We start from the raw sequence: 56,777 nt of genomic DNA, 5'->3' as shown, positions 1-56,777 counted from the left end.
AGAAGGACGCGCCCGCGAGCAGCGCCACCTCCGCCCCGACCCCCAGCGCGCCGAACATCGCGAACATGCCGGTGCCGTGCAGCACCGGCGAGGCCGGCATGAGCACGGGCCGCTCGGCGGCGCGGCCGAGCTCGGCGGCGATCCGCAGGGCGTCGGCGAGGGTCTCCGGCGGCTCCAGCTCGCGTCGGCGGTACTCGTTCGCGCCGACCCCGATGATCTCGCCCTGCCGCCACACCGTGCCCTTGGGCCTGCCGGTGGTGCCGCCCGTGTACAGGATGATCTGCTCGTCGGCGCTGCCCGGCCGGCGCGGCGCGGGCTCGGCGGCGGCGAGCGCGGACTCGTACCAGACGAACCCGGACCCGAGGGAGTCACCGGACTCGACGGCGACGTCCGGGATGGCGACGCGGGCCACCCGAGCCTCGGTGCCCTCGGCGGCCTCGGCCGCGACCGGGACCACGGACGCGCCCACGACCAGCCCCCGGGCCCCCGAGTCGGTCAGCAGGTGACGAAGCTCGCCCGCGCGGTAGCGCACGTTCAGGTTGACCGGGGTGAGTCCGGCCTTGAACAGCGCGAACATCACCTCCATGTGCTCCACCGAGTTGCGCAGCCCGACCGCGACCCGGTCGCCGGGGACCAGCCCGGCGGCGAGCAGATGCCCCGCGAGCCGGGAGGCCCGCTCCTCGGCCTCGCCCCAGGTCCGCACCCGGTCCCCGCAGGAGACGGCCGGGAGGTCGTCGAGGACGTCGGCGAGACCATGCCACAGGTCGGCGAGCCCGTGCCCGCTCATCGAGCCGCTCCCACGACCGGGCCGGGCTCGGCGGCGTTGTGCTGGTGATCCTTACGGCAGAGACGACTGAGCATGACGGGGAGAGAGTCTGTCACGAGTAAGACAATGTCGCGCCGGGGCTCCTATCGCTCCCCCCATTTCCGTTACGCGAAAAGCAAGTTTCGATCGGCAGGGCGGCGTCGTCGGCGGTCGCGTGCCGTACGCGCCGTCCACGAACGGAACCGGCGGCACGGAAACCCGTGCCGCCGGCACCTGCGGGGAGGGCGAGGCTTCACCCCTTCGGGGAGGGCCGGGAGATCACGGCCCGGTGTACAGCAGCACGTTCGGCGAGTTCGTGCCCGCCCCGGTGACCACGCCGGTGGTTCCGGCCCCCACGATGGCGTTGCGCACCTGGGCGGGGCCGGCCGTGGGGTTCGCGGACAGGTAGAGCGCCGCCGCGCCCGCGACGTGCGGGGACGCCATCGACGTGCCGCTGATCGTGTTGCGGGCCGTCGAGCTGGTGTACCAGGCGGAGGTGATGTCCGAGCCGGGCGCGAAGATGTCCAGGCACTGTCCCCAGTTGGAGTAGCTCGCCCGCGCGTCGGTGGTCGTCGTCGCGCCCACGGTGATCGCCGCCGGGGTCCTGGCCGGGGAGTTGTTGCACGCGTTGCCGTTGTTGTTGCCGGCCGCGACCGCGTACGTGACGCCGGAGTTGATGGAGTTGGCCACGGCGGCGTCGATGGCCGCGCTGCCGCCGGTGACGCCGAGGCTCATGTTCGCCACGGCGGGCTTGACCGCGTTGGCGGTGACCCAGTCGACACCGGCGATGACGCCCGAGATCGTGCCGCTGCCCGAGCAGTTGAGCACCCGTACGCCGATCAGCCGCACGCCCTTGGCGACGCCATAGGTGGAGCCGCCGATCGTGCCCGCGACGTGCGTGCCGTGTCCGTTGCAGTCGGAGGCGTCGTTGTCGTTGTCGACGAAGTCACGCCCGCTGGTCGCCCGGCCGCCGAAGTCGGCGTGGCTGAATCGGATGCCGGTGTCGATGACGTACGCGTTCACGTTGTCGGCGGTCCTGGCGTAGCTGTACAGCGAGTTCAGCGGCAGGCGGCGCTGATCGACCCGGTCCAGCCCCCAGGACGGCGGGTTGACCTGGTCGGCGTTGATCGAGACCTCCCGGTCCTGCTCGACGAAGGCCACGTTGGGGTCGGCGGCCACCTCCTTGGCCTGCTCGGGGGTCGCCTGCATGGTGAAGCCCTGGAGCGCGTGCTCGTACACGATCCCGGTCCGCGCGCCCTTGCTCTGCGCCACGTCACGAGCGCGGTCCGGCACGCTCCTCCTGCGCGCTCTCGCGTCGTCCTTCAGAACGACGATGTAGTTCCCGCTGATCGCCGCCGGGGTGCCGGAGGGAGCGGCAGGGGCAGGGTCGTCCGCCGAGGCGGGAGACGCCATGACGAAGCCGGCGGTAACCGGCGTGATCATGACCAGCGCCGCCATCAGCCGTCGGGTGGCGCTTCGGAGAGATCGATGCATTGCGAGCCGATCCTTTACATGGGGGGTGGAAGGAAAGGAGCATCTTTCGTCGGACATCGTCAATGCATCGACACAAGACGATCATCGTCTGATCCTGACAATTATCCCTGACACATGTTGCAGAAGTTTGTTATTGGACGTTTGTGTCAAGAGATGAAAAAGGGCATCATTGGGGCAAATGAGGTTCACAATGCGGTCGCGCCTCTCAACGCGCCGGTTGACGCATCAGGAAGCACCGAGCCTCGACGCCAGTGCACACGCCGCCCCGCCGAGGTACGCCTGCGGCGGATGCATGCAGCCCGCCCGAATGCCGACCATCCCCGACCACCGATGCCGACGAGCACCCCCGACAGGCCGGGCCGCGCGCCCTGTGCAGACCGGTCGGCAAGGACCACCTTGAATCGGGAGTTCTCCGCTTTCGATCCCAAGCTCAGCCACCGGCGTCCGTCGGCAGAAAGGCGACTCCGTCCCCCGCGACAAGCGGCAACCGCTCGTCACGCGTGACCTGGTCACCATTGATCGCCGCCACCACATGCCGGTCCAGGGCCAGCCCGACCGCCGACGCCGCGGCCCCGATCGTCGCGGCCCGTACGGTGACCGACCGATGCCCGGCCTTCCGCGCCAACGCCCCGAAACACTCGACCACGACCTCCGGCGGCGGCCGGTGCCGCGCCTCCTCGTAGTCCTCCCTGGTGTTGACGTTCACCACGGAATCCAGCTCCGGATCGCGCCGCGCGAGTTCCGAATCCGCCAGCAGCCGCGCGTCATCCAGCCACGCCACCTCGCAGTGCTTGAAAAGCATGCCCGGCCGGAGATCGCCCTTGTCGAGCAGATCGGCGACCAGCCCGGCCAGCCCGGTCCGATAACCGGCCGCCAACGGCTGCCGAAACCCCCGGGCCACCGGCAACGCCACATCGACCCCAGAATCGCCCAACCCCCGCAGCACACAGCGGACAAAGGCCGGATGCAGGAACGGCAGGTCGGTAGAGCAGACAAAGGCCGACTCGGCCCGATCCGCCACCGCCGCCAGCCCCACGGCCAGCCCCTGCATCGGCCCCCGCCCCTCCACCGGGTCCTCCACCACGGCGACCCCCGACGGCAGCGGCGGCAACTCCTGCCCGGGAGCCGCCACCACGACGACCGGCCCCTCCACCGCCCTGCCGACCACCGCCACGGCCCGGTACAGCAGCGTCGAGCCATGCCATTCCAGCCAGGCCTTCGACGTCCCCATCCGCGTCGAACGCCCACCCGCGAGCACCACACCAGCCGCACTCAACATGGCCGCATGCTAGGTCACGAAGCCTGCACCCACCCGCACGGGAACAACCCCCGGGCCGGTGTCAGCCTCGGCGAGAACACAAGGTGACGTGAAAAATACATTCGAAATCGCGACGCTAAGCCGCCGCCCATCGGGATCACGGGCCGATCCGGCTCCAGGCCTTCGCACACGCGGCGGCCATGAATCAATCCCCTGACCTGCCCAGACCTTGCGATCGAGCAGAAAGATCGCCTTCCCTGTAACGCGGACGTTCATTACAACCGTTAAACCGGACGATTTCCTTGCACTTGTTTCCGTGATTCCGCACATGCCAGCCTCCAAACGCGGACTTGATCGGTGAAGGCCTGCCGCAGATCTCGGTCGGCTCACTTGGATCGAGTCCGCAGCGATGGCCGTCGGCGTTCTCTGAACTCGCGCCCATCGCACGTTTTATAAGACCCCGTGGGCATCTCATGGGACCGATCGGAAGGAAAGGAGTGCGGATGCGAAGGTTGTCTCGACTTGCCATGGCCGGCATGTTGACGGCGGCAATCGGCGGAGCAGGTCTACTGACCGCATCTCCCGCACACGCATACACCTACGAACTTCAAATCTGGAACAAGGCCTTCTTCACAGCGGACTTCTGCCTCACCAGGCAGAATTACGACAACCACAACGACGCCGCCTATACATGCACCGGCGACGTGCTTAACGAACAGGGTCGCACGATCAGACTGGACGGCGTCTCAGATCGCTATCGGGTCTACCTCGACATATGGGTCCGGGGTGGACGTACGGCCAAACAGATCACGATACTCAACGGCCACCAGGAGAGAGTGGGCCGGTACGTATCAAACACAAAGTATTGCCAAGTTGACGGCATCATCACCTCCTGGACCCTCACGTGCGATGGGGAGGTATTCTACAAGCACTAGGTTCAGGTCGCCGGAGCCGCACCCGCTCCCAAGAATCGCGCACCGAACTGGGCCGGCTCAGGAACCGGAGGCGCACCGAAAACGTGCTCACAGGCCCTGCCACACAGGGCCTGTGAACACTACAACATCACGAATCGCCACCAATCTCCGCCGTGGCCGACCGGTACCACAAAATACGTTCGCATCGAGGATTCCTTACGGCATTGGAGGTCAGCTTCCTAGGCTGTTCAGGAGCTCGGTGACGCGGACGGTGGCGTCATGATCCGGACCGTAAAGTTTGACGAGGTCATCGCGCAAGTCCGAGAGCGTCGCTCGGGCACTGTGCACAGCACCGATATCGACTTCCAGTTCGGCTACCTGGCGACGCAGTTCCAGGAGGCGCGTGTCGTTCTCAGGGAAGCGGCTCATCTCGTCCGCCAGCAGTTCGCGCAGGATGTGCAGTGCGCGCTCGGGGTCACCGGCCCGGTCGAGGCACGTCGCCTCTTGTCGCCTGCAGTACGATATCCACTCCTGGTCCGGCTCCGGCTGCTGGAGCAGGTCGTCGGCGACCCTCCGGTACTCCTGGGCGGCCCGAAGGTAGTCTCGGCCATCGAACAGAACGTCCGCGAGCCGCGTGCGCAGTTCGATGACGTCACCGTCATCGGGGCCGAGCTTCTGGCTCGCCGATCCGGCGACATTGGCCAGCAGCTCCGCCGCTTCGTCATAACGCGACTGTCTGGCCAGAGACGTCGCCTGCCTGCGAGCGCGGCCGATGACGCTGCGGCTGAAGTCGTCATCCGCTGGAGGAGTTCTCGCGGCGGGAACCGCAGGCCGTGTCGTAGTGGTGAGGGTACGGCTCACCGCGTGCGCGTACATCCGGACAGGACTGGGGCCCGGGGCGGTCAAATCGCCGAGCGGGCCGGCGTCGGCCAGATGCGGCATGAGGCGGTCGTGCACCTCGGCGGCCGAACTGGGCCTGTCCTCCGGCCGCTTCTCCAGCATCGCCAGGACGAGCTCGTCCAGTTCCCTTGGTACGTCCGGGCGTAACTGCCCGGCCGGGCGAGGACGGGCGTTGACGTGCTGATCCATCACGCTGAACTCGGACGGACCGGTGAACAGGGGGCGGCCGGTGAGCAGCTCGTGCAGCACGGTGCCCAGGGAGTAGATGTCGCTTCGGGCCGTGGGCTCCGCGGCGTTGACCTGCTCGGGCGACATGTAGGCGGCGGTGCCGAGCCGCTGACCGGTCTTGGTCACCTTGGTCATCTCGGGGTCGTGCATCAGGGCCAGGCCGAAGTCGACCACCTGGATGGAGCCGTCGCGGCGCACCATGAGGTTGGAGGGCTTGAGGTCCCGGTGCAGGATCTCAAGCCTGTGCGCCGCCGCCAGCACCGCGGCCACCTGGGCGCCGATGGACGCGACCCATCCGATGGGGAGCGGCCCCTGCTCGGCGACGACATCGTCAACGGCCGTTCCGTCGACGAACTGCATCACCATGAACAGCCGGTTTCCCAGCACCGGATCCTGGTAGGTGCCGAAGTCGTAAAGGACCGGTGCGCCCGGATGGGAGAGCCGCGACATGATCTTTGCCTCATGGGTGAACCGGGACTCAAGCTCCGGTTCCCGCACCCCGTCGGGGAAACGGATGAACTTGATCGCCACCCGCCGGCCCAGTTTCTCGTCCTGAGCGCCCCAGACCACGCCCATGCCGCCCCTGCCCAGGTGGACAGGATCAAGCCGGTAGCGATCGAGGATGAGGGCCACCCGTGCCTCCAGAGATCACTCGGGACGCAGACTGCCGTCGAAGAGGCCGTCGACGCCGACCGACACAAGATTATCGCCGATCTCACGAAGGGCACGGATGGCGTCCTCGAAGCGGAGGGATTGGCGCAAGGCCTCGCCGTACCGGCGTCGCTCCCGTTATAGAGAGCCTGGGCAACTGCGCGCGACGGGGGTCGTGCCGCGTTGAGGAGCCGAGCCGGATGACAATTTCCGTACGACCCACTCCCTGTACGTCGACAAGAGCGCGCTGAGGCGTCACTTCATCCCAGATATAGCCTGGCCGAATGGCAAGAAATGGTCGGACGGCGCCGGTCATCCTCCTCGCGATAGACGATCTTCCTCACCCGCAGGGCCTCACCGCCATGCTGTGCCTTCGTATGACGACCTCAGTTCGATCCCACGATGGCTTGTAAGGGGGTCCTCATCCTGAGGCGGCAAAATGCTCGAATTGCCGCTATGTCTTGTGCCTTATCATGCGGATCATGGCATGGGGTCCAGATCGCGGACACGGGGTACCTTACCGGCGCGAGCCCATGCCGCCGGAGAGCCTGGTCTGGGCATTGGCGCCCACGTTCTGCTGTTGCGGAGTCCTGGTTCCCTTCATGATGGCCCACGCCGCCTACCGGTTGCGAAGCCAGAACCTATGGATCTTCGCAGCCGGTTATGGCGCGGTGGTGGTGGGAGGCCTCGCGGCCTCCGGCGCTCTGCAGAATGTGCCGACCGACGACTGGCGGCGGGTCATCCTCTCCGTCATTTGGTTCTTCGTCTTGTGCTTGGGGGGAACAGTCCATCTGTTCACCCTTCGGCGGCAGGTCTTCGGTTATGCCGCCGTGCGGCAGATGCCGCCGCCCCCGCCGCCCACGCAGGCGCATCAACCCACGCAGGTGCATCAACCCACGCACGCGACCACGGGGCCTGCCGCCTTCCGATGGATCGGACCGTACGCTCTGCTGACCAAGATCGGCGAGGGAGGGCAGGGCTCCGTGTTCCTGGCGCGGACTCCGCAGGGGCAGCAGGTGGCGGTCAAGGTGTTGCACGCCAGGGTAGGGCCTGGCGAGCGTGAGGGCTTCCTGGCTGAGGCCAGCGCGGCTCGGCGCGTCCCCAGCTACTGCACCGCCCGAGTCATAGACGTCGGTGTGGACGACGGCGTCCCGTACATCGTCAGCGAATACGTGCGGGGGCCGTCTTTGGACCAGCTGGTCCGCCGTGAGGGTCCGCTGCACCCGGACAGTCTCACTCGACTGGCCATCTCGACCGCCGCCGCGCTCAACGGGATTCACGGTGCGGGCATCGTGCACCGCGACTTCAAGCCGGCGAACGTTCTGCTGGCGCCGGACGGGCCAAGGGTGATCGACTTCGGGATCGCCCGTGCCATCGACCGGTTCACAACCTCTGGGGCGTCGAAAGGAACGCCGGCCTTCATGTCGCCCGAGCAGTTCCACGGCGGACAGGTGGGTCCTGCCTCTGACATCTTCAGTTGGGGTTCCACCCTCTACTTCGCGGCGACCGGGCGGTTGGCCTTCGACGGGCCCGCCTACTACCAAGTGGCCAATCAGATCATGTATCACTCTCCTGACCTCAGCGCCGTGCCCGGGCAACTTCGGGAGGTGGTCGCTGCCTGCCTGTACAAGAATCCCGGCGACCGGCCTTCCGCTGAGCAACTGTTGATCACGCTGTCTCGTTGACCCGCCCGCCGGAGACTCCTCAGCGGAGCCGGTCACCGAGTTCGGACACACGCGGGTCCTTTGGCCACCTTGCCTGCATCCGTCGGTGAAGCCCACGCAGCCGCGCCAGTAGCCGATCCGACCCCGTTCGCCGTGCGATCATCGCCGCCTCGTCGGCACTCGCGCACGCCTGTCCGACTTCGCCCGTCTGGAACAGGGCGAACGCCAAGTGGTAGATGTACTCGGCCGCCCATTGAGACCGCCTGCCGTCTCCCAGTGCGCTGATGCCGGCGGTCAGGTGGTCGATCGCCTTGCCGTTGAGCCGCTCGTTGTCGCGGCCCAGGAGGCGGTACGCCCAGCCGCGCTCAAGCAGGTAGAACGGCGCGGTGTAGTAGTAGATCCAAGGCGGTGTCCGGTCTCGGTGCTCCTCTACGGCTGCCGCCATCTCCGCGGCCTCGGCGAGTCGGCGTTCCGCCGTGGGGTCGCCCATGACGGCGAGCGCCCTTGCTTCCTGGTGGGCGTCGTACGCGCGCTGCCCGATCCACACGGACGGGTCGTGGGCGGCGACGCGGGACAGGCCGACGGCGGGCCCCATGTGGCCGAGCAGGAACGCGAGATGACCTTTGAAGCTGAAGGCTGTGGCGGCCATCGTCGCGTTGCCGGCCTCGGCCGCCCACTCCGATGCCCGGTCGAACCATCGGCTGGCCTGGTCGGCGTCGCCGGTGCTGGTGTGCAACCAGCCGAGAAACTCGGCCCATTGGGACGCGATGTCGACCAGACGCGGCCGGAGTGGGCCGCGGGCGTCGACGACAAGATCCTCAATGGTGGTGAGTTGGGCGGCGACGGGGGTGAGTAGCGGACCGGAGCCGAGGGCGTCTTCGGCGCGGCGCTGGGCGGCGAGAATGGTCGACAAAGAGTCCACCACCGCCGCGTCCACGCGGGATGGGCGGCGGGCGGTGAGCATGAGACGTTCCTCGTCGTCGGGGGTGAGTTCGCCGTCGATCCCGTGGGTCGGTGCTCTCCACTTGCGTTCGGTCCAGACGAGGTTGAGCAACTCGCCGTCGGTGTCGAGGGCGGTGTCAAGGAGCTCGGCCATCGCCAGGCTGGGGCGTTTGTGCCCGTTGAGGACCTTGGACAGGTATCCCGCGTCGTAGTGGATCTGCTTGGCGAGTCGGCGCAGGGAGATGCCGCGATCGTGCATGAGCGCACGCGCGTGCTCGCCGAAGGTCTCCATTCTCCCGCCCCTGTCTGAGGTCGAGTTGGCGGCCGTTGCCCCTTCCTCCTCGGACAACGGGCAACGCCTCCAACGTAACCCACCCTGACTGTGTGAATAGCTCTGTGTAGTCATCAGGTTACGCTCGCCTGGTTCTGCGGGAGGTCGCGGTCGGCGCGGGGTCAGGGTGTGCCGAGGCGCTGGCCGGTTAGGTAGGCGAGCACGGCCTTTACTCGGCGGTTGCTCGATGGCTCGCCGGAGATTCCGAGCTTGTGGAAGACGTTGCGGGTGTGGGTGTTGACGGTGGCGAGGGAGACGGCGAGTCGGTCGCCGATGCCGCGGTCGGACAGCCCCTGGGCCATCAGCGCCAGTACGTCGCGCTCACGGGGGGTGAGCCCGGAGAGGACGTCCTCGGTACGGCGGGGCGCGAGCAGGTGGGCGACCACCGCGGGGTCGATCGCGGTGCCGCCGCCGGCGACACGATGCAGCACCTCGTCGAACGACGCCGCGTTGAGCAGCCGTTCCTTGAGAAGGTAGCCGACCTTGGTGGTGCCGCCGTCGAGCAGTTCGGCGGCGTAGGAGCTTTCCAGGTAGTGCGACAGGACGAGGACGGCGGTGCCGCTTCGGCGGCGGATGGCGGCGGCGAGCCTGAGCCCCTCGGCGGTGAAGGTGGGCGGCAGCCTGATGTCCAGTACGGCCAGGTCGGGCCGGTGGCGGGCGACCATGCCCGGCACCTGGTCGGCGTGGGTGGCGACGGCGACCACCTGGTGACCGAGCCCTTCCAGGAGCCGGGTCAGGCCCTCCCGCTCGAGCAGGCCGTCGTCCGCGATCACCAGCCGCATGGCAGCTCCGCCGTCAACTCGGTGCCGCCTCCGGGCGGGCTGGACAGGTGCAGCGTCCCGTCGAGGGCGGCCACCCGGTCGGCGAGCCCGGCCAGCCCGGAGCCCGCCGCGAGGTCGGCGCCGCCGACCCCGTCGTCGCGTACCCGGACCGTCAGGCAGTCGCGGTCGTCGTCCAGCGACAGATGGATGTCGACCTGGGTGGCGTGTGCGTGCCGCATGACGTTGGTGAGGGCCTCGCTGATCAGGAAGTAGGCGGTGGCCTCCACCGCCGGGTCGAGCCGGGGCAGTTCGTCGGCGTGCAGCCGTACCGGTGTCCCGCTGCGCAGCGCGAGCTGCTGTACGGCCGTGAGCAGACCCTGCAGGGAGAGCGCGGCCGGATGGATGCCCCGGGCGAGTTCGCGCAGTTCCTCGGTCGCCGCCCGCAGCTCGGTCAGCGCCTCCTCCAGCAGGTCGCGGGTCTGCCGCGGGGTGGCGTGCTCGTCGAGGCTCTGACCGAGCATCGTCAGGGCCAGGCCCACCGCGAGCATGCGCTGCTGCGCGCCGTCGTGCAGGTCGCGCTCGATCTGGCGGCGCGCCTCGTCGCCCGCGGCCACCAGCCGGGCCCGGGACGCGCGGACCTCGGCGAGCTGCGCGCTCACCGCCGCCTGCAGCCGGACGTTCTCCAGCGCCAGACGCGCGGCCGCGCACACCGCCTCCAGGAGCGCGGGCTCGGACCGGAGGCCGGGATCGTGCAGGAGCACGGCCATGGGCTTGTCCGGGTCTCCCACGACGGTCATCCGGCGCGAGTCGCCGGTCAGGGGCGAGGGTATCGGCGAGCCGGTCGCGTCCACGTACGTCCGGTCGGCGCCCCCCACCTGCGGGTCCCCGACCGGGTAGGCGACCCGCAGGTGGGGGTCGCCGAGGGCCTCGGCCAGGGCGGAGTCGAGCCGGCCGGCGGGGGCCTCGGCGACCCGCCGCAGCAGATCCGACACCCGCGCCTCGTCCAGGCGCTGCCGGATCAGGCCGAGGAAGAAGGCCGCGGGGACGGCGAGCAGCGAGACGGACTGGGCCGCGGCCAGCGTGATGTTGACGACGCCGTTCCCGATGGCCGGGATCAGGGACACGGCGAGGTTGACGGCGGCCCACAGCCCGGCGGCTGTGATCATGGCCGTGGTGGGGAAGGCGAGGACGCGCCGCTGCCGGGGGCTCGCCCGCACGAAGCGCCGGGCGATGACGGACGCGCCGATCAGCACCATCGCCGCCGTGCCGATCGCGGCGGCGCGCCCGGCCCAGAGGGCCGCCTCGGGCCGGTCGATCAGGCTGATCGGCACGCACACGTCCCGGCACTCGCCCGCCGGCACGGCCGGCCCCACGACCACCAGCGCCAGTACGCAGGCCGCCCCGAAGGCGTACCCGGCCCGCATGACGATCCTGCCCGCCCGGTCGCCCACCGCGCCCGAGGGATAGGAGAGGAAGACGTGCGCGCCGAGCGGAAGCTGCAACGCCGTCAGCAGCATCGCCACCATGACCAGCACCCGGACCGCCGTGACGGAGCCGTCGAGCGCGAACGCGGCGGGTGCGTCGGCGGCCAGCAGCAGCCCCAGCAGCATCATCAGGTCGCCCATCCGGTTGTCCGGCTCCAGCCGGGCGACCAGGAACCCGGCGAGCAGCCACGCCGCGACCTGGACGAGCTCCTTGACGTAGAAGAGCACCGCGAAGCCGCCCCACCGGGCCGCCAGCCATGCGTCCAGCCCCACCAGCAGGGCACCGGCGACCGGCATCACCCGGCGCCGCCACGGTACGCGGGCCGTCATGGCGGTCCCAGTAATTCGGCCAGCGTGCGCGCGGTGAGCCGGTCCTTCGGCAGGAAGCCCCGGACGGGCGCCGTGTCGAGGCGGTCTCCCAGGTCCGCACGGGAGCGGGCGGAGATCAGCACGACGGCCGGTGGGTCGGGAAGCCCGGCGAGCCGCGCGGCCACGGCGAAACCGTCGAGGTCGGGAAGGAGGACGTCCAGCACGACGATGCTCGGGTGCAGCGCCTCGGCGCGGCGGATGCCCTCCGCGCCGTCGGCGGCCTCACCCACCACATCGAATCCCGCGGCCACCAGCAGCCGACGGGCCATGCGGCGGAACCCGGTGTGATCGTCCACCAGAAGCACTCCCGCGGCCACGTCTTGATGGTGACACCATGCCGCTGAAACGTCATGCCCCTGATGGAATTCATGGTTTTTCATGAGGCCGGTCCGGGCGAGCGCCGTGACAATCGCCGATATCGGTCGCGGGGTGGCGGCGCCGGGGTTCCGACGTCACCTCGTCCGCTGGTCACCCTCCCGTCAGTCCTAATTCCCAATGATTGAAAACGATTCGGATGCCCGCGCGCACCCCGGTCCATGACCGCCGATTCATCCGGCCCGATAAACCCCGACTGTCATCGCAATACATCACATTCTAGGAAGGTCTCCCATGTTCGGCGTAAAGGGTAGATATCACCGTTTAGGGTGCGCCCCCGGGAACGCCACCCACCAGGTGCGATGAGGGGTGTCGAGGTGCCGGGCTTCCCCGCCGTAACCGTCAGGACCGGCGTTCAGCAGTCGGCAGGTCCGTCCTCCAGTTTCGCGCGGGCCTCGACGATCCGTTCGAGCGTACGCCGCGACTGGCGGTCGAGCAGCAAGGTCTGGTCGACGGAACCGGTCTGGCGCCACGCCCATCGCTGGTGGCGGTCGCGGACCAGCAGGGCGATGATCCAGAACGGCCGCTCGGCCCCGATCAGCGTCGTGACGATGACCACCACGGCACCGGCGATCAGGCCGGGCGTACCGTGGTGGACGAGGGCCGCCACCGCGAAGGGCGAACCAGCCGCGCTCCCGCCGAGCAGGCCGGCGAGACGTGAGACGTCGCGTCGCATCCGCCTCACCCTTCCGCCGCCGCAGGCGTCCTGCCGCCCGCGTGGGCGGCGATGGTCAGGACCATGTGATTCCTCCTCGGGCCGAAGCCGTGTGGAGGGTCGGGAAAGGGACCCGGGAAATCTCCCCCTCTGCCGCCGAACTTTTTTCCAAGATTTTTTCGGGCCGCCCGCAGAGGAGCCTGCCGTGTCGGATGAGCAGCCCGGAAGCCGCTGGACCGACGCCGAGCTGGTGCGGGCGGCCGCCCACCCGCGATGCCCCGGGGAACGGGACGCCGCCCTCGGCGAGATCTGGAACCGCCACCACAGGCGCGTCACCGCGTTCTGCGCGCACCGCCTCGACGACATCCACGACACCGAGGACGTCGTGGCGCAGACCTTCATCGTCGCCTTCACGCAGTTGGTCAAGGGCCGCGCTCCCAACGACCCCGGCAGGCTGCTCCCATGGTTGTACGGCATCGCGCGCAACCGATGCCGTCAGGAGTGGCGGCGGCGCCGGCGCGTCGGCCCGATGCCCGAGTACGAGACCGAGGACGAGGACGCCGAGTACGAGCGGGCGAGCCGCGCCCGGCAGGTCGAGGTCGACCGGATGATGGCGATCGTCAAGATGACGCTCACCGATAACCAGCGCCGCATCCATGAACTGAGCGTGGAGCAACACCTCAGAGGCGTCGGGCTCGCCAAACGGCTGGGAGTCGGCGCGGCGGAGGCCGCGCGGCTCGCCTACGAGAACCAGAGCCGGCTGGTCAAGGGGTTCGGCGCGCTGGTGCTGGCCCGCGACGGCGGGGAGCACTGTCCCGCCCTGGCGAAGATCCTACGCGATCACGGCTGGGACGACACCCGGCAGAGGTTCACCGCCGCCCTGCGCCAGCGGATCATCCGCCATTTCGACGACTGCCCCATCTGCGACAACTGCCAGACCTGTGCCAAGCAGCGCAAACTCCTGATCGCGCCGTACGTCCCAGTGCTGATCCCGCCGCTGCTCGGCGCGGACCTGTACGAACGCGTCATCGCCGGTCTGCCGGACGACGGCGAGACCGACGACAAGACCGATCCTCCGGACGAAACCCGAGACGGCGGCGGAAACGACGACGAGGACGACGGCGGCGCCGGCGGCGGCGACGCCACCGAGGGCGAGCGCCCGCCGGCCGCGCGGGGCGGACGAAGGGCCAGGAACGCAGCCGCGGCTCTGATGGCGCTCGCCGTGCTCGTCGTGCTCCTCGTGGCCGGCGCGGGCGCCGCCGCTCTGGGCGTACTGCCGGGCTTCCAAAGGGTGGCGCTGCGGATCACCGTTCGCACCGCCGTCGCCGCCGTCACCGACATCCCGGGCGACCCCGCCGGCCCCTGCACCGTGGACATCGGCAACCTGAGCACCGATTGCACCAAGATCCTTTACGTGCCGAAGGGGGAGCGCACGCCGGTCACCGTCGTGCCCGAGGCCGGCAGCGCGATCACCCTGAGGTACTTCGGCTGCGACGACCGCTCCCCGTCGGGCGCGCCCTCCTGCGAGCTCACCCCCGTCGACGGGCGGGTCATCTGCATCACCACCTCCGATCCGCGCGACCTCCCCAACGCGGCCGAATGCCGCCGCCTGACGACCTGAACCCCGGCGAACCCGCACCCGGCGAGGCCCGGCGGAGCGGAACCCCCGACGAGAACCGACCAACGATGAGGAGGACCGATGCCACACCCCCGGAACCGGCTGATCGTCGGCGACAAAGTCGTCGAGATCGCCGCGGAACACGGCTCCGCAGTCGCCACGATCTCCACGGCCGACGAGGCGCCGCCACCGATACGGCGAGCGCGCCCTCCGGAGCTTCCGCCGCCGGGCGACGAGCCGATCGGGCGCGACCGCGACCGCGCCGCTGTCAAGCTGATGATCGCTCCTGGCGAGCCCGTGCAGATCCACGGTCCGCACGGCATCGGCAAGAGCACCCTGCTGCGCGCCCTCGCCCACGACCTGGCGGCGTCGGGCGAAGAGGTGATCTACCTGTACGGCGCGGGCCGCGAGCTGGACGACGTGCTCCAAGACCTGTTCGAGGCCCTGTACGACGCCCCTGCGCAGGCACCGAGCCGAGCGAGGGTGCGCGAACTGCTCCGCGGCATCTCGTCCGTGCTCCTGGTCGACGACCTGCAGTGCCCCGTCGACCAGTTCCGCGAATTCCTCGACGCCGGCTCCGGGATCGCCCTGGTGTTCACCGCGGCCAACCGGCAACGCCCCGTCGAGCAGGCCGTCGAACTCGGCGGCCTGGACCGGGAGGCCGCGTTCGAGCTGCTCGCACGCGAGCTCGGTCGGCCTCTGCGCGCGGAGGAGATGCCGGCGGCCGGCACCCTGTGGCGGTCGACGGGCGGCAGACCACTGGACCTGATCCGTGCCACGGCCCTCATCGCCGCTCTCGCCACCGCCGGCAACGAGACCCCCACCATCGGCCTTCTCTCAACCGCGCTTCTGCCGGGCGACCCTCCGCCAGGCGACCCTCTGTCGGACAACGCCGGCAGCGGGACCCCCGGCCGCCCGGACCCTTCGGACGACCCCGTTCGACTGCTGTACGACGGGCTCGGCCAGGATGGACGAGCCCTGCTCGCCCCCTTCGCGACCTTCCCGGCCGAACACGCCTCGGCCGGCCTGCTCACCGAACTCGCGGGCATGACGCAGTCCGCACCCGAGGCCGGCGCGGACCTGGTGCGGTCCGGCCTCTTGGTCGTCGACCGTCTTCCCGGCGGGGACGCCCGCTACCGCCTCGCCTCCGGAGTCGAGAACCGGCTGCCCGCCGCGGCCGTACTGCCCGCCGCGGCCGTCGCCGACCTTGCGGCCCGTCTCACCGCCTGGGCTCAGGCGCCCACGACCACGCCCTCGGCCATCTCCGCGAACGTCGGTCTGCTCGCCGCGATCGTCACGGCCGCCGCCGAGACCCGCCCCGACCTCGCCGTCGGGCTTGCCCGAGCCGCCGCGCCCGCCGCCGCCCGCTCGCTGCGCTGGGGCGGCTGGCGCAGGTTGCTGCGCGCCGGTCTGGCCGCCGCCGAGAAGGCCGGGGACACCCGAGCCGCCGCCTACTTCCAGCACGAACGCGGCATATCGCTGCTCGTCAAGGCCGCCCCCGGAGCCGCCGCCGCCCTCGCCGCCGCCGCGCAGCTGTGGCGACAGGCGGGCGACGCCGTCGGAGCGGCGATCACCATGCATGCGCAGACCGCCCTGGCCGTACCTCCGTTCCCCACTCCCACCGGCCCCATCACCTCACCGATCCCCACCGGCGCCGACGCGACCGCCATTTCCGCGACCGCCACTCCCACGACCGCCACCTCCACGGCCGCCACCTCCACGGCCGCCACCTCCACGACCGCCACGGGCGGCACGATCGTCAAAGCGGCCGTGATCAAGACGACCGTCGTCAAAGCGGCCCTGGCGGCCACCGGCCTCGGCGTGGTAGGCACCGGCGTCTACTACGCGGCACCGCCCATCGTCGACGCGATCACGGATCGTTCGGTCTCATCCCAGCGCGACCAGGCTCCGGACGACGGCCAGGCCGGAGGCGGCCGGCGCGACGGCGTGACCCCGCAACCAGGGGAATGCCTCCGGGTAACCCCCACGAGCCTGGACTTCGGCGTGGTCATCGGCAGCGCCCGGCAGCCGATCACCGTCGAGAACATCTGCCCTACGGCCCTCGACTCCGTCACCCTCACCGGCTCCGATCCCCGATTCGAGGTGGAGTCGCCATCCTGCGCCCAGGAGCCCCTCCCCAGCGGGCGGCCGTGCGAGATCGAGATCACCTACCGCCCGGGCCAGGCCACTCCCGCGTCCGCGACCCTTCAGGTGGCGGGAGGCGGCGGCACGGCCACCGTCATGCTCACCGGCAGAGGCGGGGTGCCCGTCCTCGCCGGCACCTTCCGCGCCACCGACTTCGACATGAGCTGCGCCGGGCACCAGCTCGACACCGAGACCTGCCTGTACGCGGTCAAGTCCATCCGACGCTCCTTGTCCCTGCTGCCCCCCTTCCGCCTGGACCCGGACCCCGCCTGCTCCACTCCTCCGTGCGCATACGACGTAGCCGGATACCCCGCCGCCGACGGCGGCCACGGCATCACCCCGGATCCCCAAGGATCCGGATACCTGCTCTCCGGTGGGTTGCTCGAAGCCGTGGTCGCCCAGATCTCCCAGGCGTACGGGGTGCGGCCCCCCGACGTCTCGGCCGTGACGGTTCAGCTGCGGCCGGTCGCCGACGGCGATGGCCCGGCAAGCGGCTTCGCCCTCAAGGGAACCCTCCCCTACGGGGGTGACGTCTTCACGTTCACCCTGACCTTCGACCGGGCCCCGTCCTGACATTCCGCACGGAGGACGGGACACAGCGGCGGTAGCCCGCCGGCGCGGTCAAGGCCGACCTTGACTCGGGAGAGCTCTCCTGGCGTGGATGGCGGTCAGCCGGGGTCGCCGGTGGGGCCGGGGCGGGGCACGAGCGTCGGCGGTGTCAGTTGCCCCGGCTGGGGCCAGTTGCCGAACGCCTCGGCGTAGCTGTGGCTCATGATCTCCAGCACGGTGCCCCATGGGTCGGTTGTGTACGCCAGCGTCCAGGGACGTCCCGGCACGAACTCGTACGGCGGTGCGATCAGCGTGCCGCCGGCCTCGACGACGCGGTTCACCATGAGCCGGACGTCGGGGTGGGTGACGCACAGGTGCCACTGGCCGCGGTCGAGGTAGGGCACCCGCTCCTCCCGTGGCCCGTGCACCGGCGGGTCGATGAACTGGAACAGTTCGACGCCCACGGAGTTGCCGGTGAGCAGGTGCGCCTGCCAGGCGCGGCGGAACCGGGGGCCGAACACCGCCGCGGCCTCCCCGTGCCCGCTCGACTCGAGCACCCGTGGGCCCATGATGAGGCGGAAACCGAACACCGCCTCGTACCAGTCGATGGCGGCGTGGATGTCGGGGACCGTGAGGCCGATGTGGTTGACGGCCAGCGGGACCTGCGGGGTGTCCGGCATCGGGATCTCCTTTGTGACGCGGCGCTCCGGCGGGCGGCGGCGAGGTCAGTCGAAGGGCGTGCGGCGGCCCTCGCGCACGTAGCTGCCGGTCTTGGAGATGTGTTCGTCGCTGTGCACCGATTTGCCCTTGGCCAGGTGGCCGAACATCTGGATGCCGAAGCCGCCGTCGAGGTCGTCCACGATGCGCTTCTTCCACGGCCGCCGGATGATCTGCGTCGTCAGGCGCCGGACCGTACGCGGCTGGCTCATGATGTGGTCGGCGATGGTGTACGCGCGGCCGACGAGCTCGGCGGCCGGCAGGATCTCGTTCACCATGCCGTACTCCAGCGCCGTGCGGGCGTCGATCGACTCGCCCGTCAGCAGCGCGTACGCCGCCCGCTTCACCCCCAGCAGCTCCTGGAAGCAACTGTGGATCCCGTCGCCGGGCACGGAGCTGATGCCGTAGTGCAGGTCGTAGATGCGCGCGTCGTCCGCCATCAGCGTCAGGTCGCACATCAGCAGCACCTCGGAGTGGTACCCGTCGCCGTTGATCAGGCCGATCGTCGGGATCTCCAGGTCGTTGACCAGGCTGCTCACGTTGATGCGGCCGTCCTTATAGGCGTACTCGTACGCCCAGTGCTCCAGGTCCTCCTCCTCGAGCGCGAATCCGGTGGGGTCGGAGCCCATCATCCAGTCGGGCCCGGAACCGGTGAGGATGAGCAGCTCGTTCTCCGGGTCCGCGCCGACCGTCTTGAGGAACTGGCCGAGGGCACGGTGGTTCTGCACGCTCAACTGGACCGAGCCGCCGCGGGTGTGGGCTCGGGCGAGGAGCACCCCGTCCTCACGTCGCTCCATGGTGAAGAAGTCCTTGAAGTGCTCCTTGTACTCCTCGAACCTCGGGGTGGGGAGGAACTCCTGCAGTGACATGTCTGCCTCCGTTATGTGGTGGGTTGAGCAAGGCAAGGGGCTGATGCCCTGGCCGGTGTCTCCGGCGGTGCCTCAGTCGGTGTTCTTGGCGGTGTTCTTGGCGGTGTTCTTAGCGGTGTTTCTGGTGGCGGCCTGGTCGTCTGCGGCACGGCCTCGGGTGACCTCGGCGACGCAGGCCCAGTCCAGGTCCGCGCCGATCTGCTCGACCGCGGCCTCGAAGACCTCGCGCAGGACCGGGCCGGTGGGGAGCGGGACCTTGGCGTCCTCGGCGGCGTTGAGGGCCAGCATGAGGTCCTTGAGCCCGAGCCGGCTGGTGAATCCGGGGGGCGTGTAGGCGCCGGCGGCGATCGCGCGGCCGTAGCCGCCGTACACCGGGCCTGGGAATATGGAGTCGTTGATCAGCTCGACGAACCGCTCCCCGTCCAGGCCGTGCCGTTCCAGCAAGGTGATCGACTCGGCCAGGGCCTGCAGCGCGTGCACGATCAGGTAGTTGACGGAGATCTTGGCGGTGACGGCCGACGGCGCCTGCGGCCCGAAGTCCCACGACGCGGCGGGGCGTCGCGGGGCCGGAGCCCGCGGCCGTGGTGGTGGTGTTCATCGGTTCCTCCCTGTCGTGCCTACCTACGTAATGGCCGTTACCCCTGGTCAGACGCCAAACCGGCGGCCGCGGGCCCGGCGGGTCGGTCGGGTGATGCCGCGCGGGGCCAGCAGCGCCACCGCGATCAGGAGGAGACCGAAGATGAGCTGGTCCCAGACGCCCTGCATCCGTACGAACAGCTGCGTGGCGAGGAACTGGGTCAGGACCGCGCCGGCGACGGGGCCGTACCAGGTGCCCTTGCCGCCGAGGATCACGGCCACGACCACCGCGAGCGAGACGCGGAAGTCGAAGGTCCCCGTCGGCTCGATGTAGAGCGACTGTGCCGCGTACAGGGAGCCGGCGGCGCCGGCGATGGCCGCGCCCACCGCGAGCGCCACCACCTTGAGCCGCAGCGTCGGCACGCCCAGCACCTCGGCCGCGTCCTCGTCCTCCCGTACGGCCACCAGGGCGCTGAACCACCGCGTCCGCTCGCTCACCCAGCAGATGGCGACGCTGATGGCGGCGAGCGCCAGGAAGAGGAAGAAGAACAGCCGCGTGGACGCCGACAGGGAGTCCGCGACCGGCGGGAGGAACAGCCCCACGGACCCGCCGGTGATCCCCAGCACGTTCGCCAGCTCCTTGGCCGCCAGCGTGAGCACGAACGTGGCCACCGCGAAGTAGTCGCCGCGTAGCCGAAACCCCGGGATGCCGATCAGGACGGAGACGGCCCCCGCGACCAGCGCGGCGAGGGGGAGGGTGACCAGGGCGTTCACGCCGGTTCCCGTCACGGCGATCGCGGTGGTGTAGGCGCCGATCCCGAGGAAGATGACGGTGCCGAAGTTCAGGTATCCGGCGTAGCCGCCCAGGAGGTTCCACCCCTCCGCGAGCGCGATGTACATCAGGACGGTGCTCGCGATGCGCAGGCCGGCGACGTCGCCGGTGACGGCGCCCCAGATGCCCGTCGCGGCGAGAAGCGCGAGCGGCGCCGCGACCTTGAGCGCGGGGTGCCGCAGGACGGCCGCGGCCGTGTGCCACCGCGGGCGTACGGAGGCATGGGTGTGGCTGTTCACGGGGTTGTTCACGGGACTGTTCACGGGACTGTTCACGGGACTGTTCGCGGGCTGTTCACGGGGCTCGTCACAGGGCTCGCTCCTTCGCGGCGGACAGGCCGCCGCCGCGCGCGACCATGGCGAGGACGAGCAGGCCGTAGACGACGACGGAGACCCAGGTCAGCGGCAGCAGCTCGTTGAGTACGGCCTGGCCCATGCCGAGCGCCAGGCCGCCCACGGCGGCGTTGACGACCCCGCCCGTGCCGCCGAGCAGGACGACGATGAAGGCGTACGCCAGCCACTGGGTCTGGGTCTGCACGGAGAACGGGAAGACGCCGGCGAGGAGGACCCCCGAGGACGCGGCCAGGGCCATGCTGATGCCGAAGACGACGGTGGTGTAACGGTCGGCGTTGACGCCGAGGATGCGCGCGGCGTCGGGATGCTGCGACAGAGCCTGGACCGCCCGGCCGAACATGGTGAACCTGATGACCGCCCAGATGATGAGGAGGAGGCCCGCGGCCGCGGCGGCGGCGACCGCGTAGTCGGTGCGCACGGTCACGCCGGCGAACGAGGAGAGGTGCTCGCTGAAGCTCAGTGTCAGGGTCCGGGTGTCGCTGCGCCAGACCTGCACCGCCACGGCCTGCAGCAGGAGCATGGCCCCGAACAGCACGAGCAGGCCCGACTCCGGCGAGACGCGCTGGGCCCGGCGCACCAGACCCACGTGCAGGACGACCCCGGCCACGAACCCGAGGGGGATCGACAGCGCGAGTGCGACGCCGACGGACAGGCCCCAGGTCCGGACGACCTCGAAGGCGAGGATGGACCCGCCCACCACGGCGAGCCCGTGGGTGAGGTTCAGGATGCCGAGCACGCCCAGCGACAACGTCATGCCCAGCCCCACCAGGGTGTAGATCATCCCGAGCAGGACGCCCACCGTCAGCACCTGTGCCACCCCCTGTGCCACCACGGTCATGACGCGCCTCCCCGGGCCGCGCGGGCGGACGGGGCGTCGCCGCCGGGCGACAGCCAGCTCCTGACGAGCGCGTCCAGGTCGGCGCCGAGTTCGCGGGAGGTGCCCGAGGAGACGCACCTGCCGGACTGCAGCACGTGCACCACGTCCGCGATGGCGAGCGCGGGCCGCAGGTCCTGGTCGACGAGGACGACCGTACGCCCCTCGTCGCGCAGCGCCTCCAGCTCCTGGTACATCGTGGCCGCGACGGCGGGCGCCACCCCGGCGGAGGGCTCGTCGACCAGGACCACGGCGGGGTCGGGCACCAGGGCGCGCGCCAGTTCCAGGATGCGCTGCTGGCCGCCGGACAGGCTGCCCGCCGGCGCGCCGCGCTTGTCGGCGAGGACGGGGTAGCGGTCGAGCAGCTCCTGGATCGTCCGTCGCGCGCGCCGCCGCTCGCGCCGGATGGGCCAGGCGCCGACCAGCAGGTTGTCCTGCACCGACATCGCCGGGAAGACCGAGTGGCCCTGGGGGACGAAGCCGATGCCCATGCCGCTGCGCAGGTGGGGCGGCCCGGCGCCGATGGACGTCCGCGAGGAGCCGTCGATCAGCCAGACCTCGCCCCTGCTCGGGCGGAGAAACCCGGCGAGCACCCGCAGCGCGGTCGACTTGCCCGACCCGTTCGGGCCGATGATCACGCTGATCTTCCCGGCGGGGGCGTGCAGGCTGAGCCCGTCGAGGATCGGCTGGTCGGCGAAGTACTCGGCGGTCACCTCGTCGAGCGCGACCGCGAGGCCGCGAGGGCGAGTGGTCATGCCGCTCCTTCCAGGGGGGCGCCGAGGTACGCCTCGATGACCGACGGGTCCGCGCACACCTCTTCCGGCGCGCCCTCGACGAGGACCTCGCCCTGGGCCATGCACACGAACCGGTCCGAGAGGGACACCAGCTCGGGCACCTCGTGGCTCACCACCAGGAACGCCGTGCCCAGGTCCCTGGCGGCGTGCTGGATCTGGGCGTACAGGGCCTCCTTGACCGCGGGGTGCACGCCCGCGAACGGCTCGTCCATCAGCACGACGACCGGCCGCTGGACCATGACCCGCGCGAATTCGACCAGTTTGCGCTGGCCCCCGGACAGCTCGCTCGCCACCCGGTGGGCGAACCCGCCGAGCCCGGTCAGCTCGATCCACTCGTGCGCCCGCGCCGCCATGCTCCTGGTGGCGGCCGGGCTCGCCCGGTGGGCGACGGGGACGTACATGTTCTCCAGTACCGTCAGCGTCGAGAACACCCGCGGGTTCTGGAACGTGCGCCCGACGCCCAGGGCGGCCACCGCGTGGGCGGGCTTGCGGGCGATCTCACGGCCGAGCAGCTTGATCGATCCCTTGCCGGGCCGGATCGCGCCGCAGAGGAGGTTGATCGTGGTGGTCTTGCCGGATCCGTTCGGCCCGATCACCCCGAGGACCTCGCCCCGGTGAAGCCGCAGGGCGACGTCACGGACCGCCTGGACGCCGCCGAACCGCCTGGACAGGCCCTCGGCTTCGAGCACCGGGCCGTCCGGTGTCTCGGGTGTCTCGTGGCCGCGCCTCACTTGGCCACCGCCAGGTCGTGGTCGGCCAGCTCCTTCGGCCAGATCGGGAAGGTCTTGCCGCCGATCGTCTGCACGATGACCTGGGAGTAGGGCACCGTGCCGTTGGGGTTGAACTTGATCTTGCCGACGGCGGTGTCGAAGGTATGCGAGTAGATGTACTCGCGCAGCCGGTCCTGGTCGGTGGTGCCGGCGCCCGCGATCGCCTGCTGCACGACCTGCAGGGTGGCGTACGCGACGATCGCGTACGCCGGGATCACCTCTTCGCCGCGCGATTTGGAGAGGGCGGCCAGCTCGTCCAGCCCTTTGAAGCCCTGGCTCGGCCAGCCGGTCGTGGTGCCGAGCACGCCCTCGGCGGCGGCCCCGACCCCCGACCAGGTCGGCAGGGTGCTCACCTGAGACCCGCAGGCGCAGGTCAGCTTGGGCGTGAACTCCTGCGTGTGCGCGGCCTTCAGGATCCGGACCGAGTCCTCCGGGAGGCCGAGGACGAGGAACAGATCGACGCGCGCCGCCTTGGCGGAGTTGATCGCCGAGGTGAAGTCGGTGGTGTCGGAGCTGTACTCCTCGTTGTAGACGACCTTCATCCCGGCGTCCTCGGCGTAGCGGATCGCGCCGTTCTTGCCCCCGTTGCCGTCGCGGGCCGCCAGCGTGAACGGGTTGTTCAGCGTCAGGATGCCGACGCGCGACGGCCGCTGATCCGCGGGGAGGGTCTTGATCGCCTCGAAGACGCCGCGGGTGTACTGACTCTCCATGTACGGATATGTCCCGACCATCCACCCCTTGGCCTCGTCCGAGAGCGGCTCGCTCGGGAACCCGCCGTTGAACAGGATCTTCCCGCCGGAGCGGGCGAGCGGGACGATCGGGGTGCCGACGTAGGTGGAGTACGGCGCCAGCAGGATGTCGACCTGATCGGTCGTCAGCAGGGACTGGTAAAGGGTCTGCGCGGTGGCGGGCGTGCTGTCGTCGTTCTTGATGATCATCTCCACCTTGCGACCCGAGATGCCGCCGGCCTTGTTCACCTGCGCGGCCCACATGTCGTAGATGGCCTTGTACTCGCCCGCCGGGCCCGCGAGCGCGCCGGTCAGCCCCAGGGTGCCGCCGATCTTGATCGGTCCGTCCGGCTCCTTCGCCGCCTCACCGCCGGCGCAGGCGGACAGCGTGAACGTGCCCAGCACCACGGCGGCGACGATCGTTCGGCGGACCGCTTGGGCGTACCACTTGGGCATGGGGGGCCTCCTGTTTCGAGACGTGACCTCGGTCACCCCTTGTGTGCGCCTACATGAAACGCTGTGTGCAGCACCACTGTCAAGATGTGGTTATTAGGTGAGTACGACTGCACTTTGTTTACTGAAACGCAGCATGACAGAATGTCGTGCGGGCAGGTGGACGCCTGCTCTCCCCGAGATGTGCAACTGGAGGAAACGATGTCGAGTGAGACGTCGGTGGCGGAGGACGTGCTCGGCCCCGGCAGCGAGGAACCGGCCGGGCCGGGGCTCGGGCTGGGCGTCCGCCTGCGCAGGGTCCGGACCGAGCGTTCGCTCACCATCCGCGAGCTCGCCCGGCGTACCGGATGCTCTCCCAGCCTCATCTCCCAGATCGAGCGCGGGCACAGCGCCCCGTCGGCTCAGGTGCTGTACGCGCTGGCGAACGAGCTGCGCGTCAGCCTGGACTACCTCTTCGGCTTCGGCGAGGTGGCCCCGGCCAGGGCGGGCTCCGATCACGACCCCGCCACGGCTGTAGAGCGCGACAGGGAGAGTGACAGGGAGAGCGACAGGCAGCAGCGCGACGATGGCGTGTCCTACCTGACCAACGCGTGGGGGCGGGCCAAGGACTCATCCGGCACGGGCATCATCCAGCGGGCGCAGACCCGCCGGCGCATCGAGCTGTCCAGCGGCGTCCGCTGGGAGCGGCTGACGCCCGACGCCGACGGCGTCGTCGACTTCCTCGAAGTCGTGTACCAGCCCGGCGGGCACTCAAGCGACAACCACAAGGCGGTCCGCCACGAGGGACGGGAGTACCTGCTCATCCTTGAGGGCACGCTGCACGCCGACATCGGCTTCGAGACCTACGCCATGCACGCGGGCGACTCCGCCGCCTTCGACCCGCTGATCCCGCACCAGTTCCGCAACGAGACCGACCAGATGGTCCGGGCCGTCTCCTTCATCGTGCAGACGGACAACGGATAGTTCCGTCGGCCGCGGCCTCCCGGCACGCCGCGGCCGACGGGACCACGGGACTACAGCAGGATCCTCATCGGGTTCTCGATGATCTTCTGGAATGCCCGCAGCCAGCGGGCCCCCAGGGCGCCGTCGAGAGCGCGGTGGTCCCCCGAGAGGGTGACCGTCATCATCGTCGTCGCGCTGAGGGTGCCGTCGTCGCCGACGACGGGCCGCCTGCTCGCCGCGCCAACGGCGAGGATCCCCGAATGGGGTGGGTTGATGATCGCGGCGAACCGCTCGATCCCGTACATGCCGAGATTCGAGACGGTGAACGACCCCCCTTCGAGCTCGGCCTGCTTGAGTCGCCCGGCGCGGGCGCGGGCCACCAGGTCCGCCATGGTGCGGCTGACGTCGGTGAGGGAACGCCGGTCCACATCGTGGATGACCGGTGTGACCAGGCCGTCGTCGAGCGCGACCGCCACCGCGATGGAGACCTGGTTGAACCTGCGGATCGCGTCCGGCGTCCAGATCACGTTCGCCTCCGGGACCTCCTGGAACGCCGCGGCGGCCGCCTTGACGACGAAGTCGTTGACGGACGGCGTGACCGGAGCGGCCGGATCCTCCTTGATCGTACGGCGCAGCTCCAGCAGGGCGTCCACCCGGCAGTCCGCGACGAGGTAGAAGTGGGGGACCGTGTTCTTGCTCTCGGTGAGCCGACGGGCGATGGTCCGGCGCATGCCGCTGTGCGGGATGTCGGTGTATCCGGCTGCGGGCGCAGAGAGCGCTGTGGGCGCGGGAAGCGTCGGCGCTGTGGGCGCTGTGGTTGTTGTGAGTGTTGCGGGCATGGCCGCCGCGACCCGCTCGGTCCTCGCCGATTGAGCGTCGTGGTCGGGCGCGGGAGCCGCGACGCCGACGGGCGGCTCGCCGAGGCGTACGTGGCGGTCGAGGTCACGGCGCACCACGCGGCCCCCCGGACCGGTGCCGGTCACCGTGGCGAGGTCGATGCCCCGCTCGCGCGCCAGTTTGCGTACGAGAGGGGTGGAGAACCGCCTGCCCGGCTGCTCGGCCGTCACGGGCGCCGCCGCGGCGGGCCCGTCCCGATCCTCCGGCCCGTCCCGATCCTCCGGGTCGGCCGCGCCACCGCGGGCCTCGGCCAGTGCGGCCTCGGCCGACTGGCCGGGGCCGGCGAGCACGAGGATCGGCGTGCCGACGGCGACCTGTTCGCCGTCGCCCACGAGCAGGTCGGCGACGACACCGGCGCGATCGGCCTCGAAGTCGACCGCCGCCTTGTCCGTCTCGATCTCGGCGAGCGGCTGCCCGGCCGACACCTCGTCCCCGGGCGCGACGTGCCAGGCGAGCAAGGTGGCCTCGCTCATGCCGGCGAGCACCTCCGGCATCCGGATGACGGCCGCCATCACACAGCTCCGATGGCGGCCTGGCACCGCTTCAGGGCCGCGACGATGTCGTCCACCTGCGCGATCGCGGCGGCTTCGAGGACGCGGGAGATGCTCGGGCTCGCCTCGCCGCCGGTGACCCGCTCCACCGGCAGGTCGAGCCAGTCGAAGTAGCGACGCTGGATCTCGTCGGCGAGCCACCCCCCGTACGACGTGCCGCGCGCGCCCTGCTCGACGATGAGCACGCCGTTGGTCTTGCGGACGCTCGCCCCGATGGTGTCCCAGTCGATGGACGCCCGGTCCAGCCAGCGCAGGTCGATGAGGTCGGCGTCCACCCCCGCCAAGTCGATGGCCTCCCCGGCACGATGCACCATGGACAGGTAGCTGATCACGGTGAGCTCCGAGCCGGTGCGTCGCAGCGCGGCCCGCCCGAGCGGCAGGCAGTAGTCGAGGTCGCCCTCGGGCACCTCCTGGCGTACCCCGTAGAGATCGACGTGCTCGATCACCAGGACGGGGTCCTCCAGCAGCATCGCCGTGTTGAACAGCCCGATGTAGTCCGACGCGGTCGACGGAGCGACGATCCGCCAGCCCGGACTGGTCGCGAAGATCCCGGCCGGGTCCATGAGGTGCTGCGAGCCGTACCCGGTGCCCATCGCGACCTTCGTACGCAGGACGAGCGGGACGTTGTTGTGCCCGCCGAACATGTGCCGCGCCTTGCCGATCTGGTTGAACACCTGGTCGGCGGCGACCCAGAGGAAGTCCGGGTACATGAACTCGATCACCGGGCGGAAGCGCCCGTCCAGCGCCATGCCGGCGCCCAGGCCGGCGAACGCGTTCTCGCTGATGGGCGTGCCCAGGACGCGGTCGGGCGCGACCTGCAGCGCCTTCCTGGTCACCCCGTTGGTGCCGCCGCCGAGCCGGTGCACGTCCTCGCCGAGGACGATCACCCGCGGGTCGGTGGCCATCCGCCGCCCGAGGACGTTCGAGGCGGCGTCGAGGAAGCGCACGGTTGCGCGCGGCCCGTCGTACGCGGCCGGGTCCAGCGTCCGCGCGCCCGTCAGCTCGCTCGCGTCGCCGCGTACGCCGTCGTCGACGGTCGCGGGGTCCGGCCACAGCTCCGGGCGGATCCGGCGCTTGCCCGGAGCCTCCGGGTCGGGCTCGACCAGCTCGCCGGCGACCTGTCGCATCGCCTCCTGCGCCTGCTCGCGTACGCCCCGGGCCGTCGCCTCGTCGAGGAGGCCGAGGTCGCGCATCTTCCGTTCGAGCTTGACGATCGGGTCACGCAGGCGCCACTCGTTCTCCTCGTCCTTGGTCCGATAGCCGAACGCGCTGCCGGCGTAGGCGCCGTTTTGGTGGAAGTAGCGGTAGACGTCGGCCTCGATGATCACGGGCCCGTCGCCCGCGCGCATGATCTCCTCGGCCTGCCTGGTGGCCAGATGCACCGCGAGCGGGTCCATGCCGTCGACCTTCCACGCGGGGATGCCGAAGCCGAGCCCGCGGGCCGAGAGCTGGTCCTCGCGGGTGACCTCGCCGACCCGGGTGGCGACCGCGTACAGGTTGTTCTCGATGAACAGGCACAGGGGCAGGTCCCAGGCGGCGGCGAGGTTCATCGACTCCAGGACGCTGCCGATGTTGACCGCGCCGTCGCCGAAGTAGGCGATGGTGATGTCGTCGGTGCCGGCCCGTCGCTGGGCCCAGGCGTTCCCGGCGGCCAGTGGGACGCCGCCGCCGACGATCGCGTTGCTGCCCAGCGCGCCGGCTTCGAGCCACTGCAGGTGGATCGAGCCGCCCCGCCCCTTGCTGAAGCCCTGGGCGAGGCCGAGGATCTCGGCCAGCGTGCGGCGCAGCAGCGTGCGCACGTCGTCGTGGACCAGTTCCGCGAGGTCGGCCTTGCCGCCCGTCAGGTGGGTGAGGGCCTTGGCGAGGAACTGGTGGTGGCTGCGGTGCGAGCCGTTGATCGCGTCGGAGGTCCGCAGCCCGATGGCCGAGCCGACGGCCCCGCCCTCCTGCCCGATGCTCGAATGCGCGGGCCCGTGGACCAGGCCCTGGGACGCGAGTTCGAGCACGGTCTCCTCGAAGGCCCGGATGAGGTGCAGTTGCCCCAGCATGCCGCTCAGCAGGGCAGGGTCGGCCTCCTGCCAGTCGGAGTTGGTCGCGCTGAGGTGCACCCATGGGCGAATCGCCGCCAAACGTCGTTTTCGTGGCATCAGCTTCCTCGCCGCCGTCGATTGCCGCCGACGCGCCCGTTCGCCGCGTCGGAGACTCGCAATCTACGCTTGATCGTATCCAATGACAAGGCGTAATCCCCGCAAACTAGCCCTTGACAGCACGATCGACGGCCTTAATGTATCCAATGGCGCTGCCGCTCGCTGGCGGGTGGCGGCCCGGCCGACCACCGGAGGAGGAAATCCATGCCACTGCCCGGCTTGCGCGGGACCGAGCACATCGGGTTCACCGTGCCGGACCTGGACGAGGCGGACGCCTTCCTGGTCGACGTGCTCGGGTGCCGGCGCGTCTACGAGCTGGGCCCGTTCGCGCACGAGCACGACGACTGGATGCGGGAGCAGCTCAACGTCCATCCGCGCTCGGTGATGCGCAGGCTGCGCTTGTACCGCTGCGGCTTCGGCTCCAACTTCGAGGTCTTCGAGTGGGAGCCCGCCGACGGGCAACGGCCGCAGCCACGCAACAGCGACATCGGCGGGCATCACATCGCGTTCTACGTGGACGATCTCGACGCCGCCGTCGCCTACCTGCGGGCCAGGGGCGTACGGGTGCTGGGCGAGCCCGTCGCCAGTGCCAACGCCAGCGCGGGACAGAGATGGATCTACTTCGTGTCGCCGTGGGGGATGCAGTTCGAGCTGGTCAGCTTCCCCGGCGGCAAGGCGTACGAGGCGGGCGCGCCGGTGATCCTGTGGGATCCGACCCGTCCGGCCGATTAGGCATGCTGTACCCCATGACCGACAAGCATCCCGCCGACGCCCCAGTGACCTCCCCGAGCCCGGAAGACGCGAGCAGCGCCGACAGCGCGCGGCACGGCAAGGCCAGCCGGCGCATCGCCGACGGTCTACGGGCATCGATCCTGTCGGGAGAGCTGCCTCCCGGCAGCAGGATCCGGCAGGAGGAGATCGCGGCGCAGTACGGCGCCAGCCGCATTCCGGTGCGCGGGGCCCTGAGCATCCTGGAATCCGACGGTCTGGTACGGCTCGTCGCCAACTCCGGGGCCTGGGTGGCGCGGTTCAGCCGCGGCGAATGCGAGGAGTTCTACCAGATCCGCGAGCACCTGGAGCCGCTGCTCCTGCGCGCGAGCCTGCCCGGCCTGAAGCCCGAGATCCTCGACCGGATGGCCGACCTGGCCGAGGAGATGGCCCGTACCGGCCGCGCCGAGGACTTCCTGCGGCTCGACCGCGAGTTCCACGCCCTGTCCTACTCCGCGGCTCGAACCGTCGCCCTGCACGAGATCGTGCAGCGGATGTGGAACATGACCCATCACTATCGGCTGATGTTCACCCAGGTCTTCCTGGAACAACGCAGCACGATCGCCCACGACGAGCACCGCATGCTGGTCCGGGCCCTGCGCGAGGGCGACGCCGACCAGGCGGACCTGGTCGTACGCGGCCACATCCGGCGTACGCGTCTGCAACTCGCCCAGCACCCCGAACTGTTCGACGTCCTGCCCTCCGGGCCGGACTGAACCCACGCCACGAAGAAAGGCCCTTGCGCATGACGACCACCATTCAGCCGCCGAGTGCGTCCCCGATCGCCGTGACCGACCCGGCGACAGGCCAGGTGGTCAAAAAGGCCGCCGCGCACACGCCGCTCGAAATCGAGCGGCGCGTACGGGCGGCACACGACGCCGCTCGCGTCCTGCGCGGCACCGACTTCGCCACCCGAGCCTCGTGGATGCGAGAGTCGGCCGCGCTGCTCGAAGCCGACGCCGCCGACGTCGCGCGCGCCATCGTCACCGAGATGGGCAAGCCGATCCGCCAGGCCCGGGACGAGGTGACCAAGAGCGTGCGGACCATGCGGTTCTACGCCGACCGAGCCGCGGAGTTTCTGGCGGACACGCCGCTGGAGGCGCCGGGGAGCGTGGGGGCGCGGCGGGCCCTGACGCGCTACCAGCCGCTCGGCGTGGTCCTGGCCGTCATGCCGTGGAACTACCCGATCTGGCAGGTGATCAGGTTCGCGGCCCCCGCGCTGATGGCGGGCAACGCCGGCCTGCTGAAACACGCGCCGAACGTGCCGGACTCGGCGCTGTACCTCGACTCGCTGTTCACGCGCGGCGGGTTCCCGCCCGGCGCGTTCGGCGCGCTGCTGGCAGGCTCGGACGTCGTCGAGGGGATCATCGCCGACCCGCGGATCGCCGCCGTCACCCTCACCGGGTCCGAGGGCGCGGGCCGCGCGGTCGGGGCGGCGGCCGGGCACGCCATCAAGAAGGCGGTGCTCGAACTCGGCGGGTCCGACCCCTTCATCGTGCTGCCGAGCGCCGACATCGGAAAGGCGGCCGCGACGGCGCTCGCCGCGCGCATGAACAACAACGGCCAGTCCTGCATCGCCGGCAAGCGCTTCATCGTCCACACCGACGTCTACGACGAGTTCGCCGCCCTCTTCGCCGAGAAGATCGCCGCCCTCACCGTGGGCGACCCCTTCGACGAGGCCACCGACATCGGCCCGATCGCAACCGCCCGAGGCCGCGACCAACTGTCCGCACAGGTCGACGACGCCGTGGCGCACGGCGCCCGCGTACTGGCCACGGCCCCCACACCCCCGGACGCCACCGGCTGGTACTACCCGCCAACCCTGCTGGAGGACGTCGGCCCGGCGTGCCGACTGTTCCACGAGGAGGCATTCGGCCCGGTCGCGGTCCTCTACCGGGCGCGCGACGAAGCAGAGGCGGTCACACTGGCCAACGGCACGCCGTACGGGCTCAGCTCCTCGGTGTGGACGAGCGACCCCGAGCAGGAGCGCCGCATGATCGACGCCCTGGAGGCGGGCGCGGTCTTCGTCAACGGCATGTCCGTCTCCTACCCGGAGTTGCCCTTCGGCGGAATCCGAAACTCAGGCCACGGGCGCGAGCTGGGCCCGGCCGGAATCCGCGAGTTCTGCAACATGAAGACCGTCTGGATCGCCTAACGGAAGCTACCGGGCCGGCCTGACCAGGCAGACCCGATGCCTGGCAACCGCCGCCGAGCAAGCACTCAGGTCTCCTAAACCGCTGTTTGAGTCCCAGCGTCGTTGCATTCCTGCTCGCTGCCGATGCGGTTCCTTCTCTTGGGCCTGCCGTAGCTCGGTGGGCCGATCCCGGCCACTCCGGAGGAACCGGACGCGGCTCGCGCGGGCTCCGGCGCTCAACCGCGCGCATGATCGAGCTTTGTTGCGATCGCGGCGGGGGAGTACTGGCCAGACGGCGGTGTTCTTGAGAACTGGGCGCTAGAGTGCTCAGCGTAGCCGAGCGATGACAGCGGGCCTGCCAGGTGCGGGAACACCTGACAGGCCCTTGATCGCCATCCTGGAAGCTCAGGAAGGAGACCCGAGTGTCCAGCGTACCGACTCTTGCCGTGCCTGTTGAAGAGGTACGAGGTACGTCGAAGGTCAACGATCGGCAATGGGTCAGTTCGCGTGCCGTGGCGTGGGTGATTCACGAGGCGCCCGTCCCCGCCGATCTCGCGTTCACGTTGACCGTGATCGCCGCTCGGTGCGATGAGAACGGGCGGGGTTCCTACCAGTCCATCGCCACGATCGCGGCCCTTGTCGGCAAGTCGTGTAAGCAGGCGCAGCGCGACATCGCACGGCTGCGGGAGTTGGGTCTGCTGCTGATCGGTGATCAGAGCCTCGTCGAACATCTGCCTCCCGGCCGACGTCCGGTGGTCTACGACGTGCCGCTGCACATGTGCGGCCCGAAGCCTGCCAAGGAGTCGCGGAACAAGTCCGGAGTTCGGAAGGCGAGGGCCACCTGTTCCGCCGCCGGGACCCCTCCCATGGATGGGACCCCTCCCGCCGACGTCGCCTCTCCCACGGACGGGGTCCCCACCCCTCCCATGGATGGGGTCCCCACCCCTCCCATCCATGGGGACCAAACAATCCTGTTGAACAAACCAGAGAAAAACTTCTCTCTCTCGCAGCGCGAGCACCCCGCCGAACCGGCGTCGCCGGATGAGAGAGAGATCGATTCCGGCGTAGATCCATTCATCGCCTGGCTGATGGCCGAGCACGACGCCGGCCAAGAGGAGGTCGCCTCGATCCTCAGAGACGTCCAACGCGAAGGCCGCATCGTCAGCGTGGTCGCCTGGGCGTTCTCAGCGACCGGGCGCGCCGACTTCGCCCGCCGCCTCGACGACAACCGCCGGTTCCTAACCGTCACCCGCGGCCGACTCGCCACCGAGAAGCCCCGAAAATGCGGCGAGTGCGACGGCACCGGCTGGCGCGGCGAGGACGACGAGGGGCGTCCCTGGCTCTGCCCGCACTGCAAGCCCCATCTCGCCCATATGGTCAGCCTGGCTGCCGTACCTTGAGTCGCCCTGCGCCTGCCCCGCCCTCGGGCCCATCGCCGGTCACGGGGGTACGTGCCGCCATTTCCGCTGGCGGCGTTCGTAGACGGGGTGCGGGCCGGATACCGGGCGGCGAGGGCGATGGGACGGCTCGGTGTGAACCCGGGGTGAGGAGGTGTTGACGGGGGGTTCGCGGGTCAGGCATATTGCGGTTGCGAGTAAGAGGAGTCGCCACTGATGCAATCTGACGCTGACGTCGTATTGACTCCCGATCTGATGATTCCCGCCGCTGCCGATGCCGTTCTCGGTGTGCCGGTGTTCAGCGTTGTCAGGACGATTTTCGGCGCGTTGGAAAGGGCCTCGGAGGCTGCGGCGACCGCGGAATTTCGCCGAAACGTGCTGCGTCAGCTGAATGTGTCGAACGCGATTGCGATCGTGGGCGCCGCGGCGAGCATCGCCCAACTGGGCGCGGTCGTCTACGACCTCGCCACCGAACGCAGGCGTCGGGAGGACGCCGCCAAGTTGGAGATGTGGTTGCGGACCTGGCAGCACGCGTTCGCACTTGAGCAGCAGCGCGATGCCGAACGGCTGCGCCAGCAGACCCTCGAACTCGAGGCGTACACCCACGTTCGTCCATTCAAGGAACTGGGTCCACTCGGGTCGTTGCGGAGCAACATCGCGCTCAAGGGCGGGCGGGATCTGCCGACCCTGATCGTCGCCGCGCCGCCGGCCGACCTTCCCGGGCATCCGTGGGATGGGGTGCGCTGGCTTGTTGAACAGGAGCTGGAGCAGTACTCGGACATCCTCAAGACCATCATCGCCAAAGATCACTTCGATTGGCCCGACGCCTCGTTGCTCCGTTACGAGTTGGACGGCCTCCCGGTGATATTCGCCGAGCTGCGTCCGCTGGGACAAAAGCTTCATTCCCGGCTGGGCGGTGCGCATCTACTGCCGAATGACCTGTTTCCGGTACTGCCTGCCCAGACGGTGGCCTCGCTCACGTTCGATCCCGCTCGAGCCTCCGGTACGGCCGATCCCGACGGCATCGAGGCCAACCGCGAGTTCGCCGCCCGGTGGGCCGCTTACCTGTTCGTGCGCGCCGCGGACGAGTTCCATCTGATGCACGGCATCGGCTATGACGAGCGCGTCGACCACGCGGCGGCGCGCGCCGGACTGCCGCCGGGAAACTGGGCGGCCGACGGCGTCGACCTTCACCTGGTCAGGGACAAGGCCTACCATCTGCTGCACGTGGCCGACCGCCGGTTCCGGGAGGGGAATCTCCGCGCCGCCGAAGACGCCCTGCACGGCGCCCTCGACCAGATCACGGGTTCGGTTTCACAGCGGAGGCCAAAACTCGTCGAGCATGTGGCGTTGGCCGCCCGAAGCGGCCGGATGACACCGGACCATCGGCGTAAACTCGTCGATGTTCTTTCACGCGTCGCACCCGACCCCCGGCATGTCAGGAATCTGGAGCAGGCGGTTCTGTCGGACGGCGGATATATGCGCGTGCGTTCACGGGCGCTGAGCAGTGGCCCTCTCCCGGCGATCGCACCGCCGCCGATATGAGATGACGTTGGTATGAAATGACCAGGAGTCGCGAAATCGCCTCTCTGGAGGTAGTGGTCATAGGCCTGCCCGGCAGCGGGAAAACCAGTCTCATCGCACGATCATGGAATGCGGCCCGCAGAGCGGGCCTGGATTTTCGTTTGCCGTGGAAATTTCCGGATGAGGATTCGATCCGATCCGAGATCGCCTATGAAAAGACCCACCGGAGCTGGGGGGTGAGAACCAGCCGCGAAACCGCTCTTCGACGCCGGCTGCTGGTGGACCGAATCGGCTGGTGGCGGCGCAACGCGGCCTATGCCCGGCGACTGAGCGAGATCGCGCGTGCCGCCCGCCGCGGGCGCGCACCTGCGGGCACCCCCCTCGAGTTCGACGAATGGTGGCTGCGGCTCTCCTCGTCCAGCCATGTTGTGGTGGAGCTCGTCGACATGCCTTGGACCGATCTCGTCGAGTACGGAGGGGCGGCGCTCCCATCCGCCGACGGCGTCGTGCTCACCGTGGATGCCGACACCCCTGGTCTCGACGGATGGCGGACCACACGGACGCTTGTCAACTGCCTGCAGATCGCGCTTCCGGCTGACCGCCGCATCCCTGTCGTCCTGGCTTTGACCGGCCGTAGCCGGGGAAAACCCGAGGGCCTGCCGGATGGGCTGCTCACGTATCTCGCGGCGGCGGAGTCGGCCGGTCGCGCCCGTGGCCTCACCGTTCCGGTCACCACTCATGGGTGGCGTCCTCGAAACAGTGCCGTCCCGATAGCCTGGCTCATCCAGGAGGCAGTCCCGTCGGACTATCGGCCGGTTTCTCGTTTGCTTACGCCGGAAGTACGCGCGGGCGGCTGGCCGGACACTCATAGCCGGCTCGCTCCCCGGATCAGCGATGGTTTCGACAACCGCGTACTGACTCCCCCACTGACCAGGGTTGTCGTGCTCGGCGAGCCGGGCGCGGGGCGCACCGCATTGTTGGCCGCGATGAACCGGGGGCTTGACCCGTCATCAGGGCTGTGGCTGCACCTTCCCCGGTACGAACAGCATCACGCCTTAGCCGACATGTGGGACGGCATCGTCAGCGGTGCGCCCGTCCCGGTACCGGAGGACACCCGGTACGGGTGGGAGCTTGTGGACGGCGCGGTTCCGATCATGCAGGTTGACTGGCATGAGCCTCCCGAACCCGCGGTCGGCAGCGAAGCATGCGTGATCATCACCATCGACGCCTCCCGCCTCCGCGACCCGTTGACGCCGACAACCATCCGGCACGTCGCCTCCAGTACCCGCGCCGATCAAATCAATCGGGCTCTCACCGCCCAGATCGCCCAGCGCCGAGCATCCGGAGCCGCGCTTCCGTTCGTCATCGTCGTCGTCACCAAGACCGACCTGATCAGGCTCGGTGACGGCTATTCGCGATCCCGCCCGATGCTCGTCAACGACCTAGCCCAGCTTCTGCCCGATGTCTTCGCCGCCGAGGATCTCATAGTCGCGGTTACGACCACGGAAATGCCGCGACCGGCCCGGACCGCTACGGAAACGCTTCGAGCTCGGGGCACGGAGCTTCTGGCGTACCTGCTGTTCTGGTATGCCCTGCGGATAGGGCAAGAGTCCAAGTCGATGACCCGGCGAATGTACGAGAAGGCCCGTGACGACCAGATCGCCAAGGCAAACGCCGCGCGCGATAAGGCCAGCTCCTGGGAGGAACAACTCGGGGTCATCGGGCGGGCGATCGGATGGGTGTACGGACGTAAGGCCGACAAGGCGTACGGCAAGGCGCGGGAGAGCGAGTACAACGCCCAGTCGGCGGCGTCGGTCATCGAGTGGGTCGCCTCCTTCCGGAAGGATCTCACGCAGCAACTGGCCGAGGTGACGTTTCTGCGCGGCGGTGTCCCCTTCGTCCCAAACCTGTCTCCGGAACCGGAAGAAGGCCTTTGATCGAGCCGAGGTTCGAATGCCTGCTCGGCGTCACCGTGCTGTCGGAGAGATCGGTGTGCGTACATCGGCCAGGTGCTGCCCGCGCGTCGTTTCGAGGATCGGTCTGCGACACACCGCCACGCGTCTGATCACTGCCATACGCACGATGTACGCGGCCGGGGTGCTTTATCAGGCCGTGCATCGGGTGTGGATTCCGGTCGCGGTGCTGGTCGGTTACAGTTTCGGGCCGAGCGTGGGCTTTCCCACGGCCGGAACTTCTGATGGTGGCACCGCATTTTTTCGCCGCAATCGTTTTCCGGTTGCATAGGCTCTCGGTTGCATAGGCTGGGCGTCGATGTCGATCTCGTGGTGAGGGGCCGCCGTGACCGCCGAGGTGTCCGACGGGACCTTACGTTTCGCGGCGGGCTCGCTTGTTGTGATTACCGGGTTGCCCGGGGCGGGGAAGAGCACGCTGCTGGCGCGGCTCTATGGCCTGACCGGTGAAGAGATCGCGCCGGTGGCCGTGGGGGCGGTTCGGGTGATCGACTCGGGGCAGTCGCGGAATCGCTGGGCGCGGTCTCTGGCGTGGGTGGCGAAGCCGGTTCGGACGCTCGTCGTGTATCTCACGCATGTTTCGCGTATCGCCCGGATGCTGGCCGACGGGCATTCCGTGGTCGCCCACAATCGGGGGGCCTGGGCGCATGTGCTGTACGGCTTCGCGTGGCTGGCCCGTCGGTATGGGCGGGAGTTCCATTTGGTCCTGCTGGACGTCGAGCCCGAGACGGCGCTGGCCGGGCAGCGGGTGCGTGGCCGGGTCGTGGCCCCCGGTACGTTCGCCCGGCACTGCCGGCGGTGGCGGAGACTGATCGGGCAGGTGCGGAGCGGGAAACCGGGGCCGGCGACGAGCGTGACCGTTCTGGACCGTGAGGCGGCGGACGCCGTTCGCGGGATCGTCTTTGTGGAGTGGAAGGTGGTCGCGGCCGGCTCGCCGGGACGGGGCGGCCGGTCTCGTCCGTGAGCAGCGAGGGGTCCGCGGGGGTGGGTCATGCGCGGGCCCGGGTCATCGGTCGCGGGCGGCCATCTGGTCCGCGTGCAGCTTCTTGTGGAAGTGCTGGAGCAGGGTGACGAGGTGTTCGACGTCGGCGTCGTCCAGGTCCTCGATGAGCCGGTTCTCCGTTTCGCGCAGCTTCTCCCGCACCTTCGCGTAGAGGAGGCGCCCCTTGTCGGTGATGGAGGTGTCGATGACGCGGGCGTTGTCCTTGCGCACCCGTCGTACGACGAGGCCCTGCTCGGCGAGCTGCATGAGGGCGGCGCCCATCGACTGGGCGGTGATGTGGTTCTTCCTGGCCAGGTCGGCGGCGGACATGTCGCCCTCGCGGGCGAGATGGGCCAGCGCGCCGAGCTGTGCGCGGGTGAGGCCCATCGGCCGCAGGACCCGGTCGAGGTTGTGCCCGATAAGGAAGGTGAGCTGGTAGATCAGGTAGTAGGGCCTGGTCATCGGATCCACTGCGGTCGCATCTTCATGGGCCATTTGACTTCTCCGTGTTGAACTTCGCGAGATCAGTGTAGTAAGGTCCCTTATATAAGGTGTCTTCCATTGAAGCCCCTTATGATCGGAACCCGTGCACCGGGTGGTGGGTCGGGAGCGCGGACGGATTCATCATCCTCCGCGCTCCCCCAGGCCGGTACGCCGCCCTTCGGTGCGTCGTGACCGGCGCCGCCGGAGCCGGGCGTCGACAGGATGGTGGTGTGCTCGTCCCAACCGCGAGAGTCGCAGCCATATTCAAGGGTTGTCACATTCCACCGCGTACTCGATGGCGTAGTGATTTCCCTGGGGCTCGTCGTCGTATCTCCGCACGGCCCCGACAAAAAGTCTGATAGCTGATCCTTGTAATGGACGCCGCCGGCCGTTGCCCCGGCGGAGTGTTTCTTGAGCACCGCAATCCCGATCGTACGTGGTGTGTGCTCGTGGCATGCGCCATGCCTGGCGTGTGAAAGGACAGGTCATGCGCCCACGCCTGCTGGATGATGTGCGATATGTCGAATGCCAGGAGGGTGTGTACATTGAGAACGGCCTCGGCTCCTGCATTTTAGAGGGCCGGCAGGTCCATCGGTGGATCGAAGCCCTCGCGCCACGGCTGTCCGGCGACCGGGACCTGGCGGAGATCACCCACGGCCTCCCCGACGCGCACCGCGAGATGGTGGAAGAGCTGGTCAGGACGCTGGCCGAGCGCCGCTTCGTCGTCGACGCCCGCGACGACCGGGCACACGACCTCTCCGCGCGCGAGCTCACGGAGTACGCGCCCGAATTGGCGTTCATCCGGTACGCGTACGACTCGGCGGAATGGCGCTTCCAGCAGGTGCGCAACGCGCGGATCCTGCTGTACGGGCGGGGGCCGGTCCTCGCCGCGGTCGCCGAGGACGGGCTGCGGTCGGGCTGGCGGCGGCTGCGCGTCCTCACCCCTGACGCGGACGACGCCGCCCTGCACGAGGCAGCCCGGCGCGGCCTGCGGGACGACGCGCAGCAGGTCCGCGTCGAGGAGGCGGGACCCGACCCGGCCGCCGACCCCCTGCTGCACGCGTACGTCGCCGGCGCCGATCTCGTGGTGCACGTCGCGTCCGGCGAAGCCGCCGAGGAATTGGCCACGGTCGCCCGGCTGTGCGCCGACGCCGACGTGGCGCTGACGCAGGCGCTGGTACGCGACACGGACGCGTGGGCGACGCCGATCTACGAACGGGACCACGCGCTCGCGGAGTCGGGGTGGCGATGGCTGGCCGCCGGTGCGACCGGAGGGCGAAGGCCGGGCGTGCCGTGGCTGACGGGACCGGTGCCGTCGCTGATCGCCGCCGGGATCGTCCTGCGCTGCTTCCGCCACCTCGCACAGATGCGCCCCGAACGTCCGGACACGCCGTCCGGAGCCCGGATGACCGCGACGATGACGCGCGTCGATCTGGAGACCCTCGACACGTCCGTGCACCGGTTCCACCGTCACCCGGCCGGCGGCGTGGCACCGGACGACGCGGCGACCCGGGACATGATCGCCTCACTGTCGGCGGCCGGACGCGTCCCACAGAGGGACCTGCTCGAACGCGCCAGCACCTTCGAGGATCCCTACCTGGGACCGCTGCGTTCGCTCGACGAGGAGGATCTGCCGCAGGTGCCGCTCGCCCTGTGCCGGGCCACCGTGATCGATCCGTACGGCGGTCGCCCGTCCTCGGCGGTGGCCCCGGTCGTCGGATGGGGACCCGACCGCGAGACCGCGCAGGTCCGGGCGGTGCTGGCCGCCCTGGCCGCCTACGGGTCCCTGGTGGCCGGGCACGAGTCCCGGCAGGGCGGCGGCGAGGGCCTCGTATGGGGGAAGGACCTGCTCACCGGGTCTGTACGCCGGGTGCCGCTGCCCGCTCTAAGCCCCGCCGCAGAGGACGCAGGGGGCGTAGAGGACGCAGGGGGCGTAGAGGGCACAGGGGGCACGGCGTACACGGCGCCCATCGGCGTCGCGGCGGGCCTGTCCTGGGCCGAGGCGGTGGAGGCCGGCCTGCTCGCCCACTTCGAGGCGTTGCCGATCCTCGGCGAGCACGACGACGCCTCCCGCGTCGATCCGCTGCGGCAGGCGGAGGACGACGGCGATGTCCTCGACACGCTACGCCTGCTTGAGCGTACCGGCGAGGCGTTCGAGTTCCACGATCACAGCGCCGCGGTCGGCCTGCCCGCCTACACCGTGACCCTCCAGGGCGACGTGGTGGCCCGATCGGTGGCCGCGGCCCGCGTGCCCGCCCTGCGCCACGCGGCGCGGCACGCCCTGCTGAGCTGGCAGACCCGAGCCGCAGGACGGCCCGAGGCCGTACCCGCGACGCGGCGATGGGCGTCGGACGTGCCGCCGCCGACGGCGGAACCCCCACCGGCTCCGGCCCGCCTCGCCTCCCGGCTGTCACGCGTCACCGGCCGCACCCCCGTGGCCGTGCCGCTCGCCCGCGACGACGTGCTGAGCTCGCTGCTCCCCTTCGTCGTCCAGGTGGTGCTGTGCGATGACTGACCTGCGAACGGACGCGCACCCGCCGGGAACGCGAACCGCGGAGTGGGTCGGCCACCGGCGGTCCGCCGTCATCGGCGCCGGCCGCATCGCCCGGGCCCTCGCCGTCGGGGGCGGTGAGGGCCTGATGCGATACGCGCCGACCGTGCCCCGGCCGCTCGGCCACCGGGACCGCGACCTGCCCCCCGACGAGCTCAACCCGCACCCCCACCCGTTCCCGTGACGCCGTCCCCGGCCGCGGAGGCCAAGATGATCGTTCGGACCGCGCGGCCCGTCGCCCGCGCATCGCGACCGGCGCGGCCGCCCGCGGGCGAGGCGACCCGCCGCTTCCTCGCCGAAGCGGACCGGCCGCCGGCCGTCCCCCGCCCGTGGACGGCGAAGGCGACCGGCGCGTTCAAGCGGTACGCGGACGCCGAGCGACTGAACCTGCCCGACGACCGGGGGGACGCGCCGCTCGGCTCGGGGCCGTTCGTCGGCCACCTGCTGCGGCACCTTCTCGGCATCGGCCGCTGCGGCTGGGCCTACGACCTGCTCGTGCCGGGGGCGCGGCCCGGTCCGGTGGTCGTGGCGCCGCAGCGGCCGGTTCCGTCGGAGGGCGAGCTGTATCCGATCGAGGCGTACGTCGCCGGCGGGTCCCGGGGGTTCCCCGATGGGCTGCATCACTACGATCGCGCGCATCACGCGCTGCAACGCCTGCGCCCGGGCGATCACCGCGCGGCGCTGCTCGAAGCGCTGACCGCGCCACCAGCCGAGCCGCCCGACCTGGTGATCGTCCTTACGGCGGTGTTCTGGCGGAGCGGCGTCAAGTACGGCGATTTCGCCTACAAACTGCAGTGCCAGGAGACGGGCGCGCTGGTGGCGCAGTCGCTGGCGCTGACCGAGGATCTCGACGTCTCCGTCCGGCCGTATCTGGACTTCGACGGCGCCTTGGTCGAGGCGCTGCTCGCCCTGACGCGCGGGGCCGAGGGCGCGCTCGCCGTACTCTGCCTGACCGGGTCGGGAGCGCGGGAACCGGCCGCGACGGCGCCGGGCGCGAGCGAACTCATCGCCCGGCGGGCCGCCAAGGCGATCGACCCGCCTCCCTCGGTGACCGCGTCGCTGCCGCTGCTCACCGCCCTGCATGCCGCCGCCACGATCCCGGGCGGCGGGCCGGGCTCGGGCGGGAACCCGGAACCCGCCCGCGCAGGCCCGCCGCCCGATGACGACCCCGCCGTACGGCTGCCGGAACCGGTGCCGGTCCGGTTGCGCGCGGGCGTCGCCCACCGCAGGTCGGCCCCGGCCGGATTCGCGCCGGCGCCCATCCCCGCGGAGGTGTTCGCGGGCATCCTGGCGGCCGCGGCGGGCGGCCGACCAGGGGAGCGGGACAGTACGTCCGAGGGGCCGGCCACCTGCGGGGTGTGGGCGTTGGCGCTGCGCGTGGACGGCGTGCGGCCGGGTGGTTACCGGTACGACCCGGAGGGCAGGCTGGTCGGCGCCGCCGTACCGTGGCGGGGGCTCGACGAGATCGCCGCGAAGGTGTGGCCGTCCACCGCGCTCGCCCTCCGCGAGGCGGCGGCGGTGATCCTCCCGGTCGGCGACCCCCTCGGCGGCGTCGCGACGTCCGGCGACCTCTGGTACCGCCTGCAGCTGACCGAGTCCGGGGCCGTCGTCCACCGGGCCGCCCTGGCAGCCGCCGCGCTCGGGCTCGCGTCCCGGATCCACTCCGATGTCTGCTGCGGGCCGACGGATTCGGCACTCGGCCTGCGGCCGGGTCATCGCAGCCTGAGCGCCCTGCTCGTGGGCGTGACTCCGCGCCGCACTCCCGTCCGATTCGTCCCAGGCCGGTACCGGCCCGACTGACGTCGCCCGCGCCGACCCTTCTCGGCGCAGGTCACAACAACCAGGAGGAAGTCATGCAGGACGGTTCCCCGTTCGACCTGTCGGCCTGGGCGGTCGAGTCGATCAACGCGCTCGGCGGCGTCGACGAGGGGCACGGCATGACCGAACCCGCCGCGGGCGTCACCTGCCTCTGCGGCGGTGCCTGCACCACCTGTAGTGGCAGCACGCCGAGCTTATCGAGGACGAGGTCCTGTAGCTGCTGGACTCCGCCGATCACCGGGTGACGGCGGGCGGCGTCCGGGCCGCGGACGGGGTGGCCCGGACGCCGCGAATGACGGGAGTGGGCGATGGGTGAAATCGGGCGAGAACGGGTCGTCCTGGTGCCCGGATCGGGAGCGCGGGCACGCCGGGGCGTGGGTTAGCGGAACCGGCCACCGAACCGGCCACCGAGATGTCCTCGGTACCCACCAGCGAACGGGACCGCGCCTGACCGCGGCCGCCGTCCATTCATAACGAGGGAAGGCGATGGGGAAATGACCTATCGAACGACGCGGCGGCCCGCGGATTCCGCGTGGCATACCGCGTACGTCTACTACTACGAGAAGGACAAGTCCGGCCTGCTGGTCGACGCCGTGGCCCCCCTGCTCGACCGACTGGCCGACGTGACGGAGGCGGTCTTCGTCGTGCCGCACTGGCGGCAGGGGCCGCACCTCCGGATCAACGTCCGCGCCCGTGAGCACGACTGGTCTGAGGTGATCCGCCCGGCGATCGAGGAGACGATCGGGGCGTATCTGGAGGACCATCCGTCCACGGCCCGGCTCGACGAGCGGGCCCTGCTGTTGCGGCACCGGCGCCTGGCCGAGGCGGAGATGGAGCCGGGGCCGCTCACCCCGTGGTACCCCGACAACACGATGCGTTTCGCGCCGTTCCAGTCGCGGCGGCACGCGGTGGGGGGAGACCAGGAGGTGGCGGACCTGATCGTGGACTTCTCCGTGGAGAGCAACGGGCTCTACCTGGATATGCCGCGGCATGTCAGGGAAGGCCGGGACCGTCTGGATCTGCTCATGCTGACCCTGCTGTTCACCACCGCACACGCGGTGGGCGGGCTGCGGCGCAACGTCGGGTCCTTCCGCGCGCATTCCGAGGCGTTCTTCGACGCGTGCGAGCGGCCCGAGGTCTGGCGGTCGGCGTTCGCGGCGAAGTACCAGGAGCATCGTGACCTGATCCTGGACCGGATGCGCGGCGTGACCCGCACCCTCGTCGGCGGCGACGACGCGCCCGACCGCCTCCCCGAGGAGCCTGTCCCGTTCGTCCGGGAGTGGGCCGACCTGATCACCCGCCATGCCGAACGCGCTGATCCGATCATCGAGAGCGGCATGGCGATCGCGGATCCCTCCATCGCCATCGCCGCCGCGCGGGAACACCGCAGCGACTATCTCCGCCTGGCCCTGGGCACCGCCGGGTTCGTCAGAAGGGGAGTCGGTAACCCCGTGTTCCAGCGCTACCGCGTGGTGCTGAACTACACCTACGGGTTCCTGACCCGGATGGGCGTCGAGCCGCGCGAACGCTACCTGCTGTGCTACCTGGCGGCCGAGGCCATCGAGGACGTGTACGACATGTCGGCGATCGCGTTCATGCGCAAGTTCGTCGCCGACCACCCCGGGCCACTCGTCACGGCACCCGCGAGACGGCGATGACGCAACCGGTGTGGTTGAGCGCCCACGTGTTCCGGCACGATGACCTCGACGAACTCCTGCTGACCCAGATCGCCCCCCTGATGCGCGAACTCGTCGCCGACGGCCTCGTGCTCGGCTTCTTCTTCCTGCGCCACTGGGAGGGCGGCCTGCACGTACGGCTGCGCATGCGGACCGACCCCGCCGACGCCGACAAGGTGGGCGAACTGGTGACCAACCGGCTTGGCGCCTACCTGCGCGCACACCCCTCCCGCCATCCGGCGAACCCGGCCGACTACCCGCGCCTCGCCGCCGAACTGGCCGCCCTTGAGGGCAATCCCGGCTACGAGCGGCGCCTGTTCCCGCCCGACACCATCCGATTCATCCCCTACCAGCCCGAACACCGCTCCTTCGGCGACGGCCCGTCGCTGGCCGCCGTGGAACGCCACTTCTGCGAATCCACGGCGGTGGCCCTCGACACCCTGACCACCCCGCCGCCCCAGCGAGTCTCCCCGGCGATGGCGATGACCCTGGCCGCCCTGCTGTGCCTCCCGGCCAACGCCGACATCATGTCGTACGAATTCAAACCGAACGACGAGGCCGAGGCCGCGACGAAGGCGGCCTGGCTCCGCTCCCGCGACGAGCTGACCGCCCTGGCCGAACGGCTCCGCACCGCCGACACCTCCACCGAGTCGCGGATCCCGGCCCTGGCGTGGTTACGCTCCTTCCGCGAACTGCGGGACAGACTGGGCGGCCTCTGCCACGAAGGCCGCTTCGTCACCGAGTCCAAACACCCCCTCACCCACGCGCTCGACCGCTGCCTGCACCTGCACCTCAACCGGCTGGGCATCCCCCTCCCGCAGGAGGCCCGGCTGCGCCGCCTGGCGCTCTACACCCTCCGCCACCTGCCATGATCACTCGACGAAGACGCCTCAGACGGCGCTCGCGCCGAGGGCCTTGATGCCGGTGGCCATCGCGTTGCCGAGGTGCTCGTCGCAGAGCCGGATCGCCCGATCGACGTCCCGGGCGGTGATGGCGTCCACCAGCGCCTCCATCTCGACGAGGACCTCGGCCGTGCGGCCCGGATGCGACAGGGAGGTGGCCCGCAGCAGCCGCACCCGCGCCTGCACGCCCGCGAGAATGCCCTGGATCGTGGGGCTTTCCGCGCCGTCGAGCAGCACGGCGTAGAAGTGATCCTTGGCCCGCAGCATCGCGGCCGTGTCGTCGCCGGCGGCGTGGATCGCGCGCATCTCCTCCAGGGTGTCGCGCAGGGCGTCCATCTTCTCGTCCGGGGCGCGCTCGATGAACCGCCGTACGGCTAGCGCCTCCAGGGCGGCGCGCACCGCGTACAGATCCTTCGCCTCCTCGGCGGACGGCGCGTAGACCACCGCGCCCTTCTGCGGGATGACCATCACCAGGCCCTCGGCGGTGAGCTCCCGCAGGACCTCGCGGATCGTCGTCCGGGACACGCCGATCCGCTCGATCAGCTCCCGCTCGACGAGCCGCTCACCCGGCTTGAGGTCGAAGTTGAGGATCGCGTTGCGGAGCGCCTCCAGCACCTGCTCGCGCAGAGGCGCGGCCACGCGGCCGATGCGGATGCCGTTCAGGCCACCGGTCGACTGGTTCTCGGCGCTTGGCATGATATGAGCTTACGGCCAGACAATCAGACGCCCGCCGCGCCGTAGTCGTCGTCGCTCACCGGATCGTGCCACTCGGTGACGCCCAACGACACGGCGGTGTGGATCAGGTAACTGCCGGGCCCGGCACCGTGCCAGTGCATCTCGCCCGCAGGCACCCACACCGTGTCGCCCACGCCGAGCGGCTGCGGCTTTTCGCCCTGCGTGCACACGAACCCGCTGCCCGCCGTCACGATGAGGATCTGGCCGCGCTCGTGCCGGTGCCAGTGGGTGCGGGCGCACGGCGTGAAGAACACGTTGTTGATGGTGACGCCGTCGGTCGTCGGCAGGACCGGGTCCGCCCAGACCTCGCCGGTGAACGTGGCCGAGCGCCGCTCGGACTCCGCGCCCGAGGCGCGGCCACGGATGATCTTCATGATGTGCTCTCTCCTGGTCAGCTCTGCGGCTCGTCGTACAGGCGCACCCCGCCGGAGATGTCGCCGATCGCGTCCACGACGCGGTTGCTGATCATGTCGGCGTACCCGGTGCCGTTCGCGAGGCCGAAGCTGGCGAGCGGGCCGGACGCGTTGAGGCTGGGAACGCCGAGCGTGTGCAGGTGATCGACGTACAGGACCACGTCCTTCATCATCAGCGCTCCGGTGAGCCCGCCCTCCAGGTAGTCGCCCTCGATGATGCGCGGGAACCGGTTGAGCGTCGCGAAGTTGACGCCGCTGCTCGCGTTGAGCACGTCGAGCAGGACCTTCAGGTCGAGCCCGGCCTTGCGCCCGGCCACCATCACCTCGGCCGTCGCCGCGAGGCTCACCGCGTTGAGGAAGTTGTTCAGCAGCTTGGCCGTGTGCCCGGCCCCGCTGTCGCCCATGTGGAACACCTTCGCCGCGAACGTGCCGAACAGCGCGTCCAGGCGCTCCAGCGCCGCCTTCGACCCCCCGGCCATGATCGTCAGCGTGCCCTTCTCGGCCGCGGCGGCCCCGCCGGACACGCCCGCGTCCAGGTACTCGACGCCGCGCTCGGCGAGCGCCGCGTGCAGCTTCACCGTCGAGCTCGGCGCGGCGGTGCTGAGATCCACCACGACCTGCCCCGTACGGCTCGCCGCCAGCACCCCGCCGTCCCCGAGCACCACCGCCTCGACCGCCTTGCTGTCCGGCAGCGAGAGCAGGACGACGTCGCTGCCCTCGACGACCTCGGCGATCGACGCCGCCGGCGTGGCCCCCACGGCGGCCGCCCGGGAGGCGTCCAGGTCGAAGCCGAGCACCGGATGCCCGCCGTCGACGATCCGCCGCGTGATGCGGCCCCCCATGTTGCCGAGCCCGATGAATCCCACACGCGATCCGCTCATGCCCGCCCCCTCCTTTCCGTACTCACCCTGCTCACCCTGCTCACCCGGGTCACTCCGCTCACCCAACGCGCACGGCGAACCCCGGCTCCACCCCATCGAGCGCCGGGAACCGCCGCATCACCTCGGGATCGTGCCCGGCCACGACGGCCGTCCCGGGCACCGAGGCCAGCTCCTTGAGCAGGTCGAACCCCCGGTACATCGCCTCCAGATCGGCCACGTACGCGAACGGCCGATCCCGCTCGATCTCCTCGTAGTAATGCGCCGCGTCCGAGGCCAGCACCGCCCGCCCACCGGCGGTGGCGACCAGCACGATCACCTGACCGGGCGTGTGCCCGCCGACGGGCACCACCTCGATCCCCGGCGCGATCGTCCGCGCCTCGTCCAGCAGCGTCATCCGCCCCTGCGCCCGCACCTCGTTCAGGTGCGCCGTCTCGCTCTCCTCGGCCGACCAGGCGAACTGCGGCCTCCTCGCCATCGGCCCGGTCCAGAACTCGAACTCCCGCCGCGACATGATCACCTCTGCGGCGGGAAAACTCGCCAGGTTGCCGATGTGGTCATAGTGCCCGTGCGTCACCACCACCTGCGGCGTCGTCGCGGCGTCCACCCCGATCCGGGCCAGCGCCTCGACCGGCGGCACCAGCGTCGTCCGCTTCCGCCGCGCGCCGCCCACCTCGCCGAACCCGGTGTCGATCACCACCGTGCGCTCGGCGTTCCGCGCCACCCAGCAGTAGTAGTCCATCCCCAGCGGCTCATCCGGCTCGCCATAGATGTGATAGTTCAGGTAGATCTCGCCCTTCTCCCCGGCCCGCGTGCCGTACCGAAGCGCGATCACCTCATACGTCGAGTCGCTCATCGTGCCCCTCATCCCCTCTCGCGCGCCGATCAGGCCGAGGGCCGGTTCTCCGGATTCTTCAGCTCTTCGGCGAGAATCGGCGCGGCGGCCGTGGCCGCGTGAATGCCGAGCACGGCGGCGATCTCCATCACCTCAAGGATCTCCTCCGCGGTCGCGCCGTACCCGATCGCGTTCTCGATGTGCAGCTTGAGCCCCTTGACGTACAGGTGCGTGGCGGCGGTGTCGAATGCGATGTAGACAAGCTCCTTGACCTTCGGCTCCAGCGTCCCCGTCCGCCACGGCACCGACGAGAACTCGGTGTACGCCGCGAAGGTCTCCGGGTCGAGCTCCAGCATCTCGTCCCAGAACGAGTGCCAGTAGCCGCGCGTCTTGGTGAACTCGGCCTTCAGCCGCTCCTGATACTCGCTGAGCGGCGCGGGCCCCTTCCGCAGCCCCTTCTCCTCCAGCACCTCGACCAGCACCGGCACCCCGATGTTCATCGCATGGATCCCGAGCGTCGAGGTGAGCTCCAGCACCTCCATGATCTCCAGCGCCGTCGCCCCGAGCTTCAGCGCCGCCTTGATGTGCTGCCGCACCCCCGGCATATACATGTGCGTCGCGGCGGCGTCGACCGCGATGTAAATGAACTCCTTGACCTTCGGGTCCAGGTGGTTCTTCCGCCACGGCACCGCGGAGAACTCCAGGTACGCCTTGAGGAACTCGGGATCGATCTCCAGGATCGCCTGCCAGGAGTCGCCCCAGGTGCCGCGAACCCGGATGAACTCGTCCTTGATCTCCTGCTGTCGTGGAGTGAGCTCCATGGTGTGACTTCCCTACGAGGTGGTACGGCTCAGCAGAGCACGATGGCGAGAAGGAATCGCGTAACGAGCACGTGACATCCCGTCAGACCATACGATTGTCTGACGATACGACGCAAGAGCCGACCCAGCCCCAACCCAGACACGTGATGACCGCCGGCGACGTCACCCCCTCCGCCCCCATCGCCGACCTGGCCGAGAACAGCCCCCTGTGGACCTACCCGGCCCGACCCCTGGGCCGAAACGGACCCTGGGGTGGCTCAATGCTCCATCGCCGCCGCCTAGCGTGCGTCAGTTGGTCGTGCCCCATCGGCGTACCAGCGCCTCCACCGACTCGACGGCGGCCAGCGCGTTCCCGCCGAACACGGTCTCGTACGAGAGCATCACCCCTGAGCAGCCACGATTCAGCCAGTGCGCGAGGTCGCAGATCTCAGCCCGGGTGGGCAGGGTGAACCGCTCCAGGCCCTCCGCGACCTGGGTGGCGAGGACCCACGGTGTCCCCGTTCGTACGGCGGCGTCGGCGATGGCGGTCACCGCGGCCGGAAGCTCGACCCAGGGGATGCTCAATGCGAGGTCGCCACGCGCGGCCATGACCATGTCCGCACTCCGGCTGATCTCCTCAATACGCTCGACCCCGAGAGCGGTCTCGATCTTCGCGATGATCGGCAGCCTTCGCGCGCCCATGATCTCGCGCGCGACGGCGAGGTCGTCGGAGGAGGCGACGAAGGAAAGCGCGACGGCGTCGAACTCCTCGTGGCAGGCCACAAACTCCAGGTCGGTGCGGTCCTTGTCCGTCAAGGCACGGGGGTTGAAGCCCCGACCGCGGACTGTGAGCCCACGAAACCGCTGCAGGGTGCCCGCGCCCACGACTTGGACCACCACGCCGTCCGCCCCGGTGTCCACCACGGCCAGTTCCGCGCCACCGTCCCCCACGGTGATGACGTCGCCCACGGCCAGCCCGTCGAGAAACCTGTTTCTCGGGCACCGGGAGAACGCCCGCAGCAGGGTCCGATACGGCCACCCCGGCGAGCGTGAAGCGCATCCCCGGCTCAACCGGGATGCTCGCGGCCGAGGCGAACCCGCCCAGCCGGAACTTCTCCCCAGCGAGATCGGCGACGATCAGACAAGGCCGACCCTCCTCGCTCGCAATCTTGCGAAGGTTCCTGGCCCGCTCAAGCTGCAACTCGGGCGTGCCGTAGGAGAAGGTGAGCCGCACCCCCGTCGCGCCACGCCGGAGAAACTCCGCCTCCCGCTCAAGGGACGAAGGGCCGAGGGTTATCCAGATATGGGTCATAAGGGATCCGATTCGAAGAGCGGTTCATGAAGAAGCCACCGAGCGTAGGTTTCAATCCCATGCGTGAAATACGAAGTAGGGCTAAAACGTTCGGACGCGAAATTCGTGAGCCGCCGGACTCGCCCGTCCTCGCTCAAAAGCACACGCCCGGTACCTTCGGTGACCTCGCCGATGAACTGGTGCTGGATTCCATGCCGTAGCGCGAGCCGCTGGAACTCGGCCGTCCGATCCGGAGGCACGGTGATGACCAGTTCCCAGTTACCCCAGGAGAGAAGCAGTTTCCTGGGGTCCACCCCGAGCGCGTCGGCGACCTGCGCGACAGGGTCGGACGGCGTCAACGCCGCGCCGTCGAGGACGAAATCCACCGAGTTACGGACGGCCAGTTCACGCAGGCACCCGCTCACCCCGTCGGAGGCGTCCATGCACGCGCTGACCACACCGGCACCACCGAGCACCTGCCCCTCACGAAGCCGAGCGACCGGCCGGTGCAACGCGTCGCGCAGTCGCTGGGACGCATGTCCGGTAACGGATAGCCGATCCGGAAACAGATGTCCAAGCAGCGCCGCCCAGAATAACCCCATCTCGCCGATCACATAGATCAGGTGACCAGGGGCGGCGCCCACACGTCGCATGACCCGGTCTTTGCGAACCGACCCTATGGCGGTCCCGGTGGCCGTGAAGGAATCACCATCCTTGATATTTCCACCGACGACCGGACAACCCCATTCCTCCGTACCAGCGACCAGCCCGTCAAGAAAGCGCTCATAGTCCGAAACGGGCATCTCGTTGGGCATCACCGTCGAAACGACGATCCCCACGGGTTGCGCGCCCATGGCCGCGAGATCGCTGACATTGATCAGCATGGTCATCCAGCCATAGTGCCAATAATCTCGATCGGCGACGTCGAAGACCAGAGGCCGGGGACAGGGGTCCGTGGTCATAACCAGAACGTGCCCGGGAGGCGGCGCTTCGATCTCGGCGCAGTCATCACCGATCCCGGTTTCGGCAGAGCGGAATCTGCTGAATCTCGGCAGAACCAGGTCCTGTAAAATGGCGCGTTCCCCCAGTTGGTCAAGTCGCGCCGCCGCAGCTTGCGTGAACATCGGTTGTCTTCTTCCTCCGCTCCGCACCTCATCGGGCTCGAGTATGGATGCCGTCAAAATCGCCCAGAAATCTCCTCCGCGTGACCGTCCACCCAGGGCAGCAGGGTATTAAGCGTGGAAAAAACCCGTGCCCGGTTCTCGTCGGTCATATACATCCTCTGCCAGCGCCACTCCCGGCCGCCGGTCGTCTCAGTATAGACGCGCCTCATAAGCTGACTTGGCATCTCTGCGGTCGGATGAAATGCACGAATGCTGCCTTCCTGGACAAAAAGGTAGGAATCTCCCGAGAGATATCTAGTGGAGAGTGTTGCGAGTGAGATAGGGGCCATTTGCATCCCACTCCGGCGAACGGCCCGTAGCAAACTCACTCGTGCCGGCAGCGCATGGACATGAGCGTGATCGATGCAGCTTCCGGCGGTTCCCGGACGGTGTGGTCCGTGTTCGAAGAACATCGCCTGCACGCCGTAGGCCATGCGAAACAGCCGGTCGATGCGCTGTAGGTGCCTGTCCAGGCGGTTCAGCGCCTCCACGCCGCCCGCCGCCATCGCGAGCTCGTGCCGGACGGTGACGACGAGGAGGTGACCTTCCGCCACCGGTGCGAGGTCCGGCATGACAAAAAAGTCCGCGTCACCCCACAGCACTCCGGTTGCGCCTGGCAGAAGTTCCAACCCGTTCAACCGGAACCTAAGTTCCGGGCAGAAGGCGCAGTCCTTCTCCGAGGGGAGGGGTTGGGGGTGCTTGCGGGCCACAAGTTCACCGCCTGAGCCGGTCCGTACCGGCTCAACGGGGAACTCCCGCACCCATTGCTCGTGCCGTAATGCGTGCGGGGAAAGCGGGAGGACCGCAAGCATGCCTCCGGACTTCAGGACGGGCAGGTACCGACGGGCATCTCGCAACGGATGCGGCGACCGTATCAGCAAGCCGTCGAATAGCTCGGGAGGGTAGGCGAGGGCGCCCTCGTGCCGCACGCGTCGCACCACTGTCGTGGTCCCGCCGTCCGCAGCTGAAGGCGCGGATGACCCTGCCGCCACCACCTCGGCGCAAGTGATCCCGTGGCTTGCCGTACTGACGCGGTCGAGCCCGTCCGCCGTGACGGCGAGCATCTCGCGATTTCCCGACAGCGCCCCCAAAAAGGCGTCGATCGCGTCTCCATCGGGGGCAAGCCTGGACTCATGCAGATAGTGATGCATAAAAACCCCATTTAGGGTAATGGCGAGATATGGGGGCATATGGGTACATGCTGCGTCACGTGAGCCCCGCTGGCAAGGTGCGCGTAGACGCGACACCGTTATGCTCGGTGCCCTCAGATCTTCCCGGGTAGCCGCGGGACATCATGCAGGTTGCAGACCCATCACACCTGAATGGTCACTCAGGGCTGCGAAGCGATCCTGTCATACTCTGACCTGAAGAAATGGCTGGGCTCGGTGTCGTCAGCGCGGGAGGCCGATCAACGTGGTTCTGGTGCCGGATCAGCAGACCATGTGGAATTCCTGGCACACCACCTCTCACGAGCCGGACCCGGAGCCGCTGCATCGGCGATTCACCGAAGATTTCATCCGGGCACTCCCGTCGGCCGCCGGAGCGCTGCCGATCTTGGAGCTGGGGTGCGGGCAGGGGCATGACGCCTTGCTGATCGCCTCGTCCGGCTACTCGGTCTACGGGCTCGATTTCTCCCCAGTGGCACTGGAACAGGCGCGTCAGTACGCGGAGGCTCGCCCGGAGCTGCACCTCCGCTTTCGATGTCATGACACCTCGAAGCCATTGCCGTTCCAGGACGGCGAACTGGGGGGAGTGTACTCGTACCTGTCGCTGCACTATTTCACCGACGCCGTGACCAGGGCTGTCTTTCGTGAGATTCACCGGGTGCTGCGGCCCGGTGGAGTCTTCGCATTCTGTGTCAAGTCAACCGACGACCCGTTGCATGGGAAGGGTATTCAAATAGAGCGGGACATGTACTGCCTGGATGGACATGTCCGACACTTTTTCTCTCCGGATTATATCCGGGAACTGCTTCGGGGGTGGCAGATTCTGTGTCTATCGGAAGTGCGGGCCAATTATCTGCGATCTGACATCCCAAGCGGGATAGTGCAGGCGATGGCGAGAAAGCCAAACGATTCCACCGGGTCCGCGACAGGGGTGTGCGTGGAGGAAGGTTGATCATAGATATCGAGGTCATGAACCGTAAGCTTGACCTCGCAATAAACCTCTTGCGCCGGACGTACACTCCCACGAGGGTGGGAGGCGGCTGGTACCACCAGCTTGACATGGACCCCCCGGGCCCCACCGCCACCGGCGTCGCGTTGACCGCATTTCACGAGGCGAACCAGCGCTTCGAGCATTTCGCCGAGGCGTTGTCCTTTCTCAAATCTCGTCAGATCACCGCGCCCAACCCGGACGTCGCGGGTGGCTGGGCGATGAATACGAGTTTCGGCCTGCCCGTCGTCGAGGCGACCGGATGGGTGGCCCGTTTTCTCGGTCTGGCCCGGTGCGGGCACATCGACGGCGGCCCGGACGTGGCGGGTGCCTACCGGTGGCTGCTGTGCAACCAGAACGACGACGGCGGCTGGGGGTCGATGCGCGGTTGTCCCTCCCGTACCTGGCTGACCTGCCTGGCGCTCCGTGCGCTCGCTCAGCTCGACCCCTACGCTCCCGCCATCGGCCGCGGGGTGGACTGGCTGCTGAGCCGGCAGGATCGAGTTTCGTGTGGGTGGGGCGCGGGCGTGAACGCGGCCGGTCCGCCCACCGTGACACACACCGGATTCGTGTTGCTGACGCTGTCCGAGCTACGTATCGACCGGGCTCAGGAGCACATCCTCAACGCATACACCTGGCTGGAGAAGAATCTCGACCCCTCGGCGATCGATGACCCCCAGGCTCGTATCGAGAGCTACAACGTCAACCAGACGATCGACGGGAAGCCTGTCGTATGGCACACCATTCTGGTGCACTACGGCCTGCCCGTCGCGCTGTCCGCGCTGCTCCGCCACCCGATCTGTCCTCCCCCCGCCCCCATCTGCGCGGGGTTCGCCACGATCGCCGCCACGCAGCTCGACGACGGATCGTGGCCCAACATCCAGGGCGGGCAAGGCGCCTCGATCTGGGCGCTGTGGCCATTCGTGCAGGCTCTCACCGACATCAGCAGGCTTCCGCTCATCCGCCCCGCCGACCAGCTCGTGCTCTCTCCGGGGCTGGTGGCCATCCAACGCCAGGAGGTCAGGGGACGTCCGCTCACGTCGCTGCTGAGAACCCAGCGTTGGCTGGCGGTGGCACGTTTCTTCGCCCGGTTCTGGGCGTCCTTGCTGCTCATCCTCTCCGTCGTCACCGGACTGCTGCTGGTCGGCGCAGGCCGCTTCGGGTGGCAGGACTTCCTGCTCGGCCTGATACTTCCCATCGGCCTCTTCGTGCTGCAGGAGCTGCGGCAGCGACACGGCAAACGGTGAGCGAGCGATAACGAGTCCTGTCACGTCGCCGAGGTCATATCGTCGGTCGCTTCCCTGCTACGCAGCCAAGGCGTAAGCAATGTCTCGCCGGAGGACGCCGCGTACCGATCTCGGACGATTCAGTACGCGGCCCCGCCGCTGTGTGGGTGAGGCCGCTGGCTCGGCCCCGGTGATCGGCGGCTCTCCGCCCCTCGATCACGGGGGTTCCGGCAGCGGATAGGTGAACCACACCTGCTTGGAGCCGTCCGACGCACGGCACCAGCCCATCGTTCGGACCAGGTCGGATACCAAGGCCAGTCCCCGGCCGTGTTCCGCGTGGTCGTCGGGGTTGAGGAGGTGTGGAAGGTCGGGTCCGTGATCGGTGACCGCGCCGAACAGGGTGGTGCCCTCGATGTGCAGGGTGAGGACGATCTCGGGCGCGCCGTGGATGATTGAGTTGGTCACGAGTTCGCTGATCACGAGGACGAGGTCGTCGGCGATCCGTTCGTGGCCCCAGTCGGCGAGCGCCTTTCGTACGGCGCGTCGCGCGTGCGCCACGTAGGCGATGTTGTTGGGGACGGGGTAGGTGAGACCACGGATCACGCCGGCCTCCCGCTTCGGTCTCTGGACGTCCGGCCAGCCGTCTGGCGGACGCGCGACATCGTGATCTGCCGAGTGTCTCCCTCCCCAGGTCGCCACGCTGTGTTGCAATTCGGTAACTGATGGGTGGACAGCGCCATAGGTCCAGCACTCCTTGTAGTTGCTTGACTACTCTCATACTTGTGCTTGGAGACATAGAAGCGCAAGACCAAAATCAGCAAAACCCAAATGTCTGATTACGGAAGTAATGGCCCGATTCCTAGGGAACTCTGATGACTTACAGCCCCACGGTCCGTCGCCGACGTCTTTCGCTCGCCTTGCTTCAATTCAGGCGGGATGCAGGGTTGCGTGCCGAAGAAGCCGCGCGACGGCTCGGCTGGCAGGCGAGTAAGATAACCCGTATCGAGCGCAATGAATGGCGTCGCCCGAATTTGAGTGATGTCCTCGACCTGCTCGATGCCTACGAGGTGACGGACGAGTCGACCCGGCAAGCGATCATCACCCTCACTCGTGAGGCGCGTAAGCGCGGTTGGTGGGAGGAGACGCAGTACCGGGACATTCTCGGCGCCGCGCTCATCGGGCTGGAGTGGGAGGCCAGCGAGATCCGTACCTTCGAAACCGTCCTGGTTCCAGGCCTGTTTCAGACTCGCGACTATGCCGCTGCTGTATTCCGCGCCGGGCGTGTCATGGACGAACAGGAGGTTCAGCGCCAGGTCGAGGCGCGTCTGACGCGGCAGCAACTGCTGGACCGTGACGATCCGCCCGCGTTCTGGGTCATCATCGACGAGGCGGCGCTACGCAAGCACGTCGGCGGACCCGAGGTGATGCGTGGCCAGTTGCGCCATCTGCGAGCCTTGGCTGAGCGGCCGAACATCGGCCTCCAGGTGCTCCCCGACACCGCAGGTGCACACATGTCCATGAATGGACCATTCACGATCCTGGATTACCGGGATGATCGCGATCTGAGCATCGTCTACGTCGAAGTAGGCAGGCCCGGCGATTTGTTCCTGGAAGCACCGGAGGATGTCGGGCACTATCGGCGCAAATACGAGTACCTGCAAGGCTCGGCATTGAGCGTTGAGGAATCAGCGGCGTATCTTGACAAGCTGATGAACCTACTCGGCTAGAGGTATCGCTGGTGGACTCTTCTCAGGAAAGCCGACATATCTGGCGCAAGTCGTCCTACTCCTCGGCGGAGGGTCAGAACTGCGTGGAGGTGGCGATCACGCCCGCTGGCGTGGCCGTACGCGACTCCAAGAACCCCGCTGGGCCGGTGCTTACCTTCGGCGGTCGGGCTTGGCGAAAGTTTCTTGCCGAGGTCAAGAGGTAGGCGCGGCTTTCTGATAGGTGCCACGAGTGGTGACGGAGGCGGAGTCGCAGGGTTCGGCGTGTTTGGGTTCGGTCGAGCCGTTGCTACCCGCGCCGGGGCGGTGGTCGGACCCACGACGGCGGTCCGGTACCCGTGTTTCGCGTGGATGCCGGACCGCCGTGAGCATCCGAGAGGCGGCTACCGGATCGTCCGCAGTGCTCCGGCCTTCAGGCCGGGGGTGAAGCGGACTCTCCCACGTAGCGGGGCAAGGAAAGCTGGATCGCCCCCCGGGCGATCCAGCGTCTCCCCGGCTCAGACCGGTCGGTTCTGCTGCTCGATGTACCGGCGCAGGACGGTGATCGGAGCGCCGCCCACGCTCCCGGCGAAGTAGGAGCCCGACCACAGCTTGTTCGCCCGATAGTAGTGACGGGCCAGCTCGGGGAACTCCTGCCGCAGCCGCCGGGAGGACACGCCTTTCAGCGAGTTGACCAGGCGGGACAGGGCGACCTTCGGCGGGAAGCG

Annotated in this window: 53 protein-coding genes and 1 pseudogene (1 of these 54 running past the window's edge); 23 read left to right on the top strand and 31 right to left on the bottom strand. The window is 69.2% G+C overall.

Going from position 1 to position 56,777, the window contains the following annotated elements:
* The 3 genes from AB0K60_RS28375 to AB0K60_RS28365 form a co-directional block, all read right to left on the bottom strand.
* Positions 1-787 carry the 5' end (the start) of an AMP-binding protein gene (locus AB0K60_RS28375; RefSeq protein ID WP_364061572.1) on the bottom strand. The gene continues 860 nt to the left of window position 1, outside the view, so 787 of the gene's 1,647 nt are visible here — the first part of the coding sequence; its start codon is at positions 785-787; its stop codon lies off the left edge, out of view.
* Positions 788-1,084: 297 nt separating this feature from the next.
* Positions 1,085-2,299, bottom strand: coding sequence for a S8 family peptidase (locus AB0K60_RS28370; protein ID WP_364061569.1), 1,215 nt, complete (start codon positions 2,297-2,299; stop codon positions 1,085-1,087).
* Positions 2,300-2,729: 430 nt separating this feature from the next.
* Positions 2,730-3,578, bottom strand: coding sequence for an NTP transferase domain-containing protein (locus tag AB0K60_RS28365; RefSeq protein ID WP_364061566.1), 849 nt, complete (start codon positions 3,576-3,578; stop codon positions 2,730-2,732).
* A gap of 482 nt (positions 3,579-4,060) precedes the next feature.
* Here AB0K60_RS28365 and AB0K60_RS28360 point away from each other — a divergent pair, with 482 nt between their 5' ends.
* Complete coding sequence (locus AB0K60_RS28360; protein WP_364061563.1) at positions 4,061-4,492, top strand: hypothetical protein; 432 nt, start codon at positions 4,061-4,063, stop codon at positions 4,490-4,492.
* A 210-nt stretch (positions 4,493-4,702) separates the two neighbouring features.
* On the opposite strand, the gene AB0K60_RS28355 is transcribed toward AB0K60_RS28360, so the two are convergent.
* Complete coding sequence (locus AB0K60_RS28355) at positions 4,703-6,232, bottom strand: serine/threonine-protein kinase (protein ID WP_364061561.1); 1,530 nt, start codon at positions 6,230-6,232, stop codon at positions 4,703-4,705.
* Between the two features lie 620 nt (positions 6,233-6,852).
* On the opposite strand from AB0K60_RS28355, the gene AB0K60_RS28350 reads away from it, so the two are divergent.
* Positions 6,853-7,935 (top strand): serine/threonine-protein kinase, encoded by a 1,083-nt coding sequence (locus tag AB0K60_RS28350; RefSeq protein WP_364061558.1) that lies wholly within the window; start codon positions 6,853-6,855, stop codon positions 7,933-7,935.
* 19 nt (positions 7,936-7,954) lie between these two features.
* Here AB0K60_RS28350 and AB0K60_RS28345 read toward each other — a convergent pair whose 3' ends face one another.
* The 5 genes from AB0K60_RS28345 to AB0K60_RS28325 all read right to left on the bottom strand — a co-directional run bounded on the left by AB0K60_RS28345 (position 7,955) and on the right by AB0K60_RS28325 (position 12,852).
* Positions 7,955-9,148 carry a helix-turn-helix transcriptional regulator gene (locus tag AB0K60_RS28345; RefSeq protein WP_364061555.1) on the bottom strand — a complete coding sequence of 398 codons (1,194 nt, stop codon included), beginning with the start codon at positions 9,146-9,148 and terminating at the stop codon, positions 7,955-7,957.
* Between the two features lie 161 nt (positions 9,149-9,309).
* Positions 9,310-9,969, bottom strand: coding sequence for a response regulator transcription factor (locus AB0K60_RS28340; protein ID WP_364061552.1), 660 nt, complete (start codon positions 9,967-9,969; stop codon positions 9,310-9,312).
* The gene (locus tag AB0K60_RS28335; protein ID WP_364061549.1) at positions 9,957-11,762 is read right to left on the bottom strand and encodes a sensor histidine kinase; all 1,806 of its coding nucleotides are present in this window, start codon (positions 11,760-11,762) and stop codon (positions 9,957-9,959) included. Before AB0K60_RS28335 ends, AB0K60_RS28340 begins: the two co-directional genes overlap by 13 nt.
* A complete protein-coding gene (locus AB0K60_RS28330; RefSeq protein ID WP_364061546.1) occupies positions 11,759-12,118 on the bottom strand; it encodes a response regulator transcription factor in 360 nt (119 codons plus the stop codon). Before AB0K60_RS28330 ends, AB0K60_RS28335 begins: the two co-directional genes overlap by 4 nt.
* 413 nt (positions 12,119-12,531) lie before the next feature.
* On the bottom strand, positions 12,532-12,852 hold the full coding sequence (locus AB0K60_RS28325; RefSeq protein ID WP_364061543.1) for a hypothetical protein: 321 nt from the start codon (positions 12,850-12,852) through the stop codon (positions 12,532-12,534).
* Between the two features lie 184 nt (positions 12,853-13,036).
* Here AB0K60_RS28325 and AB0K60_RS28320 point away from each other — a divergent pair, with 184 nt between their 5' ends.
* Together AB0K60_RS28320 and AB0K60_RS28315 are read left to right on the top strand one after the other, a co-directional pair.
* A complete protein-coding gene (locus tag AB0K60_RS28320; protein WP_364061540.1) occupies positions 13,037-14,452 on the top strand; it encodes a sigma-70 family RNA polymerase sigma factor in 1,416 nt (471 codons plus the stop codon).
* Positions 14,453-14,530: 78 nt separating this feature from the next.
* Positions 14,531-17,167, top strand: coding sequence for a hypothetical protein (locus AB0K60_RS28315; protein ID WP_364061537.1), 2,637 nt, complete (start codon positions 14,531-14,533; stop codon positions 17,165-17,167).
* Between the two features lie 95 nt (positions 17,168-17,262).
* Here the strand turns inward: AB0K60_RS28315 and AB0K60_RS28310 are convergent, their stop codons facing one another.
* The 8 genes from AB0K60_RS28310 to AB0K60_RS28275 form a co-directional block, all read right to left on the bottom strand.
* Positions 17,263-17,823, bottom strand: a complete 561-nt coding sequence (locus AB0K60_RS28310) for a VOC family protein (protein ID WP_364061534.1) — start codon at positions 17,821-17,823, stop codon at positions 17,263-17,265.
* Between the two features lie 45 nt (positions 17,824-17,868).
* Complete coding sequence (locus AB0K60_RS28305) at positions 17,869-18,729, bottom strand: enoyl-CoA hydratase/isomerase family protein (RefSeq protein WP_364061531.1); 861 nt, start codon at positions 18,727-18,729, stop codon at positions 17,869-17,871.
* A gap of 72 nt (positions 18,730-18,801) precedes the next feature.
* On the bottom strand, positions 18,802-19,230 hold the full coding sequence (locus AB0K60_RS28300) for an NAD-binding protein (RefSeq protein WP_364061859.1): 429 nt from the start codon (positions 19,228-19,230) through the stop codon (positions 18,802-18,804).
* A 144-nt stretch (positions 19,231-19,374) separates the two neighbouring features.
* Positions 19,375-20,400, bottom strand: a complete 1,026-nt coding sequence (locus tag AB0K60_RS28295; RefSeq protein ID WP_364061528.1) for a branched-chain amino acid ABC transporter permease — start codon at positions 20,398-20,400, stop codon at positions 19,375-19,377.
* A gap of 43 nt (positions 20,401-20,443) precedes the next feature.
* Positions 20,444-21,328, bottom strand: a complete 885-nt coding sequence (locus tag AB0K60_RS28290; protein WP_364061525.1) for a branched-chain amino acid ABC transporter permease — start codon at positions 21,326-21,328, stop codon at positions 20,444-20,446.
* Entirely contained in the window at positions 21,325-22,119 is a 795-nt protein-coding gene (locus AB0K60_RS28285) for an ATP-binding cassette domain-containing protein (protein WP_364061522.1), read from the bottom strand. Before AB0K60_RS28285 ends, AB0K60_RS28290 begins: the two co-directional genes overlap by 4 nt.
* Positions 22,116-22,889 (bottom strand): ABC transporter ATP-binding protein, encoded by a 774-nt coding sequence (locus tag AB0K60_RS28280; protein WP_364061519.1) that lies wholly within the window; start codon positions 22,887-22,889, stop codon positions 22,116-22,118. The genes AB0K60_RS28285 and AB0K60_RS28280 overlap by 4 nt, the downstream gene beginning before the upstream one ends.
* On the bottom strand, positions 22,886-24,112 hold the full coding sequence (locus AB0K60_RS28275; protein ID WP_364061516.1) for an amino acid ABC transporter substrate-binding protein: 1,227 nt from the start codon (positions 24,110-24,112) through the stop codon (positions 22,886-22,888). Before AB0K60_RS28275 ends, AB0K60_RS28280 begins: the two co-directional genes overlap by 4 nt.
* Positions 24,113-24,310: 198 nt before the next feature.
* Between AB0K60_RS28275 and AB0K60_RS28270 the strand changes: the two genes are divergently transcribed.
* A complete protein-coding gene (locus AB0K60_RS28270; protein ID WP_364061513.1) occupies positions 24,311-25,072 on the top strand; it encodes a helix-turn-helix domain-containing protein in 762 nt (253 codons plus the stop codon).
* A 50-nt stretch (positions 25,073-25,122) separates the two neighbouring features.
* Here AB0K60_RS28270 and AB0K60_RS28265 read toward each other — a convergent pair whose 3' ends face one another.
* A complete protein-coding gene (locus tag AB0K60_RS28265; protein WP_364061510.1) occupies positions 25,123-26,460 on the bottom strand; it encodes a dihydrolipoamide acetyltransferase family protein in 1,338 nt (445 codons plus the stop codon).
* A complete protein-coding gene (locus tag AB0K60_RS28260; protein ID WP_364061507.1) occupies positions 26,460-28,607 on the bottom strand; it encodes a thiamine pyrophosphate-dependent enzyme in 2,148 nt (715 codons plus the stop codon). The genes AB0K60_RS28265 and AB0K60_RS28260 overlap by 1 nt, the downstream gene beginning before the upstream one ends.
* 243 nt (positions 28,608-28,850) lie before the next feature.
* Here AB0K60_RS28260 and AB0K60_RS28255 point away from each other — a divergent pair, with 243 nt between their 5' ends.
* The 8 genes from AB0K60_RS28255 (at position 28,851) to AB0K60_RS28220 (ending at position 37,403) form a co-directional block, all read left to right on the top strand.
* A complete protein-coding gene (locus AB0K60_RS28255; RefSeq protein ID WP_364061504.1) occupies positions 28,851-29,378 on the top strand; it encodes a VOC family protein in 528 nt (175 codons plus the stop codon).
* Between the two features lie 14 nt (positions 29,379-29,392).
* Positions 29,393-30,130, top strand: coding sequence for a GntR family transcriptional regulator (locus tag AB0K60_RS28250; protein ID WP_364061501.1), 738 nt, complete (start codon positions 29,393-29,395; stop codon positions 30,128-30,130).
* 29 nt (positions 30,131-30,159) lie between these two features.
* Positions 30,160-31,569, top strand: coding sequence for an aldehyde dehydrogenase family protein (locus tag AB0K60_RS28245; protein WP_364061498.1), 1,410 nt, complete (start codon positions 30,160-30,162; stop codon positions 31,567-31,569).
* Positions 31,570-31,970: 401 nt separating this feature from the next.
* The gene (locus AB0K60_RS28240; protein ID WP_364061495.1) at positions 31,971-32,948 is read left to right on the top strand and encodes a helix-turn-helix domain-containing protein; all 978 of its coding nucleotides are present in this window, start codon (positions 31,971-31,973) and stop codon (positions 32,946-32,948) included.
* Between the two features lie 213 nt (positions 32,949-33,161).
* Positions 33,162-34,490: a hypothetical protein gene (locus tag AB0K60_RS28235; protein WP_364061492.1), complete on the top strand. Its 1,329-nt coding sequence runs from the start codon at positions 33,162-33,164 to the stop codon at positions 34,488-34,490.
* A 17-nt stretch (positions 34,491-34,507) separates the two neighbouring features.
* A complete protein-coding gene (locus AB0K60_RS28230; RefSeq protein WP_364061489.1) occupies positions 34,508-36,406 on the top strand; it encodes a hypothetical protein in 1,899 nt (632 codons plus the stop codon).
* Between the two features lie 145 nt (positions 36,407-36,551).
* Entirely contained in the window at positions 36,552-36,713 is a 162-nt protein-coding gene (locus tag AB0K60_RS28225) for a hypothetical protein (RefSeq protein ID WP_364061486.1), read from the top strand.
* A gap of 54 nt (positions 36,714-36,767) precedes the next feature.
* Positions 36,768-37,403, top strand: a complete 636-nt coding sequence (locus AB0K60_RS28220) for an AAA family ATPase (RefSeq protein ID WP_364061483.1) — start codon at positions 36,768-36,770, stop codon at positions 37,401-37,403.
* A 42-nt stretch (positions 37,404-37,445) separates the two neighbouring features.
* On the opposite strand, the gene AB0K60_RS28215 is transcribed toward AB0K60_RS28220, so the two are convergent.
* Positions 37,446-37,883, bottom strand: a complete 438-nt coding sequence (locus AB0K60_RS28215; protein ID WP_364061480.1) for a MarR family transcriptional regulator — start codon at positions 37,881-37,883, stop codon at positions 37,446-37,448.
* A 559-nt stretch (positions 37,884-38,442) separates the two neighbouring features.
* On the opposite strand from AB0K60_RS28215, the gene AB0K60_RS28210 reads away from it, so the two are divergent.
* The 6 genes from AB0K60_RS28210 to AB0K60_RS28185 all read left to right on the top strand — a co-directional run bounded on the left by AB0K60_RS28210 (position 38,443) and on the right by AB0K60_RS28185 (position 44,821).
* Positions 38,443-40,419: a hypothetical protein gene (locus AB0K60_RS28210; protein ID WP_364061477.1), complete on the top strand. Its 1,977-nt coding sequence runs from the start codon at positions 38,443-38,445 to the stop codon at positions 40,417-40,419.
* Complete coding sequence (locus AB0K60_RS28205) at positions 40,412-40,639, top strand: hypothetical protein (protein ID WP_364061474.1); 228 nt, start codon at positions 40,412-40,414, stop codon at positions 40,637-40,639. Before AB0K60_RS28210 ends, AB0K60_RS28205 begins: the two co-directional genes overlap by 8 nt.
* Positions 40,640-40,665: 26 nt before the next feature.
* Positions 40,666-42,255, top strand: a complete 1,590-nt coding sequence (locus AB0K60_RS28200; RefSeq protein WP_364061471.1) for a SagB/ThcOx family dehydrogenase — start codon at positions 40,666-40,668, stop codon at positions 42,253-42,255.
* Between the two features lie 53 nt (positions 42,256-42,308).
* Positions 42,309-42,518 carry a hypothetical protein gene (locus AB0K60_RS28195; protein WP_364061468.1) on the top strand — a complete coding sequence of 70 codons (210 nt, stop codon included), beginning with the start codon at positions 42,309-42,311 and terminating at the stop codon, positions 42,516-42,518.
* A 249-nt stretch (positions 42,519-42,767) separates the two neighbouring features.
* A complete protein-coding gene (locus AB0K60_RS28190) occupies positions 42,768-43,931 on the top strand; it encodes a thiopeptide maturation pyridine synthase (RefSeq protein WP_364061465.1) in 1,164 nt (387 codons plus the stop codon).
* Positions 43,928-44,821 (top strand): thiopeptide-type bacteriocin biosynthesis protein, encoded by an 894-nt coding sequence (locus AB0K60_RS28185; protein ID WP_364061462.1) that lies wholly within the window; start codon positions 43,928-43,930, stop codon positions 44,819-44,821. Before AB0K60_RS28190 ends, AB0K60_RS28185 begins: the two co-directional genes overlap by 4 nt.
* A gap of 18 nt (positions 44,822-44,839) precedes the next feature.
* Here AB0K60_RS28185 and AB0K60_RS28180 read toward each other — a convergent pair whose 3' ends face one another.
* The 9 genes and pseudogenes from AB0K60_RS28180 to AB0K60_RS28140 all read right to left on the bottom strand — a co-directional run bounded on the left by AB0K60_RS28180 (position 44,840) and on the right by AB0K60_RS28140 (position 52,156).
* The gene (locus tag AB0K60_RS28180; RefSeq protein ID WP_364061459.1) at positions 44,840-45,547 is read right to left on the bottom strand and encodes a GntR family transcriptional regulator; all 708 of its coding nucleotides are present in this window, start codon (positions 45,545-45,547) and stop codon (positions 44,840-44,842) included.
* 23 nt (positions 45,548-45,570) lie between these two features.
* Positions 45,571-45,960: a cupin domain-containing protein gene (locus AB0K60_RS28175; protein WP_364061456.1), complete on the bottom strand. Its 390-nt coding sequence runs from the start codon at positions 45,958-45,960 to the stop codon at positions 45,571-45,573.
* 17 nt (positions 45,961-45,977) lie between these two features.
* Positions 45,978-46,976 (bottom strand): NAD(P)-dependent oxidoreductase, encoded by a 999-nt coding sequence (locus AB0K60_RS28170; RefSeq protein WP_364061453.1) that lies wholly within the window; start codon positions 46,974-46,976, stop codon positions 45,978-45,980.
* Positions 46,939-47,733, bottom strand: a complete 795-nt coding sequence (locus AB0K60_RS28165) for an N-acyl homoserine lactonase family protein (protein ID WP_364061450.1) — start codon at positions 47,731-47,733, stop codon at positions 46,939-46,941. The genes AB0K60_RS28170 and AB0K60_RS28165 overlap by 38 nt, the downstream gene beginning before the upstream one ends.
* Before the next feature lie 29 nt (positions 47,734-47,762).
* Entirely contained in the window at positions 47,763-48,533 is a 771-nt protein-coding gene (locus AB0K60_RS28160) for a carboxymuconolactone decarboxylase family protein (RefSeq protein ID WP_364061447.1), read from the bottom strand.
* Positions 48,534-48,821: 288 nt separating this feature from the next.
* Complete coding sequence (locus tag AB0K60_RS28155) at positions 48,822-49,481, bottom strand: pyruvate kinase (RefSeq protein ID WP_364061444.1); 660 nt, start codon at positions 49,479-49,481, stop codon at positions 48,822-48,824.
* Between the two features lie 88 nt (positions 49,482-49,569).
* Positions 49,570-49,824, bottom strand: a pseudogene (locus AB0K60_RS28150) (pyruvate kinase); the annotation flags it as partial.
* The gene (thiL, locus tag AB0K60_RS28145) at positions 49,821-50,927 is read right to left on the bottom strand and encodes a thiamine-phosphate kinase (RefSeq protein ID WP_364061441.1); all 1,107 of its coding nucleotides are present in this window, start codon (positions 50,925-50,927) and stop codon (positions 49,821-49,823) included. The pseudogene AB0K60_RS28150 and the gene thiL, both read right to left, overlap by 4 nt.
* Positions 50,928-50,980: 53 nt before the next feature.
* The gene (locus AB0K60_RS28140; RefSeq protein ID WP_364061438.1) at positions 50,981-52,156 is read right to left on the bottom strand and encodes a hypothetical protein; all 1,176 of its coding nucleotides are present in this window, start codon (positions 52,154-52,156) and stop codon (positions 50,981-50,983) included.
* A gap of 232 nt (positions 52,157-52,388) precedes the next feature.
* Between AB0K60_RS28140 and AB0K60_RS28135 the strand changes: the two genes are divergently transcribed.
* On the top strand, positions 52,389-53,084 hold the full coding sequence (locus AB0K60_RS28135) for a class I SAM-dependent methyltransferase (RefSeq protein ID WP_364061435.1): 696 nt from the start codon (positions 52,389-52,391) through the stop codon (positions 53,082-53,084).
* Positions 53,085-53,191: 107 nt separating this feature from the next.
* Positions 53,192-54,367 carry a prenyltransferase/squalene oxidase repeat-containing protein gene (locus AB0K60_RS28130; RefSeq protein ID WP_364061432.1) on the top strand — a complete coding sequence of 392 codons (1,176 nt, stop codon included), beginning with the start codon at positions 53,192-53,194 and terminating at the stop codon, positions 54,365-54,367.
* A gap of 195 nt (positions 54,368-54,562) precedes the next feature.
* On the opposite strand, the gene AB0K60_RS28125 is transcribed toward AB0K60_RS28130, so the two are convergent.
* A complete protein-coding gene (locus AB0K60_RS28125; protein ID WP_364061429.1) occupies positions 54,563-54,949 on the bottom strand; it encodes an ATP-binding protein in 387 nt (128 codons plus the stop codon).
* Between the two features lie 269 nt (positions 54,950-55,218).
* On the opposite strand from AB0K60_RS28125, the gene AB0K60_RS28120 reads away from it, so the two are divergent.
* Positions 55,219-56,073: a helix-turn-helix transcriptional regulator gene (locus AB0K60_RS28120; protein WP_364061426.1), complete on the top strand. Its 855-nt coding sequence runs from the start codon at positions 55,219-55,221 to the stop codon at positions 56,071-56,073.
* Between the two features lie 11 nt (positions 56,074-56,084).
* Positions 56,085-56,276, top strand: coding sequence for a DUF397 domain-containing protein (locus AB0K60_RS28115; protein WP_364061423.1), 192 nt, complete (start codon positions 56,085-56,087; stop codon positions 56,274-56,276).
* A gap of 291 nt (positions 56,277-56,567) precedes the next feature.
* Here AB0K60_RS28115 and tnpA read toward each other — a convergent pair.
* Positions 56,568-56,777, bottom strand: a 210-nt coding sequence (tnpA, locus tag AB0K60_RS28110; RefSeq protein WP_364061420.1) for an IS200/IS605 family transposase, incomplete at its 5' end; no start/stop codon positions are given.

The organism is Thermopolyspora sp. NPDC052614, assembly GCF_040678635.1.
Classification (GTDB): domain Bacteria; phylum Actinomycetota; class Actinomycetes; order Streptosporangiales; family Streptosporangiaceae; genus Thermopolyspora.
The sequence above is the reverse complement of the archived record's forward strand: the minus strand, read 5'-3'. Positions and strand labels throughout refer to the sequence as shown.

Coding starts and splice junctions, on each gene's coding strand:
- AB0K60_RS28195 (WP_364061468.1), top strand. CDS start 42,309: ATGCAGGACGGTTCCCCGTTCGACCTGTCGGCCTGGGCGGTCGAGTCG.
- AB0K60_RS28305 (WP_364061531.1), bottom strand. CDS start 18,729: ATGTCACTGCAGGAGTTCCTCCCCACCCCGAGGTTCGAGGAGTACAAG.
- AB0K60_RS28250 (WP_364061501.1), top strand. CDS start 29,393: ATGACCGACAAGCATCCCGCCGACGCCCCAGTGACCTCCCCGAGCCCG.
- AB0K60_RS28360 (WP_364061563.1), top strand. CDS start 4,061: ATGCGAAGGTTGTCTCGACTTGCCATGGCCGGCATGTTGACGGCGGCA.
- AB0K60_RS28265 (WP_364061510.1), bottom strand. CDS start 26,460: ATGGCGGCCGTCATCCGGATGCCGGAGGTGCTCGCCGGCATGAGCGAG.
- AB0K60_RS28205 (WP_364061474.1), top strand. CDS start 40,412: ATGACTGACCTGCGAACGGACGCGCACCCGCCGGGAACGCGAACCGCG.
- AB0K60_RS28215 (WP_364061480.1), bottom strand. CDS start 37,883: ATGACCAGGCCCTACTACCTGATCTACCAGCTCACCTTCCTTATCGGG.
- thiL (WP_364061441.1), bottom strand. CDS start 50,927: ATGTTCACGCAAGCTGCGGCGGCGCGACTTGACCAACTGGGGGAACGC.
- AB0K60_RS28185 (WP_364061462.1), top strand. CDS start 43,928: ATGACGCAACCGGTGTGGTTGAGCGCCCACGTGTTCCGGCACGATGAC.
- AB0K60_RS28340 (WP_364061552.1), bottom strand. CDS start 9,969: ATGCGGCTGGTGATCGCGGACGACGGCCTGCTCGAGCGGGAGGGCCTG.
- AB0K60_RS28235 (WP_364061492.1), top strand. CDS start 33,162: ATGCAATCTGACGCTGACGTCGTATTGACTCCCGATCTGATGATTCCC.
- AB0K60_RS28180 (WP_364061459.1), bottom strand. CDS start 45,547: ATGCCAAGCGCCGAGAACCAGTCGACCGGTGGCCTGAACGGCATCCGC.
- AB0K60_RS28325 (WP_364061543.1), bottom strand. CDS start 12,852: ATGCGACGCGACGTCTCACGTCTCGCCGGCCTGCTCGGCGGGAGCGCG.
- AB0K60_RS28310 (WP_364061534.1), bottom strand. CDS start 17,823: ATGCCGGACACCCCGCAGGTCCCGCTGGCCGTCAACCACATCGGCCTC.
- AB0K60_RS28175 (WP_364061456.1), bottom strand. CDS start 45,960: ATGAAGATCATCCGTGGCCGCGCCTCGGGCGCGGAGTCCGAGCGGCGC.
- AB0K60_RS28315 (WP_364061537.1), top strand. CDS start 14,531: ATGCCACACCCCCGGAACCGGCTGATCGTCGGCGACAAAGTCGTCGAG.
- AB0K60_RS28170 (WP_364061453.1), bottom strand. CDS start 46,976: ATGGGGTGGAGCCGGGGTTCGCCGTGCGCGTTGGGTGAGCGGAGTGAC.
- AB0K60_RS28255 (WP_364061504.1), top strand. CDS start 28,851: ATGCCACTGCCCGGCTTGCGCGGGACCGAGCACATCGGGTTCACCGTG.
- AB0K60_RS28290 (WP_364061525.1), bottom strand. CDS start 21,328: ATGACCGTGGTGGCACAGGGGGTGGCACAGGTGCTGACGGTGGGCGTC.
- AB0K60_RS28270 (WP_364061513.1), top strand. CDS start 24,311: ATGTCGAGTGAGACGTCGGTGGCGGAGGACGTGCTCGGCCCCGGCAGC.
- AB0K60_RS28285 (WP_364061522.1), bottom strand. CDS start 22,119: ATGACCACTCGCCCTCGCGGCCTCGCGGTCGCGCTCGACGAGGTGACC.
- AB0K60_RS28370 (WP_364061569.1), bottom strand. CDS start 2,299: ATGCATCGATCTCTCCGAAGCGCCACCCGACGGCTGATGGCGGCGCTG.
- AB0K60_RS28365 (WP_364061566.1), bottom strand. CDS start 3,578: ATGTTGAGTGCGGCTGGTGTGGTGCTCGCGGGTGGGCGTTCGACGCGG.
- AB0K60_RS28345 (WP_364061555.1), bottom strand. CDS start 9,148: ATGGAGACCTTCGGCGAGCACGCGCGTGCGCTCATGCACGATCGCGGC.
- AB0K60_RS28165 (WP_364061450.1), bottom strand. CDS start 47,733: ATGAGCGACTCGACGTATGAGGTGATCGCGCTTCGGTACGGCACGCGG.
- AB0K60_RS28230 (WP_364061489.1), top strand. CDS start 34,508: ATGACCAGGAGTCGCGAAATCGCCTCTCTGGAGGTAGTGGTCATAGGC.
- AB0K60_RS28225 (WP_364061486.1), top strand. CDS start 36,552: ATGTACGCGGCCGGGGTGCTTTATCAGGCCGTGCATCGGGTGTGGATT.
- AB0K60_RS28350 (WP_364061558.1), top strand. CDS start 6,853: ATGATGGCCCACGCCGCCTACCGGTTGCGAAGCCAGAACCTATGGATC.
- AB0K60_RS28200 (WP_364061471.1), top strand. CDS start 40,666: ATGATCGTTCGGACCGCGCGGCCCGTCGCCCGCGCATCGCGACCGGCG.
- AB0K60_RS28120 (WP_364061426.1), top strand. CDS start 55,219: ATGACTTACAGCCCCACGGTCCGTCGCCGACGTCTTTCGCTCGCCTTG.
- AB0K60_RS28190 (WP_364061465.1), top strand. CDS start 42,768: ATGACCTATCGAACGACGCGGCGGCCCGCGGATTCCGCGTGGCATACC.
- AB0K60_RS28245 (WP_364061498.1), top strand. CDS start 30,160: ATGACGACCACCATTCAGCCGCCGAGTGCGTCCCCGATCGCCGTGACC.
- AB0K60_RS28130 (WP_364061432.1), top strand. CDS start 53,192: ATGGACCCCCCGGGCCCCACCGCCACCGGCGTCGCGTTGACCGCATTT.
- AB0K60_RS28140 (WP_364061438.1), bottom strand. CDS start 52,156: ATGCCCCCATATCTCGCCATTACCCTAAATGGGGTTTTTATGCATCAC.
- AB0K60_RS28275 (WP_364061516.1), bottom strand. CDS start 24,112: ATGCCCAAGTGGTACGCCCAAGCGGTCCGCCGAACGATCGTCGCCGCC.
- AB0K60_RS28160 (WP_364061447.1), bottom strand. CDS start 48,533: ATGGAGCTCACTCCACGACAGCAGGAGATCAAGGACGAGTTCATCCGG.
- AB0K60_RS28335 (WP_364061549.1), bottom strand. CDS start 11,762: ATGACGGCCCGCGTACCGTGGCGGCGCCGGGTGATGCCGGTCGCCGGT.